The sequence below is a fragment of the Catenulispora sp. EB89 genome (genome assembly GCF_041261445.1).
Classification (GTDB): domain Bacteria; phylum Actinomycetota; class Actinomycetes; order Streptomycetales; family Catenulisporaceae; genus Catenulispora.
This window is the reverse complement of the sequence record NZ_JBGCCU010000006.1, coordinates 346028-403698: the sequence shown is the minus strand read 5'-3', so window position 1 is coordinate 403698 and position 57671 is coordinate 346028. Positions and strand designations below refer to the sequence as shown.

48 protein-coding genes (1 of these 48 cut by a window edge) are annotated in these 57671 nt (G+C 71.6%); 24 read left to right on the top strand and 24 right to left on the bottom strand.

The annotated features are described in order from the left end of the window. From fabF to ABH920_RS16135, 5 genes are all read right to left on the bottom strand, one after another. Positions 1 to 465 carry the beginning of a beta-ketoacyl-ACP synthase II gene (gene fabF / locus ABH920_RS16155; protein WP_370349792.1) on the bottom strand. 780 nt of this gene lie to the left of the window's left edge, so only the first 465 of its 1245 coding nucleotides appear in the window; its start codon is at positions 463 to 465; its stop codon lies beyond the left edge, outside the window. Positions 466 to 556: 91 nt separating this feature from the next. Next, complete coding sequence (locus tag ABH920_RS16150; RefSeq protein ID WP_370349791.1) at positions 557 to 805, bottom strand: acyl carrier protein; 249 nt, start codon at positions 803 to 805, stop codon at positions 557 to 559. A gap of 86 nt (positions 806 to 891) precedes the next feature. Then, the gene (locus ABH920_RS16145) at positions 892 to 1902 is read right to left on the bottom strand and encodes a ketoacyl-ACP synthase III (protein WP_370349790.1); all 1011 of its coding nucleotides are present in this window, start codon (positions 1900 to 1902) and stop codon (positions 892 to 894) included. A gap of 32 nt (positions 1903 to 1934) precedes the next feature. Beyond that, the gene (locus tag ABH920_RS16140; RefSeq protein WP_370349789.1) at positions 1935 to 3137 is read right to left on the bottom strand and encodes an acyltransferase domain-containing protein; all 1203 of its coding nucleotides are present in this window, start codon (positions 3135 to 3137) and stop codon (positions 1935 to 1937) included. An 80-nt stretch (positions 3138 to 3217) separates the two neighbouring features. Further along, positions 3218 to 4441 carry a PucR family transcriptional regulator gene (locus ABH920_RS16135; RefSeq protein WP_370349788.1) on the bottom strand — a complete coding sequence of 408 codons (1224 nt, stop codon included), beginning with the start codon at positions 4439 to 4441 and terminating at the stop codon, positions 3218 to 3220. Between the two features lie 268 nt (positions 4442 to 4709). Here ABH920_RS16135 and ABH920_RS16130 point away from each other — a divergent pair, with 268 nt between their 5' ends. Further along, positions 4710 to 6281: a hypothetical protein gene (locus ABH920_RS16130; protein WP_370349787.1), complete on the top strand. Its 1572-nt coding sequence runs from the start codon at positions 4710 to 4712 to the stop codon at positions 6279 to 6281. Here ABH920_RS16130 and ABH920_RS16125 read toward each other — a convergent pair. The 3 genes from ABH920_RS16125 to ABH920_RS16115 form a co-directional block, all read right to left on the bottom strand. After that, positions 6263 to 6469, bottom strand: a complete 207-nt coding sequence (locus ABH920_RS16125; protein ID WP_370349786.1) for a hypothetical protein — start codon at positions 6467 to 6469, stop codon at positions 6263 to 6265. The genes ABH920_RS16130 and ABH920_RS16125 overlap by 19 nt on opposite strands. Positions 6470 to 6581: 112 nt before the next feature. Next, positions 6582 to 8576, bottom strand: a complete 1995-nt coding sequence (locus ABH920_RS16120) for a peptidoglycan-binding protein (RefSeq protein ID WP_370349785.1) — start codon at positions 8574 to 8576, stop codon at positions 6582 to 6584. A 304-nt stretch (positions 8577 to 8880) separates the two neighbouring features. Continuing rightward, the gene (locus ABH920_RS16115) at positions 8881 to 10146 is read right to left on the bottom strand and encodes a peptidoglycan-binding protein (protein WP_370349784.1); all 1266 of its coding nucleotides are present in this window, start codon (positions 10144 to 10146) and stop codon (positions 8881 to 8883) included. A 211-nt stretch (positions 10147 to 10357) separates the two neighbouring features. On the opposite strand from ABH920_RS16115, the gene ABH920_RS16110 reads away from it, so the two are divergent. From ABH920_RS16110 to leuS, 3 genes are all read left to right on the top strand, one after another. Then, positions 10358 to 12181: a phosphatidylglycerol lysyltransferase domain-containing protein gene (locus ABH920_RS16110; RefSeq protein WP_370349783.1), complete on the top strand. Its 1824-nt coding sequence runs from the start codon at positions 10358 to 10360 to the stop codon at positions 12179 to 12181. 87 nt (positions 12182 to 12268) lie between these two features. After that, positions 12269 to 12961: a lysoplasmalogenase gene (locus tag ABH920_RS16105; protein WP_370349782.1), complete on the top strand. Its 693-nt coding sequence runs from the start codon at positions 12269 to 12271 to the stop codon at positions 12959 to 12961. 188 nt (positions 12962 to 13149) lie between these two features. Beyond that, complete coding sequence (leuS, locus tag ABH920_RS16100; protein WP_370349781.1) at positions 13150 to 16032, top strand: leucine--tRNA ligase; 2883 nt, start codon at positions 13150 to 13152, stop codon at positions 16030 to 16032. Here leuS and ABH920_RS16095 read toward each other — a convergent pair. Continuing rightward, positions 15989 to 17326, bottom strand: coding sequence for an MFS transporter (locus ABH920_RS16095; protein ID WP_370349780.1), 1338 nt, complete (start codon positions 17324 to 17326; stop codon positions 15989 to 15991). The two genes, leuS and ABH920_RS16095, sit on opposite strands and share 44 nt — an antisense overlap. A gap of 131 nt (positions 17327 to 17457) precedes the next feature. Between ABH920_RS16095 and ABH920_RS16090 the strand changes: the two genes are divergently transcribed. Then, positions 17458 to 18384: a LysR family transcriptional regulator gene (locus ABH920_RS16090; protein ID WP_370349779.1), complete on the top strand. Its 927-nt coding sequence runs from the start codon at positions 17458 to 17460 to the stop codon at positions 18382 to 18384. Positions 18385 to 18397: 13 nt separating this feature from the next. Here the strand turns inward: ABH920_RS16090 and ABH920_RS16085 are convergent, their stop codons facing one another. After that, positions 18398 to 19249, bottom strand: coding sequence for a DegV family protein (locus ABH920_RS16085; RefSeq protein WP_370349778.1), 852 nt, complete (start codon positions 19247 to 19249; stop codon positions 18398 to 18400). A gap of 122 nt (positions 19250 to 19371) precedes the next feature. Here ABH920_RS16085 and ABH920_RS16080 point away from each other — a divergent pair, with 122 nt between their 5' ends. Beyond that, positions 19372 to 19782, top strand: a complete 411-nt coding sequence (locus tag ABH920_RS16080) for a RidA family protein (protein WP_370349777.1) — start codon at positions 19372 to 19374, stop codon at positions 19780 to 19782. Positions 19783 to 19973: 191 nt separating this feature from the next. Here the strand turns inward: ABH920_RS16080 and ABH920_RS16075 are convergent, their stop codons facing one another. The 3 genes from ABH920_RS16075 to ABH920_RS16065 form a co-directional block, all read right to left on the bottom strand. After that, positions 19974 to 20888: a hypothetical protein gene (locus ABH920_RS16075; RefSeq protein ID WP_370349776.1), complete on the bottom strand. Its 915-nt coding sequence runs from the start codon at positions 20886 to 20888 to the stop codon at positions 19974 to 19976. Positions 20889 to 21097: 209 nt separating this feature from the next. Beyond that, positions 21098 to 21796 carry a response regulator gene (locus ABH920_RS16070; RefSeq protein WP_194922270.1) on the bottom strand — a complete coding sequence of 233 codons (699 nt, stop codon included), beginning with the start codon at positions 21794 to 21796 and terminating at the stop codon, positions 21098 to 21100. Then, complete coding sequence (locus ABH920_RS16065; protein WP_370349775.1) at positions 21793 to 24483, bottom strand: ATP-binding protein; 2691 nt, start codon at positions 24481 to 24483, stop codon at positions 21793 to 21795. The genes ABH920_RS16070 and ABH920_RS16065 overlap by 4 nt, the downstream gene beginning before the upstream one ends. A 296-nt stretch (positions 24484 to 24779) precedes the next feature. Between ABH920_RS16065 and ABH920_RS16060 the strand changes: the two genes are divergently transcribed. Together ABH920_RS16060 and lysA are read left to right on the top strand one after the other, a co-directional pair. Then, positions 24780 to 25238, top strand: a complete 459-nt coding sequence (locus ABH920_RS16060; protein WP_370349774.1) for an SAV_915 family protein — start codon at positions 24780 to 24782, stop codon at positions 25236 to 25238. A 68-nt stretch (positions 25239 to 25306) separates the two neighbouring features. Continuing rightward, positions 25307 to 26683: a diaminopimelate decarboxylase gene (gene lysA / locus ABH920_RS16055; protein ID WP_370349773.1), complete on the top strand. Its 1377-nt coding sequence runs from the start codon at positions 25307 to 25309 to the stop codon at positions 26681 to 26683. 7 nt (positions 26684 to 26690) lie between these two features. Here the strand turns inward: lysA and ABH920_RS16050 are convergent, their stop codons facing one another. Together ABH920_RS16050 and ABH920_RS16045 are read right to left on the bottom strand one after the other, a co-directional pair. Continuing rightward, positions 26691 to 27173 carry a hypothetical protein gene (locus tag ABH920_RS16050; protein WP_370349772.1) on the bottom strand — a complete coding sequence of 161 codons (483 nt, stop codon included), beginning with the start codon at positions 27171 to 27173 and terminating at the stop codon, positions 26691 to 26693. 101 nt (positions 27174 to 27274) lie between these two features. After that, entirely contained in the window at positions 27275 to 28930 is a 1656-nt protein-coding gene (locus ABH920_RS16045; protein ID WP_370349771.1) for an amidohydrolase, read from the bottom strand. Positions 28931 to 29211: 281 nt separating this feature from the next. On the opposite strand from ABH920_RS16045, the gene kdpF reads away from it, so the two are divergent. The 5 genes from kdpF (at position 29212) to ABH920_RS16020 (ending at position 35353) form a co-directional block, all read left to right on the top strand. Then, complete coding sequence (kdpF, locus tag ABH920_RS16040; RefSeq protein WP_194899130.1) at positions 29212 to 29301, top strand: K(+)-transporting ATPase subunit F; 90 nt, start codon at positions 29212 to 29214, stop codon at positions 29299 to 29301. Further along, a complete protein-coding gene (kdpA, locus tag ABH920_RS16035) occupies positions 29301 to 30986 on the top strand; it encodes a potassium-transporting ATPase subunit KdpA (protein ID WP_370349770.1) in 1686 nt (561 codons plus the stop codon). The genes kdpF and kdpA overlap by 1 nt, the downstream gene beginning before the upstream one ends. Beyond that, a complete protein-coding gene (gene kdpB, locus ABH920_RS16030; protein WP_370349769.1) occupies positions 30986 to 33130 on the top strand; it encodes a potassium-transporting ATPase subunit KdpB in 2145 nt (714 codons plus the stop codon). Before kdpA ends, kdpB begins: the two co-directional genes overlap by 1 nt. Positions 33131 to 33144: 14 nt before the next feature. Continuing rightward, positions 33145 to 33792, top strand: a complete 648-nt coding sequence (gene kdpC, locus ABH920_RS16025; protein WP_370349768.1) for a potassium-transporting ATPase subunit KdpC — start codon at positions 33145 to 33147, stop codon at positions 33790 to 33792. A 226-nt stretch (positions 33793 to 34018) separates the two neighbouring features. Then, the gene (locus ABH920_RS16020) at positions 34019 to 35353 is read left to right on the top strand and encodes a DUF2254 domain-containing protein (RefSeq protein WP_370349767.1); all 1335 of its coding nucleotides are present in this window, start codon (positions 34019 to 34021) and stop codon (positions 35351 to 35353) included. Positions 35354 to 35419: 66 nt separating this feature from the next. Here the strand turns inward: ABH920_RS16020 and ABH920_RS16015 are convergent, their stop codons facing one another. Beyond that, positions 35420 to 35797 carry a DUF3592 domain-containing protein gene (locus ABH920_RS16015; protein WP_370349766.1) on the bottom strand — a complete coding sequence of 126 codons (378 nt, stop codon included), beginning with the start codon at positions 35795 to 35797 and terminating at the stop codon, positions 35420 to 35422. A 140-nt stretch (positions 35798 to 35937) separates the two neighbouring features. Between ABH920_RS16015 and ABH920_RS16010 the strand changes: the two genes are divergently transcribed. The 3 genes from ABH920_RS16010 to ABH920_RS16000 all read left to right on the top strand — a co-directional run bounded on the left by ABH920_RS16010 (position 35938) and on the right by ABH920_RS16000 (position 39138). Then, on the top strand, positions 35938 to 37803 hold the full coding sequence (locus ABH920_RS16010) for an APC family permease (protein ID WP_370349765.1): 1866 nt from the start codon (positions 35938 to 35940) through the stop codon (positions 37801 to 37803). A 189-nt stretch (positions 37804 to 37992) separates the two neighbouring features. Then, positions 37993 to 38685: a response regulator gene (locus ABH920_RS16005; protein WP_370349764.1), complete on the top strand. Its 693-nt coding sequence runs from the start codon at positions 37993 to 37995 to the stop codon at positions 38683 to 38685. A gap of 117 nt (positions 38686 to 38802) precedes the next feature. Further along, the gene (locus ABH920_RS16000; protein WP_370349763.1) at positions 38803 to 39138 is read left to right on the top strand and encodes a hypothetical protein; all 336 of its coding nucleotides are present in this window, start codon (positions 38803 to 38805) and stop codon (positions 39136 to 39138) included. Positions 39139 to 39279: 141 nt separating this feature from the next. Here the strand turns inward: ABH920_RS16000 and ABH920_RS15995 are convergent, their stop codons facing one another. Further along, the gene (locus tag ABH920_RS15995) at positions 39280 to 39600 is read right to left on the bottom strand and encodes a hypothetical protein (protein WP_370349761.1); all 321 of its coding nucleotides are present in this window, start codon (positions 39598 to 39600) and stop codon (positions 39280 to 39282) included. Here ABH920_RS15995 and ABH920_RS15990 point away from each other — a divergent pair. Continuing rightward, on the top strand, positions 39599 to 39760 hold the full coding sequence (locus ABH920_RS15990) for a DUF3761 domain-containing protein (RefSeq protein WP_370349760.1): 162 nt from the start codon (positions 39599 to 39601) through the stop codon (positions 39758 to 39760). The two genes, ABH920_RS15995 and ABH920_RS15990, sit on opposite strands and share 2 nt — an antisense overlap. Before the next feature lie 53 nt (positions 39761 to 39813). Here the strand turns inward: ABH920_RS15990 and hemQ are convergent, their stop codons facing one another. The 3 genes from hemQ to hemE all read right to left on the bottom strand — a co-directional run bounded on the left by hemQ (position 39814) and on the right by hemE (position 43149). Then, on the bottom strand, positions 39814 to 40572 hold the full coding sequence (hemQ, locus tag ABH920_RS15985) for a hydrogen peroxide-dependent heme synthase (protein ID WP_370349759.1): 759 nt from the start codon (positions 40570 to 40572) through the stop codon (positions 39814 to 39816). Between the two features lie 14 nt (positions 40573 to 40586). Next, entirely contained in the window at positions 40587 to 42065 is a 1479-nt protein-coding gene (gene hemG, locus ABH920_RS15980; protein WP_370349758.1) for a protoporphyrinogen oxidase, read from the bottom strand. A gap of 70 nt (positions 42066 to 42135) precedes the next feature. Then, entirely contained in the window at positions 42136 to 43149 is a 1014-nt protein-coding gene (hemE, locus tag ABH920_RS15975; protein ID WP_370349891.1) for a uroporphyrinogen decarboxylase, read from the bottom strand. A 306-nt stretch (positions 43150 to 43455) separates the two neighbouring features. Here hemE and ABH920_RS15970 point away from each other — a divergent pair, with 306 nt between their 5' ends. The 4 genes from ABH920_RS15970 to ABH920_RS15955 all read left to right on the top strand — a co-directional run bounded on the left by ABH920_RS15970 (position 43456) and on the right by ABH920_RS15955 (position 46925). Further along, a complete protein-coding gene (locus tag ABH920_RS15970; protein WP_370349757.1) occupies positions 43456 to 44043 on the top strand; it encodes a DUF3000 domain-containing protein in 588 nt (195 codons plus the stop codon). 439 nt (positions 44044 to 44482) lie between these two features. Further along, entirely contained in the window at positions 44483 to 45181 is a 699-nt protein-coding gene (locus ABH920_RS15965) for a LuxR C-terminal-related transcriptional regulator (protein WP_194919769.1), read from the top strand. A 22-nt stretch (positions 45182 to 45203) separates the two neighbouring features. Beyond that, on the top strand, positions 45204 to 46538 hold the full coding sequence (locus ABH920_RS15960) for an HRDC domain-containing protein (protein WP_370349756.1): 1335 nt from the start codon (positions 45204 to 45206) through the stop codon (positions 46536 to 46538). A 159-nt stretch (positions 46539 to 46697) separates the two neighbouring features. Next, positions 46698 to 46925, top strand: coding sequence for a hypothetical protein (locus ABH920_RS15955; RefSeq protein WP_370349895.1), 228 nt, complete (start codon positions 46698 to 46700; stop codon positions 46923 to 46925). Positions 46926 to 47014: 89 nt separating this feature from the next. On the opposite strand, the gene ABH920_RS15950 is transcribed toward ABH920_RS15955, so the two are convergent. Then, positions 47015 to 47437: a winged helix-turn-helix transcriptional regulator gene (locus ABH920_RS15950; RefSeq protein WP_370349755.1), complete on the bottom strand. Its 423-nt coding sequence runs from the start codon at positions 47435 to 47437 to the stop codon at positions 47015 to 47017. Positions 47438 to 47589: 152 nt separating this feature from the next. On the opposite strand from ABH920_RS15950, the gene ABH920_RS15945 reads away from it, so the two are divergent. The 3 genes from ABH920_RS15945 (at position 47590) to ABH920_RS15935 (ending at position 51785) form a co-directional block, all read left to right on the top strand. Beyond that, a complete protein-coding gene (locus tag ABH920_RS15945; protein ID WP_370349754.1) occupies positions 47590 to 48258 on the top strand; it encodes an FMN-dependent NADH-azoreductase in 669 nt (222 codons plus the stop codon). 198 nt (positions 48259 to 48456) lie between these two features. After that, positions 48457 to 49671, top strand: a complete 1215-nt coding sequence (locus ABH920_RS15940) for an acetyl-CoA C-acyltransferase (RefSeq protein WP_370349753.1) — start codon at positions 48457 to 48459, stop codon at positions 49669 to 49671. Continuing rightward, positions 49668 to 51785 carry a 3-hydroxyacyl-CoA dehydrogenase NAD-binding domain-containing protein gene (locus tag ABH920_RS15935; RefSeq protein ID WP_370349752.1) on the top strand — a complete coding sequence of 706 codons (2118 nt, stop codon included), beginning with the start codon at positions 49668 to 49670 and terminating at the stop codon, positions 51783 to 51785. The genes ABH920_RS15940 and ABH920_RS15935 overlap by 4 nt, the downstream gene beginning before the upstream one ends. A 56-nt stretch (positions 51786 to 51841) precedes the next feature. On the opposite strand, the gene ABH920_RS15930 is transcribed toward ABH920_RS15935, so the two are convergent. The 3 genes from ABH920_RS15930 to ABH920_RS15920 form a co-directional block, all read right to left on the bottom strand. Beyond that, positions 51842 to 53566, bottom strand: coding sequence for a GTPase (locus ABH920_RS15930; RefSeq protein WP_370349751.1), 1725 nt, complete (start codon positions 53564 to 53566; stop codon positions 51842 to 51844). A 1-nt stretch (position 53567) separates the two neighbouring features. Then, positions 53568 to 56831, bottom strand: coding sequence for a GTPase (locus ABH920_RS15925; RefSeq protein ID WP_370349750.1), 3264 nt, complete (start codon positions 56829 to 56831; stop codon positions 53568 to 53570). Between the two features lie 98 nt (positions 56832 to 56929). Continuing rightward, positions 56930 to 57664, bottom strand: a complete 735-nt coding sequence (locus tag ABH920_RS15920; RefSeq protein ID WP_370349749.1) for a TetR/AcrR family transcriptional regulator — start codon at positions 57662 to 57664, stop codon at positions 56930 to 56932. Positions 57665 to 57671 lie beyond the last annotated feature (7 nt).

The following is a 57671-nucleotide window of genomic DNA, read 5'->3' as shown; positions in this document are numbered from 1 at the left end:
GGCGCGGGCGTCGAACTCCAGGCCGACGTAGGCCGCCGGGGAGTTCGGCATGAGCATGGGGACGGTGCGCGGGCCGACCGAGCGCGGGCCCTTGGCGAGCAGGTCGTCGTAGGCGCTCAGCAGTGTGGTGACGCCGCCGATGCCCGAGCCGACCATCACGCCGAGGCGGTTCGGCTCGGCGGACTTGCCCTCGAAGCCGGCGTCCTTCCAGGCCTCGCGGGCCGCGATCACCGCGAACTGCGCCGAGCGGTCCAGCCGGCGCATCTCCACCGGCTTCAGGTGCGCCGACGGCTCCACCGCGACGCGCGCGGCGAACCGGACCGGCAGCTGCTCGGCCCACTCCTCGGTCAGGTTGCGCACCCCGGAGCGTCCGGCCAGCAGACCGTCCCAGAACGAGGCGGCGTCTCCGCCGAGCGGCGTGGTCGCACCGACACCGGTGACGACGACAGACTTGCGAGCAGTCACGAGCCTTACCTTCTATCTGGAAGTTCTACGGGTTCTGCCGGCCGGACGGCCGTAGTGCGGGTCCTGCGTTACGACAGGCCTAGCCGGTGGCTCAGGTCTGGTTCTTCTGGATGTAGCCGACCGCGTCGCCGACCGTGGACAGGTCCTTGACCGCGTCGTCCGGGATCTTCACGGAGAACTTCTCCTCGGCGGCCACGACGACCTCGACCATCGTCAGCGAGTCGACGTCCAGGTCGCCGGTGAACGACTTGTCCATCTGGACGTCGGCGGCGTCGACGCCGGCGACCTCCTCGACGATCTCGGCGAGCTCGGAGAGGATCTCTTCCTGGGTCAGAGCCATTGTGTGGCGCTCCTTCGTTGGTTTTCTGTTGGGTGGATCCGGATCCGCGTGTAGCGCGGGCCCGGGGTGAATCTAACGGCTAACAGCTAGGGGAGCGTAACGACCTGCGCCGCGTACACCAGACCCGCCCCGAAGCCGATGAGCAGGGCCAGGCCGCCGTGCGGCGCGCTGCCCTCGGAGAGCATGCGGTCCATGGCCATCGGGATGGTGGCCGCGGAGTTGTTGCCGTACTCGGCGATGGTGCGCGCGACCGGCACGTGCTCGGGCAGGTCCAGGACCTTCACCAGCCGGTCGGTGATGCGCATGTTGGCCTGGTGCGGGATGAACGCGTCCAGGTCGCCGGAGGTGATGCCGGCCTCGGCCAGCGCCTTCAGCGAGACCTCGGCCATCTGGTAGGAGGCCCAGCGGAAGACCGCCTGGCCCTCCATCTGCAGGAAGGGGCCGCGAACCTCCCCGCCGTCCTCGCCCTCCTCGGGAACGTCGTTCCAGGCGAAGGTCTGGGTGATGGTGCCGTACTTGTCGCCCTCCGAGCCCCACACCACCGGGCCGATCCCGGGGGTGTCGGAGGGGCCTATCACCACCGCGCCGGCGCCGTCGCCGAAGATGAAGGCGGTGCCGCGGTCGTGGATGTCGGTCAGGTCCGAGAGCCGCTCCACGCCGATCACCAGGACGTACTCGGCGCTGCCGGCCTTGACCATGTCCGAGGCCTGAGCCACGCCGTAGGAGAAGCCCGCGCAGCCGGCGGAGATGTCGTAGGCCGCGCCGTTGGTGCCCAGCCGGTCGGCGACCAGGCAGGCCAGCGCCGGGGTCTGGTGGAAGTGCGAGACCGTGGAGACGATGATCGCGCCGAGCTGGTCCCCGCCGATCCCGGCGGCGGCCAGGGCCTTGCCGGCCGCCTCGACCGACATCTCCAGGACGGTCTCCTCCGGCGTGGCCCAGCGGCGCTCGGTGATGCCCGAGCGCGTCCGGATCCACTCGTCGGAGGAGTCGATCCAGGTGATCACCTCGTCGTTGGTGACGACCCGGCTGGGGACGTAGCTGCCGACACCCATGATGCGGGTGTGCGCCGCGCCCTGCTTCTCCCTGATGGTTGCCATGATCGGATCCCCTTTACCGAGTGTCGGGCCGGCTAGACGTACGAGCCGGTCGGGTGGACGCGCAGCAGCGGCTGCCCCGGCGCGACCGGGTCCCCGTCTTCCACGAGCCACTCGAGGATCTCGCCCTCGTGTCGCACCGTGATCTCGTGCTCGTCACCGCGGGCGGCGACGGTCGCCACCGCGGTGTCCCGCTCCAGCTTGTCGCCGGCCTGGAAGGCGCCCCTGCGCACCGTCCCGCCGTGCGGGGCGATGACCAGACGCCAGGTCGGGGCGGTGTCCAGCGAGTCCGCTCCGGCCGACTCGCCGTGCTTGGCGACGAAGGCGCGCGCGGCGTCCAGGTCGTCCGGCGTCTTCAGCGCGAAGGTCTCCACACCCTTCAGCGCGCGCTTGGCCAGACCCGTGAGGGTCCCGGCCGGCGGCACCTCGAGGATGCCGGTTACCCCGAGTTCGCCGAAGGTATCCATGCACAGGTCCCAGCGGACCGGGTTGGAGACCTGGGCGACCAGGCGGCGCAGGACCTCGCGGCCGTCGTGCACGACCGCGCCGTCGGCGTTGGACACCAGCCGGGTGCGCGGGTCGCGCGTGGTGATGCCCTTGGCCAGCCGGGAGAGTTGCTCCACGGCCGAGCCCATGTGCTGGGTGTGGAACGCGCCGGCCACGCTCAGCGGACGCAGCCGGGCCCCGTCGGGGCCGTCGTCCCCGAACCGCGCCAGGTCCTCCAGCGTGCCGGCGGCCACGATCTGGCCGGCCCCGTTGTTGTTCGCCGGGATCAGGTTGTGCTCGGCGATCTTGGCCAGCACCACCTCGCGGTCGCCGCCGAGCACGGCGGTCATGCCGGTCGGGGTGACCGCGGCGGCCTGCGCCATCAGCCGGCCGCGCTCGCGGACGAACACCATCGCCGCCTCGGCGGTGATCACGCCGGTGCCGGCGGCCGCGGCGATCTCGCCGACGGAGTGCCCGCCGGCCGCGCCGATCCCGCCAACAGCAGAGTAGGCGTCACTGGGGTGCGGGAACAGCGCGAGCATAGAGGCGATGCCGGAGGCGACCAGCAGCGGCTGCGCGATCGCGGTGTCCTTGATGGTCTCGGCGTCGGCTTCGGTCCCGTAGTGCACGAGATCCAGCCCGGCCACGGCGGACCACCAGGTCAGCCGGTCGGCGAAACCTGGGACCTCCAGCCAGGGGGCGAGGAATCCGGGGGACTGGGCACCCTGGCCCGGCGCGACGAGTACTAGCACGTGATTCACTCTCGTTCGTCAACCGCGAGATTGCCTTTAGCGGGGCGGACGAAGATCATGGTCTGGATCTTGGAGGGTTCCTACAAAGCGTTCGACGGTCCAGCCAACCTTCCCAAGGCCAGCGCCATATGGAGGGTGAACGCGGCGCGCGGTTGCGCGGGATTGAGGCCTGTGAGTTCGCTCACCCTTTTGAGCCGGTAGCGCACGGTGTTGGGGTGTACGAACAGCATTCGGGCGGCGCTTTCCAGCGACGCGGCCTGTTCCAGATACGCCGAGACGGTTTCGAGCAACGCCGCGCCCGCGGACTCCAGCGGCCGATAGACCTCAGCCACCAGTTGAGCCTTCGCGGCCTCGTCGCCGGCCAGGGCGCGTTCCGGGAGGAGTTCGGCGGCCAGCACCGGACGCGGCGCGTCGGGCCAGGCGCCGGCCGCGCGCACCGCGGACAGGGCGGCTTGGGCGGAAATGCCCGCAGACAGGAGGTCTTCGACAACCGGGCCGATCACCAGCGGCCCTGGCCCGAACTCGTTGGCCAGCGCGCGGGTCGCGGTCAGCGGATCGTCGGCGCCGCCGATGATCACCACCAGCCGGTCCGACTGCACGCCGGTGAGCACGGTCAGCCGGGCCCGGCGCGCGGCGCGGTGCACGGCGTCGGCGACCAGCGCGGTGTGCTGCCGGACGTTCTCCCGCCCCGCCAGCGGCTCCGGGGTGGTGCCGACCACGACCACCAGGCCCGAGGCGCTGTCCCAGCCCAGGGCCGCGGCGCGGGAGCGGACGGTGTCGTCCAGCACGTCGCCGCGCATCAGCTCGTCGACGACCAGCGCCTCCAGCCGTGCGTCCCACGCTCCGCGCAGCTCCGCGGCCTGCGCGTAGACCTGTGCGGCGGCGAAGGCGATCTCGCGGGAGTAGCGCAGCATGCCCTCGCGCAGCGCGGCCTGCTCGGCCGGGCCCTGCGCGATCTGGCCGATGCCCTCCTCGACCACTTCTATGGTCGTACGGACGAGTTCGACGGTCTGGCGCAGGGTCACCGAGCGGGTCAGCTCGCGCGGGGCGGTGCCGAAGACGTCCGCGCTGATCGCGGTGCGGTCCTGCGGATTGCGGAACCACTCCACGAAGGCCGCGATACCGGCCTGCACGACCAGGCCGATCCAGGAGCGGTTGTCCGGGGGCATGGCCCGGTACCAGGCCAGGCGCTCCTCCATCCGCTGGATCGCCACTCCGGCCAGTGAGCCGATGGACTTCTCCAGACGCCGGACCGCGGCCGCCCGTTGGGCGGGGGTCAGGTCGTCAGTGGTGCCGGTGGTCATCTCCTCATTCTCGCTCACGGAATGGGACGGCCGTGTCCATGTTCACGCACAGTCCTGGACAAGCGGGGATCATCGGCCATGTCCGGGGGTGCGCTGTCGGGTTCGCGTGTGACGCGACGCACAGGGGGTGGGGGATGGCCGCGGGTTGTCCGTCGGTCGTCTGTCGGTCGTCTGCCGGTCGTCTGTGGTCCTTCGTCGTATGCATGACTAGTCGCGGCCGAGTGCGTGGTGAAACGGTCATTCCTCAGCAATCTGGTATACGTGGGCTGTGAAGGACACGCACCACCGCGGCCCCGCGACCGCGATCACCGAGCTCCAGGGCACCGCCGAGCAGGGCCGTCTGGTGCTGGCCGAGGTGCTGGACCGGATCGAGGCGGCGTTCCCGGCCGCGGCGCGGCGGCACCGGCTGGGCCCGGGCGCGTGGCTGGTCCCGCTCGGCGTCGGCGGGGATGGCAGCATGCTGATCGCGATGGCGCCGGCCTGTCGGCCGCGGGACCGGGGGAACGCGCAGCTGGTGCTGTCCGCGACGCTGCTGGGCCGGGCGGAGATCGGCGAGGCGGACGCGGCGAGGGCGCTGGGGTGTCTGGAGGGCGTGCCGTTCACCGAGTTCGAGACCGACGCCTTCGCCGAGCAGCTGCCGCTGCTGGCCGGGCTGGTGGAGCGGGTGACGGACAAGCCGCTCGGGGAGTGCGGGGTGGTGCTGGTCGGGCACCTGCTGTCGGATCTGGTGGTGCAGGCGCAGACGCTGATCGCGCTCGGTGCGCGGCCCGAGGCGATGACGGTGCTGAAGAAGGAGTATCCGCACAAGCTGCGGTCGCGGGTCGAGGCGCACCTGGCCGGGCTCGGCATCGCGGTGCTGCCGGTGTCGGACGCCGAGGCCGCGCTGCGGCTGCACGCGGCGCGGGTGTGCGAGCCGAGCGTGGTGATCGACGACGGCGGGCACGTGCTGCCGACGGTGATGCGGGTCGCGCCGGAGGTGGCGGCGAGTTTTCGGGGGCTGGTCGAGCAGTCGTTGGCGGGTATCGAAGAGCTCGAAGACGCGGCGGGTGCGGTGGTGGCGGTGGATGCGGTGGGCGCGGCGGCTGAGTCCGGGTCGGCGGCTTCAGGCTCGGCTTCGACTTCGGTGCCGGTGCCGGTCTTCAGCGTGGCGCAGAGCGCTGTGAAGCGGGGGGTCGAGGCGCGCTGGATCGCCGAGTCCGTGGTGCGCTCGATCCGGGAACTGGTGCCGGAGAAGAACTTCGACGGCGGGCAGGCGCTGGTCATCGGGTACGGCGTCGTCGGGGAGCAGGTGGCGGCGGTGTTGCGGGGGCAGCGGATGCGGGTCGCCGTGTACGACACCGAGTGGCGCCGGTTGGTCGCCGCGCACGAGGCCGGCTACCTGACGGCCCCGGATCTGTCGGCGCTGTTGGACGGTCATCGGCCGACGCTGATCGTGTGCTCGACCGGCCAGACCGGGCTCGGCGGCGAGGATCTGGACTTCCTGCCGGGCGACTGTTGCGTGGCGAGCGTGTCGGGACGGGCCTCGGAGATCGACCTGCCGGGCCTGATCGAGCGTGCCGAGTCGGTCGAGGAGGTGCCGCGCGTCGGGCTGCGGTACCTGCTGCCGAACGGGCCGGTCACGGTGCTCGCCGACGGTCTGCAGGTGTTCGGGCCGCGCGGCGACCGGGTGCCGGCGCGGCAGTCGGACCTGACGATGGCGGCGGCGGTGTGGGGCGCGTGCATGCTGGCCCGGCCGGCGAGCGGGTTCGCGGCCGGGCACGACGTGGCGCGGACCGACGCCTCGATCGCCGAGAGCGGGCTGGTGGAACGGTATTACCAGCTCTACGGTCCGGATCGCTGAGGTCTGATTCGCCGCGGTTCGGTGTGCCACTGCGCGAGGTAGCCGCCGTCGACGGGCAGCACGGCGCCGGGCTCGTCGCGCAGAGCGAGGACGCGTTCGATGCGGATGGCGACGGCGACGGCGACGGCGACGGCGACGGCGACGGCGACGTCGAGGCGGCCGTGAGCGTCGAGGGCGGCGCCGACCATCGCGCGGACGTCGGTGTTCCGGGTGACGTCGCCGGTGACGAGGCAGACCTCAGCTGCCTTCGAAGGCCGCGCCGGGAGTTTCCCGGTCCCGGCGCGACCTTTCGGCGGTTTGTCAGTGTGCTGCGAGCGTGTTGATCGCCACGGCTGTGGTCGGGCCGCACACGCCGCGCGGGTCCGCCGTGATGTTGAGCATGTTCTGGACGTACGCGACGGCCTCGGTGGTGCGGGTGTCGTAGACCCCGGTCACCGGGACCCATGTCGGGGTGCCGAGGCGGTCCAGGAGCGTCTGCAGGGTCGAGACGTCCGGGCCGGTGTCGCCGGCCTGCAGTGTGCCCGCGCTGGGGGAGATCTGCGGGGTGCTGCTCGACGCGCTCGGGGTCGGCGTCGGGGTGGGGGTCGGCGTGGTCGTCGGACCGGTCGGCGTCGGGCCGGTCGGGCTCGTCGTCGGCGTGATCGGCGTCGTCGGGCCGGACGGGGTCTGGGGCAGCGTCGAGGTCGGCGTCGTCGGCGTGGTGACCGGGGACGTCGGCGTCGTGGTCGGCGCACCCGGGGTGGTCGGCGTCGTGCTGACCGGGGTGCTCGGCGCGCCCGGCGTGCTCGGCGGCGGGTTCGAGGTCTGGATCGGGCCGTTCGGCGGCAGCCCGGGCCCGGAACCGCCGGGCGAGCTCGGCCCGGACGGCGCCGAGTTCGCCTTGGTCGACGTGCTCGGCGGCGTGACACGGCTGCCGGGCGCGGTCGAGGTCTGCTGACCGCCGTTCGGCGCGGACGGCGCGCCGGAGTTGGAGGCGGTCGCGTCCAGCGGCGAGGTCGCCGGATCGGAGCTGGCCCCGGTGGCGCCGAGGGTCGAGCCGTCGCCGGAGGGGGCGTTGCTCAGGTCGGTGGTGACGGCCGAGCCGTTGTTCCCCGACGCCATGTCCACGCCGGACCCCGGCGCGCCGGAACTCACGGCGTGCACCAGCCCGAGCGCCCCGCCGCTGGCCGCGAGCACCGCGGCGATCGGCACGGCGGCCCGGAACGCGGGACGGCGCGGACCCCGGTGGCGGCCGCCGTTGCTGCGGTCGAAGGGGGGCAGGTCGCCGCCGCCGCCATCACCGCCGCCGTCGCCACCGTAGCCGGACCCGCCGAAGCCGCCGGACGAGGGCAGCAGCGCGGTCTCGTTCACCGGCCGCCGGACCAGATCACGCCCGACGGCGTGGTCGGACAGGCGCGTGACCTCGCCACCGCTCTCGGGCGCACGGCCATCGGCGCCGGCTATTCGGCTCTCGCCGGTCGGCCGGAACCACTCGGCCTCGGCACGGCGCGCGGGCACCGGAGTGCGCAGGTCGCGGGTGAGGCCCTCGGCACGCTGCGCGGCCGGCGCCGCCGACTGCCGCTGGGGCAGGGCGCCCTGGCCGCCGGGAGCCGGAGGCTGCGGCGCGTTCGGGCGGGGCTGGAACGACGGGTGCTGGCCGGTCGGTGCCGCGGGCCGAGACTGGAACGAAGGATGCTGCTGCGGCGGGGCACTCGGGCGCGGCTGGAACGAGGGGTGCTGACCGGTGGGAGCAGCGGGCTGCGGCGCGTTGGGGCGCGGCTGGAGCGAGGGGTGCTGACCGGTGGGAGCAGCGGGCTGCGGCGCGTTGGGGCGCGGTTGGAACGAGGGGTGCTGTCCGGTAGGAGCAGCAGACTGCGGCGCGTTGGGGCGCGGTTGGAACGAGGGGTGCTGTCCGGTAGGAGCAGCAGGCTGCGACGCGCTGGGCCGCGGCTGGAATGAAGGATGCTGTCCGGCGGGCACATTCGACCGAGGCTGGAATGCCTGGAACGAAGGCTGCTGCGGACCGCGCGCCGCCGGCCGGGGCTGGAACGAAGGCTGCTGCCCCGCCCCGCCCTGCGGCATCCCCGGCTGCTGTCCGTGAGCACTCTGCCCGCCATGTCCGGCATGACCACCGTGCGGCGCACCCTGCTGCCCCGCTCCCGGCACCCATGAGGGGTCCGGCACCCGGCGCTGCGTCATCGGCAGGTTCGCGTCGGTGTGCGGTGCGTTGCCCGCATTCCCGGTGCTCCAGTCCTGGTCGGGCATCGAGCGTTTTTCTCTGGGGGCCGGGCGACGGCCGCCGTTCGTCTCCGCCACGCTGAACTCCTCCGTTCGCGGGCCGGAACCGGGTGGCGCCGGCGCCGGCTTCGGTGCGCTCTCGCGGGGATCGGTGCGGGTCGCGGGGTCGCGGCGGAACAAGTCCGCTTCGCGCTGTGACCGCACCGGTATCCGGGGTAAGTCGGGCTCCAAAGGCTGCTGCGGTGCGGACATCTCTGCCTCCGTAACGTCCTTCGTGGCGTGGCGCGACTTTGGGCGATCACCGACGCTATCACTCTGATGTTCGTCGGGGGGTGTGAATCAGGCTATAGGCCGGTACCGGCCTATGCCCGTCCGCTCACGCTCAGTTGCCTAATGAGGATTGCAATGCCTTGTCGGTCGCCGGTCCGTAGGTTCCGTAAGCGTCGGGCGGGCTGCAACCTGGGTTGGCGTCCTGAAAGCTCTGGACCGCGTTCGTCGTGTCGCTGTTCCACGTGCCGGTGACCTTGAGCCACCAGTCGCCGGACTTCTTGAGGTTCTGTTGAAGTTGCGAGACCGCCGGGCCGCTGGAGCCGGGACCGAGGACCGTGAACGTCGGCGAGGGTGAGCTCGGCGGCGGTGCCGCGGCCGTGGTGCTGCTCGGCGGTGTCGACGGCGCGCTGCTCGGCCGCGACGTCATCTGCGAGCTGCTCGGCGACGAAGGGTGCGACGAACTCGACGATTTCGACGGCGACTTCGAACTGTGCGACGTCGACGGTGTGCTCGCGCTCGTCGACTCCGAATTCGAGCCGGTCGGCGATCCGGTCGGCGACGGCGTGCCGGGCGCGGATGTGGCGCTGTCCGACGGCGTCGCGGCCGCGGCGCCGGCCGCGCCGTTCGTCGTGGTCGCCCCGGCCGCCGCGGGCCCCGCCGACGGCTGGCCCGAGCCGCCGCCGAGCACGCTGTACGCCGCCACGCCGACCACCGCCACGCCGGCCAGCAGCGCCCCGATCTTCAGCGCGCGCGGCGGCCGGTTCCCGCCGCGGTGCCGGCCCCAGTCGGTGTCGTCGTGGAAGTGCCCGTGCTCGCCGGGCGCCGCGTTCTCGTGCTCGGGGTAGTGCTCCGGGTAGCCGCCGTGGTCGTCGTAGCCGTCGTAGCCGTCGTCGGCCGGCACGGCCAGGATCGGCATCGTCGTGGTGAGGTCGCTCATCGGCGGATCCGGCTCCGGGTAGGGGGCCGGGGCCGGATTCTGCGGCGGGGCGTTCCGGGCCACCGCGCGCGGCGGCGGCATCGGGGTCGAGAGCAGCCCGGGGACCTGCTGCGGGTCGGCGTCGCGAGGCGGTCGCGGGCTGGGGACGCCCTGGCCCCCCGGGTGCGGGCCGTCGGGGCCGGGACCGTTCTGCCGGCCGCGGCCGTTGGGCTGCTGGCGTCCGTTCGGTTGCTGCTGTCGCCCGTTCGACTGCTGCTGCCGGCCGTTCTGCCGTCCCTGTCCGCCGCCCGGTGCGCCCTGCCGGGGCCGCCCGCCGGAGGAAGCCCGCACGAACGGGCGCACCATCGTCGGGTCGTCCTCGACGAAGTCCTCGGGCGGGCGCGACGACTGGTTCCCAGCGCGGCCGCGTCCAGGCTGCCGCCGTCCGGGTTGTTGCTCCATCGGGTAAGCCCCCAACATCCGTCCGCCAGTGATCGCTTCACAACCGCCCCACCCGCGGTGCCCCGGAGAGTACCAGGAATCTCCGGCGCCGCTCCGGCAATGTGGCGTCCACGCGCGCGTCGCCCACGGCACTCCAGGATGAACCCGGACGTTGAGTAGATTGGACGGCTATCAGCTTCGAAACCATACACAGCCGGAGGTAAGGGTTCGGATGACGGAGACCGCGACTACGAGCCGCGTGCAGCGTTTCCGCGCCCGGATCCCGATGCTGCTGGTCTGGTACTGCCGGATCGTGGCGCTGGCCTCGATCCTGTCCGCGCTCTCGCCGAAGACCAACGAGCGCATCGACCGGCTGCCGGACTACATCCTGTTCAGCCTGGGGTTCCTGCTCGGCGTGCCCTCGATCGGCTTCGGCGTGCTGATGCTGATGCTCGGCGCGGCCGTCCGCCGGCGCAAGCGGATCGCCTGGTGGCTGCTGATGGTGCTGGGCCTGTTCGTCGGCCCGCTGGGCTGGCTGGCGATCAGTGCCCTGCTGTACGACGTCACCTCCGCCGACCTGCAGCCGCTGGCGCCGCTGATCGTCGCCTTCGTGATCCAGGCGCTGTTCATCGGGCTGGTGATCTGGTCCCGCAAGCAGTTCTACGCCGTCTTCGACGCCGCCAACTTCCGGCTGGCGCTGGTCGTGCTCGGCGTGTCGCTGGCGCTGTCGACGGTCCTCGGCGTGACCCTGGTCGCCTGGAACGACGCCAACCCCGCCACCGACCTCGGGGACCAGGCGCTCTACACGCTGAAGGCGGGCATGGCCGGCACCGGCATCTGGTGGTATGACACCGCCGTCGAGGTGCCGCACTGGGTCGACGTCACGGTCAACCTGATCGGCTCCCTGATGATCCTGGCGGTGGCCTGGGCCCTGTTCCAGCCGCGCCGCGGCACCTACCGGCACCTGCCCGAGGACGACGACCGGCTGCGCACCTTGCTGGACAAGTTCGGTGACCAGGACTCCCTGGGCTATTTCAACCTCCGCCGGGACAAGGCGGTGATGTGGTCCCCGACCGGCAAGGCGGCGATCGCCTACCGGCCGGTCGGCGGGGTGTCGCTGGCCTCCGGCGACCCGATCGGGGACGTCGAGGCCTGGCCGGGCGCGATCGAGGCGTGGCTGGCCGAGGCCCGGCAGCACGCCTGGGTGCCGGCCGTGATGGGCGCCTCGGAGGAGGGCGGCAAGGTCCTGACCCGGTTCGGCCTGGACGCCGTCGAACTCGGCGACGAGGCGGTGGTCGAGGTCGACGAGTTCACCCTGGAGGGCCGCGCGATGCGCGTGGTCCGGCAGGCGTACAACCGGGTCGAGCGCGCCGGCTACCGCACCCGCATCCGCCGGCACGCCGAGATCCCGGCCGAGGAGATGGCCCGCCTGGTCCGCCGGGCCGACGACTGGCGCGACGGCAGCGTCGAGCGCGGCTTCTCGATGGCGCTGGGCCGGCTCGGCGACCCGGCCGACGGCCAGTGCGTGATGGTCGAGTGCCTGGACGGCGAGGGGACGCTGCGCGCGCTGCTGTCCTTCGTGCCGTGGGGGACGAAGGGCCTGTCGCTGGACCTGATGCGCCGCGAGCGCGGGACCGAGAACGGCCTGGTCGAGTTCATGGTGATCGACCTGATCAAGGCCGGCCCGGACCACAAGGTCGAGCGGGTCTCGCTGAACTTCGCGATGTTCCGCAGCATCTTCGAGCGGGCCGGGCGGATCGGCGCCGGGCCCTTCCTGCGGCTGGCGCGGGTCGTGCTGTCGGTGTTCTCGCGCTGGTGGCAGCTGGAGTCGCTGTACCGGGCGAACATGAAGTACCGGCCGGTCTGGGAGCCGCGGTACCTGTGCTTCCCGAAGGCCCGGGACCTGGCGCGGATCGCCATCGCGGCGGGGCGGGCCGAGGGGTTCCTGGCGTTCCCGACGCCGCGGTTCCTGCGGCTGCGGCGTGAGCCCGAGCTGGCGGCGGTTCCGGCGGCTCCCGCAACTGCCCCGGAGCTGGAGAAGCCGCTCGGCGACTGAACATTTGAGCGTCGTACATATATACAAGGAGAGCTTTCGCGCGCGAGGGCTGCTGACATCGAAGCTACCGAGTAGTAGCTTTCCGCTGTGCCTCTGACGCTGACCCTGCTGACCTTCGTGGTGGCCTTCGCCGACTGGACCGCCGTCTCCCGGCGTGCCATGGACCCGGCGTCGGCGGGTGCGCGCCGTGCGGAGTACGTCGCCAAGCCGCTGACCATGGTCGCGCTGATCGCCGCGGCCCTGGCCATCGCGCACGCGCAGCACGCTCCGGCCTACCTGGTCGTGACCATGGTCGCGGCCCTGGTCCTGAGCCTGGTCGGTGACGTCTTCCTGATGCTGCCGGAGGACTCCGCGTCGGCCGACCGGAACTTCGTGCTCGGCCTGGGCGCCTTCCTGCTCGCACACGTCGCGTACATAGCCGCCTTCGTCCGCCTGCACGCGCACGCCGGCTACGCGATCTCCTTCGTCATCACCGGCCTAGTCCTGGCCGGCGCGCTGTTCGCGACCGTGGGGCTGCCGATCCGTGCCGCCGCGAAGGACGAAGATCCCGCCCTCGCCGTCCCCGTCCTGGCCTACGTCACGGTCATCTCGCTGATGGTGGTCGCGGCGTGGTGGACCGGCGACCTGCGCATCATCCCCGGCGCGCTGCTGTTCGCCGTCTCCGACGCGATGATCGGCTGGACCCGCTTCGTCCGCAAGGACTGGGAGCTGGACGTCCCGATCATCGTCACCTACCACCTGGCGCAGATCCTGCTGGTGCTCGGCCTGGTCCGCAGGTAGGGCCGATATCTCGGAGGCGGCGCTGGTACCCTTGGGGTATGCGGGCTGTGACGCTGCTTCTTATGTCGCCGCGCTGAAACAGGACGGAGCCGCCACAGGCTCCGGTCAGCGCGGCTCCCCTCCATGCGCGAGGGGCTTTTTCATTTCCAGCACAGACCATCAGACGTATCCCGAGGACTGAGACGACAATGAGCGAGCAGACCGACACACAGCCCAAGCCTGCTAGCGACGAGCCCAAGTTCCGGTACACGGCCTCGGTAGCGGCCGACATCGAGCCGAAGTGGCAGGAGTACTGGGCCGGGCACCACACCTTCGAGGTACCGGACCACCCGGCCGACACCGCGGAGCCCAAGGCCTACATCCTGGACATGTTCCCGTACCCCTCCGGCGCCGGCCTGCACGTCGGCCACCCGCTGGGCTACATCGCCACCGACGTGCTGGGCCGGTACAAGATGATGACCGGCCACAAGGTGCTGCACACGATCGGCTTCGACGCCTTCGGCCTGGCCGCCGAGCAGTACGCGGTCGAGCACGGCATCCACCCGCGGGTCAGCACCGAGGCCAACATCGCCCGGTACAAGGAGCAGATCCACCGCATCGGCTTCGGCCACGACACCCGGCGCGGGGTGTCGACCATCGATGTGTCCTTCTACAAGTGGACCCAGTGGATCTTCCTGCAGATCTTCAACTCCTGGTACGACGACCAGGCCGACAAGGCCCGCCCGATCAGTCTGCTGATCGAGCAGTTCGCCGACGGCGCCCGCCGCACCCCCGACGGCCGCGCCTGGAGCGCGCTGTCGGCGCAGGAGCAGGCGGCGATCATCGACTCCCACCGCCTGGCCTACATCGCCGAGGCCCCGGTGAACTGGTGCCCGGGCCTGGGCACCGTGCTGTCCAACGAGGAGGTCACCGCAGACGGCCGCTCCGAGCGCGGCAACTTCCCGGTGTTCAAGCGCAACCTGCGCCAGTGGATGATGCGCATCACCAAGTACGGCGACCGGCTGCTGGCCGACCTGGACCGACTGGACTGGCCGGAGCCGATCAAGCTGCAGCAGCGGAACTGGATCGGGCGTTCCGAGGGCGCGCGCGTGCACTTCGGGGTGACCGCCGTCGACGGCTCCCAGAAGACCATCGAGATCTTCACGACCCGGCCCGACACGCTGTTCGGCGCCACGTACATGGTGCTGGCGCCGGAGCACGAGCTGGTGGACTCCTTCGTCGCGAAGGAGTGGCCGGCCGGCACCCGCGAGAAGTGGACCGGCGGGCACGCCACCCCGGCTGAGGCCGTCGCCGCCTACCGGGCCGCCGCCGCGGCCAAGAGCGAGGTCGAGCGGCAGACCGAGGGCCGGCAGAAGACCGGCGTGTTCACCGGCACGTTCGCGGTGAACCCGGTCAACGGCGAGGGCGTGCCGGTGTTCATCGCCGACTACGTGCTGATGGGCTACGGCACCGGCGCCATCATGGCGGTGCCCGCGCACGACCAGCGCGACTTCGAGTTCGCGCGGGCCTTCGACCTGCCGATGCAGATCGTGGTGGCGCCGCCGGTCGGATGGCCGGAGGACGTCGCGGACTGGACTGAGGCCTACGACTCCAAGACGGCGCAGATCACCAACTCCGCCAACGACGAGGTGTCGCTGGAGGGGCTGCCGGTCCCGGCGGCGATCCGCGCCATCACCGAGTGGCTGCAGGCCAAGGGGATCGGCGAGGGCACCGTCACCTACCGGCTGCGCGACTGGCTGTTCTCGCGGCAGCGCTACTGGGGCGAGCCGTTCCCGATCGTCTACGCGGTCGACGGCCCGGAGGCCGGGATCGCCCGCGCGCTGCCGGAGTCGATGCTGCCGCTGGAGCTGCCGGAGGTGGAGGACTTCTCGCCGAAGACCTTCGAGGCCGGCGACGTCACCAGTGCCCCGGAGCCGCCGCTGGCGCGCGCCACGGAGTGGGTGAACGTCACCCTGGACCTGGGCGACGGCCCGCGGCAGTACCACCGCGAGACCAACACCATGCCCCAGTGGGCCGGGTCGTGCTGGTACTACCTGCGCTACCTGTCGCCGACCGACGACACCCGCTTCGTCGACGCCGCGGCCGAGAAGTACTGGATGGGGCCGCAGGACGACGAGGACACCGGCGGCGTTGACCTGTACGTCGGCGGCGCCGAGCACGCGGTGCTGCACCTGCTGTACGCGCGCTTCTGGCACAAGGTGCTGTTCGACCTGGACCAGGTGACCAGCGCCGAGCCGTTCCGCAAGCTGTACAACCAGGGCATGATCCAGGGCTCGATCTACCGCGACGCGCGCGGCATCCCGGTCGAGGCCGCGCAGGTCGAGGACGACGGCGAGGGCACCTACACCTTCCACGGCGAGCCGGTCACCCGGGAGTTCGGCAAGATCGGCAAGTCGCTGAAGAACGTCATCTCCCCGGACGACATGATCGACGAGTACAGCGCCGACACCCTGCGCGTCTACGAGATGTCGATGGGCCCGCTGGACATGTCCAAGCCCTGGGACACCCGCGCCTCGATCGGCAGCTTCCGCTTCCTGCAGCGGCTGTGGCGCAACGTGATCGACGAGGAGACCGGCGAGGTCACGGTCGTCGACGCCGAGCCCGACGAGGCGACGCTGCGCGCGGTGCACAAGACCATCGACGGCGCCCGCGCCGACATGGAGGGCATGCGCTTCAACACCGCGATCAGCAAGCTGATCGAGCTGAACAACCACCTGACCCGGCTGCCCGAGGTGCCGCGCCCGGCGGCCGAGGCGCTGGTGGTGCTGACGGCGCCGTTCGCCCCGCACATCGCCGAGGAACTGTGGTCCCGCCTGGGCCACGACGGCTCGGTGGCGCACGCGGTGTACCCGGTCGCGGACCCGGCGTACCTGGTGGACGAGACGGTGACCTGCGTGGTGCAGGTCGCCGGCAAGGTGAAGGACCGCCTGGAGGTGCCCCCGGGCATCGACCAGGACGCGCTGCGCGAGCTGGCGCTGGCCTCGGAGGGCGTGCAGCGGGCGCTGGAGGGGCGCGGGGTGCGCACGGTCATCGTGCGGGCGCCGAAGCTGGTGAATGTGGTGCCCGCGTAGGGTTTTCGGTCTGCGGCTCTGCGGCCCGGTGCTGATCGCTTCGGCGGTCGGCACCGGGCCTTTTGGGCGAGGTCGGCTTGCGCGGCAGCAGCAGCGGCGTCGCCAACAGCAGCGCGCCCGCCAGGCCGAGCCCGAACCGCGGGCTGGTCGCCGACGCGAGCACCCCCCACAGCGCGGTGGCCGTCGCGATGCTGATCTTGTTCGTGATCGACCACGCGGACAGCACCCGCGTGACGTTCGCGCCCCCGGCGTTCTCCAACCGGTGCGTGGCCAGCACCGGGTTGTACACCCCCGACGTGGTGATCAGCCCCGCCTCCATCGCGATCACCAGCAGCAGCCCCGGCAGCCCCGGCCCGACGAACGCCAGCCCGAGCGGCCACACCGCCCGCACCGTCCCGGCGACGCGCAGCACCGCGGGGCGGCCGTAGCGCGCGACCAGCCGCGGGCTCAGGCGCGAGCCGAGCAGGCCGCCGAGGCAGGGGATCGCGAACCCCAGCCCGTACTCGAACGGCGAGAACCCGAGCCGCCCCAGCATCAGCACCGCGAGCAGCGGCGACTGCGCCATGATCAGGGCATTGACAGCGGCGCTGTTGAAGTACAGCGGCCGCAGCGCCGGGTTCGTCAGGATGTGCCGCCAGCCCTCGACGAGGTCGCGGACGCGCAGCCCGGCGGCGCCGTCCCGGGTCGGCGGATCGGCCTCGCCGCCCCCGATCGCGCGGATCCCGAGCGCGGACAACAGATAGCTCACCGCGTCCGCGACCACCGTCACCACCGGCCCGAACAGCCCGATCGCCGCCCCGCCCAGCGGCATCCCCAGGACCGTCGCCGTCCACTGCGTGGACTCGAACCGGCCGTTGGCGACCAGCAGGTCCTCGCGTGCGACCAGCGTGCGCAGATGCGCGCCGGCGGCCGCGGTGAACGTCAGGTCGGCCGCCCCGGTCACGATCGACACCACGAGCAGCTGCGCGAACGTCAGCACCCCGAAGGCGTACGCGAGCGGGATCGACAGCAGCGTGAGGAAGCGCGCCAGATCCATGCCGATCATCACCGGCCGCTTGCGCCGGAACTCCACCCACGGCCCCAGCGGCAGCGCCACCAGCGCGCCGGCCGCCGTCCCGGCCGCCGACAGGGCCGCGACCTCCGCCGGCCCGGAACGCAGCACCCTGATGAGGATCAGCGAGAAGGCGTTGAACGCCAAGAAGGTTCCCAGCGTGCTGACCGCGAACGCCGACCAGAGCCAGTTGAACTGCCGCCCCAGGTCGCGCCGCACCTTGGGTTTCGATCCGTCCGCCATACCCGCACGCTCCCGGGAGTCCACAACCCGCTGCTGACTCCCGGCATCCAATCGGCCCCGATAAGCCCAGGTCAAACAACTAGGAGGACCGCTGAACACAACCTTCGGTTGTGTGGCTAGGCTGGCCCGCCATGGACCTCGAAGCCGTGCGCACCTTTCTCGTGGCCGCCCGGACCGGACGCTTCCAGGACGCCGCGACCGAGCTCGCCGTCACCCAGCAGGCGGCGTCCAAGCGCATCGCCGCCCTGGAGAAGGAACTCGCGGTGCGCCTGTTCACCCGGTCGGCGCGCGGCGCCCAGCTCACCATCGACGGCCAGGCGTTCCTGCCGCATGCCAGAGCCCTGATGCAGGCCGAGGCGAAGGCGCTCGCCTCGGTGCGGCCGGAGCGGCGCGCGCTGCGGGTGGACGTCATCGCCAAGCGCAGCGGGATGTCGGCGCTGCTGCGCGGCTTCCACGAGGCGCGGCCGGAGGTCGAGCTGGACGTCGTCACGCTGGTCGACATCGGCCAGGCGGTGGAGGCGGTGCGCGGCGGGGAGATCGACGCGACGTTCCGGTACGTCGCGGACGTGCGCGCGCTGCCGCCCGGCGTGGAGTCGGCCCGGGTCTTCGACGACCGGCTGGACCTGCTGGTCGGGCCCCGGCATCCGCTGGCCGGTGCGCGGACGGTGACGCCCGCGCAGCTGGCCGGGCACCGGATCTGGATTCCGGGGATCGTGCCGGACGGCGTCGAGTGGTCCGTCTACTACAAGAAGCTGGCGGCGGAGTTCGGGCTCTCCATCGACGGCATAGGGCCGTTCTTCGGCAGCGACCATCTCATGGATGTCATCGCGGACTCGGTGGACGTCGCCTCGCTGGTGGCGGAGAAGCCGCGCCTGGCCTGGCCCGACGGCCACGACCTGCGGCGGATCCCGGTGGTGGACCCGACGCCGGTGTATCCGCACTCGCTGGTCTGGCGCAGTGACAACCCGCATCCGGTGCTGGCGTCGCTGCGGGGGCATCTGGCGGCGGCGGGGTGGCCGGTCGGGGCCGCCGGCTCATGGACGCCCGCGGGGGTTTGAGAATTCAGGCCTCTCACCGCGGCGAGACCACGACCCCCAGCACCCCCGGGCCCACGTGCGCGCCGATGACCGCGCCGACCTCGCACACCGTGACGCCGGTCAGGCCGGGCAGCCGCTCGCGCAGCCGGCCGGCCAGGGCGTCGGCGCGTTCGGCGGCGTCCAGGTGCTGGACGGCGATCTCGACCGAGCCGCCGTCGCCGCCGGCCCGCTCGACGGCGATCTCCTCCAGCCGGGCGATGGCCTTGGCGGAGGTGCGGACCTTCTCCAGCGGCTCGACGCGGCCGTCGGCCACATGGAGCAACGGCTTCATCGCCAGCGCCGAGCCGAGCAGCGCACGGGCCGAGCCGATGCGGCCGCCGCGGCGCAGGTACTCCAGGGTGTCGACGTAGAAGAAGGCCGAGGCGGTCGCCGAGCGCTTGGCGGCGACCTCGGCGACGGCGTCCAGGTCGTGCTCGCCGTCCCGGCCGGCCTCGGCGGCGGCCAGCACCGCGAAGCCCAGCGCCATGCCGATGGTGCGGCTGTCGAGCACCCGGACCGGGATCGGGGAGTCCTTCGCGGCCAGCTCGGCGGACTCCAGCGTCGCCGACAGCTCGGCCGAGATGTGCAGCGAGACCACACCCTCGGCTCCCCGCACGGCGGCGGCCCGGTACGCGGCGGCGAAGTCCTCCGGCGAGGGCCGCGAGGTGGTGGCGGTCTCGTGCGAACGCAACGCCGCGACCAGCAGCGCCCCGGTCTCCGGATCCGCTTCGCTGTGCGGCGCGCCGCGCACGATCACCTCCAGCGGCACCGCGGTGACGCCGAGATCGAACGCCGTCTCCGCGGGCAGGCAGGCCGTGGAGTCGGTGACGAGCGCGATGCGGGACATACCGCCGAGGTTATCCGGAGGTGGCGTCCGGGCAAATGGGCGGGAGTCGGAACCGGCGCGCGATGCGGCGACCGTCACATAATCACCTGCCACAATCCCGCCGGGCAACCACAATGCGCATCATGAACGACGACAATCTCACGCTCATCAACCCGCCCGGACTCCACCCCACCTCCGGCTACGCGCACGTCACCATCAGCCCCGCCGGCCGCACCGCCCACCTGGCAGGCCTGTGCCCCCTCGACGCCGACGAGAAGGTGGTCGGCCCCGACCTGAACGCCCAGATCGACCAGCTGGTGGCGAACGCCCTCACGATCCTGACCGCCGCCGGCGCCACCCCGGAGCACGTGGTCCGCTCGGTGGTCTACGTGGTCAGCGACCAGAGCAAGGTCCTGGCGGCCGCCTGGGACCGGCTCACGGCCTCGCCTCTGGCGCCCGCGTTCCGGACGGCCAGCACCCTGCTCGGGGTCGCGGCGCTGGGGTACGGCGGGCAACTGGTGGAGGTGGATCTGACGGCGGCGCTGGAGGACTGAGCGGTAGAAGCAACACGCGGCGCGGTCGGCGGCCCGGTCGGCGCACGGCGGCTGCGCCGGAGCCCGATGACGCTGCCGGGCGCGGGCGGCTGGCGCGCCGCGTGGTGATCGGCACAAAGCGAGAGCCCGGCGTGTAAACGCCGGGCTCGGTGTTCCTTGTGTCGGTGTTCTTTCAATCAGCGTTCTTTCAGTCAGCGTCGCGCGGATCGCCTCACCAGGATGAACCCGCCGGCCACCAGCAGCAGCCCCACCGAGGCGGCGCCGGCCAGCATCGGCGTCGACATGCCGGTGAAGGCCAGTCCGTCGTGCTTGGCGCAGCTGCCTGACTTGCCGGTCGGTCCGCAGCATCGGTTGTTGCCCGCCGCCGCGTGGCCCGCGCAGCACGCGCCTGAAGCGGCCGCGTTCCCCGAGCAGCATCCGCCGTCGGCCCCGCTCCCGCTCAAGCACCCGCCGCGCGCCACCGGCACCACCGACCCGACCGGTGCCGTCGGTGCCGGAGGCGCCTTGCCCGGGTCCCCGCTCGCCGGTCCCGGCGGGTCCGCGGGATCCGGCGGGTCCAGCGGGGGCGGGGGCATGAACACCGGCGCTCGCGGCGGTCGTCCGGAGGCCGGGTCCGGTGCCAGCGGTGCGTGCAGGACCGAGGCGGGGGGCGGTGGGGGAGGGGGTGGCATGAAGCCGTCGTAGTGCAGGGGGTCCGTTCGGACCAGGCCGCCTTCGCTGGGGACGTACGCCGACGCGCGGGCCACCAGCGTGCGGTAGCCGACGGCCGCCGTCACCAGCGAGGTGCACTGCAGCGACTGGTTCGGCTCCAGGGACAGGTGCCCGTTCTGGCCGCCCGGGCAGTCCACGCGCAGGGGCCGGGGGTCCAGGTCCTTGAGGCTGATGGTGATGTCACGGAGGTCGGCTTCGCCCGGTGTGTCGGCCAGGGTGATGTGCACCATGTGTTTGGTGCCGGCCAGCAGGCGCTGGTCTTGGCCGTCCATCGTGGCGGTCAGGGTCATCCCCGCGCCGCCGCCGGCGAAGGCCGGCGTGGTGCCGGCCGCCGTCGCGGCCAGCGCCGGGGCCAGGCTGAGCCCGACCGCCAGCAGTAATCGCAAGGTACGCATGCTTCCAGATATGGGGAGCATGGCGTTGCGTTATGTCCGGCGCGCCGTCGGTTCCCACCTATGGCGCATTATGTGACCGGGGGTCCAATGATCGGATCAGTGGAGGTCTGGCCGTTGACCTGGAATGTTCCCCGCGAGGGTGGCGCCACGTGTGTCAATATGCGTATAGCGGGACAATTCCTGGTGGACTAGCCCGTGCGGACCCTGAATCAGGGCTGGAATCGGTACCCCATCCCCGGCTCCGTCAACAAGTGCGCCGGCCGCGACGGCTCTCGCTCCAGCTTCCGCCGCAGCTTCGTGAAGTGGAACCGCAGCAGCGGCGTGTCGTTCTCGTACCCGTGCCCCCACACCTCGGTGAGCAGCTGCCGTGCCGACACCAGCCGCCCGGCGTTCTTCAGCAACACCTCGACGATGCCCCACTCGGTCGGCGTCAGGTGCACGGTCGGCGGCACCGTCTCCGGCGCCTCGGCGATCCGCGTCACGGTGTGCGAGGCCACGTCCACGTCGAAGTCCCCGACCCGCTGCACCGCCGCCTTCGGCGCGTTGCGGTCGGCGTGCCGCCGCGCCACCCGCAGCCGGGCCAGCAGCTCCTCCATCGAGAACGGCTTGGTCAGGTAGTCGTCGGCCCCGGCGTCCAGGGCCTCCACCTTGTCCGAGGCGTCGGCGCGGCCGGAGAGCACCACGATCGGCACCTCCGTCCAGCCCCGCAGCCCCTTGATCACCTCGGCCCCGTCCAGATCGGGCAGCCCCAGGTCGAGCACCACCAGGTCGGGCAGCGTGCGGGCGGCGATGGCCAGCGCGGAGGTGCCGTCGACGGCGGTGACCACCTCGTACTTGCGCGCGGTCAGATTGATCCGCAGCGCGCGCAGCAGCTGCGGTTCGTCGTCGACCACCAGGACCTTGATCATCGAGCGGGCTCCTCAGCACCGGTGGACACGTCCGACAAGGAATCCGAAGCGGATTCCGCCACGGGATCAGACGACCCCTCCGACCCCGTCGGCGCGTCGGACTCCGCACTCTGCGTCGTCCCCGCGGCCGGCAGCGAAACCACCATCGTCATCCCCCCGCCCGGCGTCTCCTCCGGCGTCAGCGTTCCGCCCATCGCCTCCACCAGCCCCCGGGACAATGCCAACCCCAGCCCCACCCCCGTCGTGTTGTCCCGGTCCCCGAGACGCTGGAACGGCGTGAAGATCCGCTCCCAGTCCTCCTGCCGGATCCCCGGCCCCCGGTCCGCCACCCGCAGCTCCACCCGGCCGCCCAGCTCCGAGGCGGTGAGCAGCACCGAGCGCCCCTCGGCCCCGTGCTTGAGCGCGTTCGCGATCAGGTTCGCCACGGCCCGCTCCAGCAGCACCGGGTCGGCCTCGACCTCCTGCACGCCGCTCAGGTCCCGCACCTCCACCCGCGTGCGGTCGATGCCCAGCCCCAGGCTGTCCAGCGCCATCGCCGCGACGTCCTCGATCGCCACGTCCTCCATGTGCAGGTTCAGCGCGCCGGCCTGCAGCCGGCTCATGTCCAGCAGGTTCTCCACCAGCCGCGAGAGCCGGTCCAGCGACTCCTCGGCGCCGGCCAGCAGCTCGGCCCGGTCCTCCTCGGACCAGTCCACCGAGGTGTCGCGCAGCGAGGCCACGGACAGCTTGGCCGCCGACAGCGGCGTGCGCAGGTCGTGCGAGACCGCGGCCAGCAGCGCCGTGCGCATCTTGTCCGCGGCCGCCAGCGGCGCCGCCGCGGCGGCCTGCCGGGCCAGCCGCGAGCGCTCCAACGCCACCGCCGCCTGCGCCGCGAACGCGGTCAGCACGTGCTGGTCGGCGGCCGGCAGCGCGCGCCCGCGCAGCACCAGCATCGCGTCGGGGCCGGCGTGCACCATCACGTCGCCCTCGCCGGGCGTGCGGCACGGCAGCTCGCTGCCGCCCGAGGTGGCCGCCACGATCCGCCACGCGTCGGCGTCGTCGGCGTCGTCCGGCAGCACCGGGGCGGTCGGGTCGACCCGCTCCAGCAGCGCCACCGAGTCCATGCCGAAGGTCTCCCGGAACCGGCCCAGCAGCGCCCCGATGGCCTCGTCGCCGCGCAGCACCGAGCGCGCCAGCTCCGAGAGCGTCTCGGCCTCCGCCGAGGCCTTGCCGGCCCGCCGCTCCTGCCGCGAGGCGAAGTCCACGACCGAGGCCACGATCAGTGCCACCAGCGTGAACACCACCAGAGCCAGGATGTTCTGCGGATCGTTGATGGTCAGCCGGTAGAACGGCTGGATGAAGTAGTAGTTCAGCAGCAGCGAGGCGGTCAGCGAGGCGAAGAACGCCGACAGCAGGCCGCCCAGGCGCGCCACCGCGACCACCCCGGCCAGGAAGATCAGCACCTGGTTGGTCAGCTTCAGCTCGGAGCGCAGCTGCGCCAGCACCATGGTCAGCACGATCGGCACGATCAGCCCGGCCACCGGCCCCCACCAGCGCGGCCCGGTCTCCGGCTGCCGCAGCACCCGCCGGATCCACATCCAGCGGCTCTGGTCGGCCGCGGACTTCTCGTGCGTGACCATGTGCACGTCGATGTCCCCGGACTGCTGCACCACGGTCTCGCCGATGCCGTAGCCGCCCAGGAACCGCTCCAGCCGGCCGCGCCGGGACACCCCGATCACCAGCTGCGTGGCGTTCTCGGCGCGCGAGAACTGCAGCAGCGCGTTCGGGATGTCGTCGCCGACCACCGAGTGGAAGGTCCCGCCCAGGGACTCCACCAGGTCCCGCTGCTCGGCCAGCAGCGCCGGCGAGGCGCCGGTCAGGCCGTCGGAGCGGGCCACGTGCACGGCCAGCAGGTCCGAGCCCTTGGCCCCGACGCGCTGCGCGATGCGCGCGCCCCGGCGGATCAGCGTGGAGCCCTCCGGACCGCCGGTCAGCGCGACCACTATCCGCTCGCGGGTCTCCCAGACCTTGTCGATGCCGTGCTGGTCGCGGTAGCGCTGCAGCGCCTCGTCCACGCGGCCGGCCACCCACAGCAGCGCCAGCTCGCGCAGCGCGCCGAGGTTGCCGGGGCGGAAGTAGTTGGACAGCGCGGCGTCGATCTTCTCCGGCTTGTAGATGTTGCCGTGCGCCATCCGGCGGCGCAGCGCCTCCGGGGCCATGTCGATCAGCTCGATCTGGTCCGCGGCGCGCACCACCTCGTCCGGCACGGTCTCGCGCTGCGGCACGCCGGTGATCTTCTGCACGACGTCGTTGAGCGACTCCAGGTGCTGGACGTTGACCGACGCTATGACGTCGATCCCGGCCGAGAGCAGGTCCTCGACGTCCTGCCAGCGCTTGGCGTTGCGCGAGCCGGGGATGTTGGTGTGCGCGAGCTCGTCGATGAGCACCACGGTCGGACGCCGCTCGAGGATGGCGTCGATGTCCATCTCCTCGAACTCCGAGCCGCGGTACTCCATCCGGCGGCGCGGAACGATCTCCAGGCCGTCCAGCATGGCCTGGGTGTGCGGCCGGTCGTGGGTCTCCACGAAGCCGACGACGACGTCGCCGCCCCGCTCGGCGCGCCGCTGGGCCTCGTCGAGCATGTGGTACGTCTTGCCCACGCCGGGGGCCGCGCCCAGGTAGACGCGCAGCTTGCCGCGTGCGCTCATCGCACATTCTCCCCAGTCACCACAGTCACGTCACTGATCGTCGCACGTGCGCGAATGAGTGGATAACCGGTGGCGTTTGCATCTCGTTTGCAATTCTTCAAACAACCCGGATCGCCCCTTTCATCCCGGCGGCCGACCGCGCGGACCTGCATCGTGCGCCGGTTCACAAGCTCTGCTTGCAAGCCGTGGGGATCCGGGGCCGGGCCGCTTGGATCACGTTGGCGGCTCTGCCGGAGGCCGTTTCCGGCTCCTACCTTCGGAGGTAGGGAAGGCCCTGCAACACGAGGAGCAACACCGTGGACACCACTGTTTTGGAGCCCGACGAACGGACCGAGGACGACCGGCGCCTGCTGCTGGTCCCCGTCCGCTCCGGCCGCTGCGGCTCGATCGCCGTGCGTACCGGCCGCCTTCCCGACGGCCGCCGGGTCGGGCTCGCGTTCACCTGCGAGGCCGCGCTGGCTTCGGTGTTCGGACCGGAACAGAGCTGGATCCCGCTGAACGCGCGGGTCGCGCGTTTCATGTTCGCCGAGGCCGGCGCCGAGGAGACCCGCGTGGACGCGGTCCCGTTCGCCCCGGCCCCCGCCTTGGCCCCGAGCCCCGCGCCGCTCCCGAGCCCCGCGCCGCTCCCGATCCCGCGTCCCGAGCGCGCCACGGTCGCGATAGCGCCGAAGCCGCTGGTGGCCCTGCAGGCGATCTCTCCCACGCGCCGCCGCGCCGGCGCCCGCATCCGCCTGGCGGCCCGCCATGCTCACTGAACACCACTCCACCGAGTCCGCGCCGCAGGTCTGGTTCTGCGGTTGTCCCACCGACGATTGCGACTGCGATGACGAACCGACTGCGGTTGTCCGCCGAGACGACTCCGTGGCCGCTGACGACCACCGGCCTGGCGACCCCGACGAAGACCCCTTCTTCACCCACTGCCACCGGTGAGGAGGATCTGGCGGTCGGCGGCGTCCGGCTGGCGGAGATCGCCGCGACCTACGGCACCCCCGCCTACGTCCTGGACGAGGCCGACGTGCGTGCCCGGGCCCGCGCCTATCGTGCCGCTCTGCCCGAAGCTGAGATCGCCTATGCCGGCAAGGCCTTCCTCTGCCGCGCGATGATCAGCTGGATCCAGGACGAGGGACTGTCCCTGGACGTCTGCTCCGGCGGCGAGCTCGCGCTGGCCCGCCACGTCGGCTTCCCGGCCGAGCGCATCGTGCTGCACGGCAACGCCAAGACGCCGCGCGACGTGCAGGACGCGCTGGCCTACGGCGTCGGGCGCGTCGTGGTGGACTCCACGTACGAGATCACGCAGCTCGCGGTCGCCGCGCACGCGGGTCACCCGCAGAAGGTGCTGATCCGCGTCACGCCGGGCGTCGACGCGCACACCCACAAGGCGGTCGCGACCGGCGTCGAGGACCAGAAGTTCGGGTTCTCGCTGTCCACCGGCGCGGCGGCCGACGCGGTCCGCCAGGTGCTGCACTGGCAGCTGGCCGACAAGCCCGCCCTGGAACTCGCCGGCCTGCACTGCCACCTCGGCAGCCAGATCACCTCCGTCGACGTCTTCGCCGAGGCCGCCCGCCGCCTGATCGCGCTGATGGCGTGGATCCGCGACGAGTACCGCGTCACCGTCCCCGAACTTGACCTCGGCGGCGGCCACGCGGTCGGCTATCGCGACGGCGACCCCGACTTCGATCTGGACCTGTACGCGCGCACGGTCCGCACCGTGATCGCCAAAGCCTGCCGCCAGCACCGGCTCCCGGTGCCCAAGCTGACCGTCGAGCCCGGCCGCGCGATCGTGGCGCGCGCCGGCGTGACCCTGTACCGGGTGCTGACGATGAAGCGCATCCCCGGTGTCAGGACCTTCGTCGCGGTCGACGGCGGCATGAGCGACAACCCGCGCCCCGCCCTCTACGGCTCCGCCTACACCGCACGCCTCATCGGCCGCTCCTCCACCGCCCCGACCGAGCCGATGACCGTCGTCGGCCGGCACTGCGAGGCCGGCGACGTCATCGCGCACGACCTGCCGCTGCCCTCCGACCTGCGCCCCGGCGACCTGCTCGCGGTCCCGTGCACCGGCGCGTACCAGCACTCGATGGCCTCGACCTACAACCAGGTCTGCCGCCCGCCGGTGATCGCGGTCCGCGACGGGGTCGCCAGGGTCCTGATACGGCGCGAGACGCTGGAGGACCTGCAGGCGCGCGATGTGAGCCTGTAGCGGCGGACTAGTGGAAGGTGCAGTTGGCGGAGGCCCAGCTGAGCACGCGGTCCCCGGCCGCGTCGGCCTCCGGGCTGACGTTCTGGCCGGAGTTGATGTCCTGGCCGTTCGCGATAGCCGTGCGCCCCGCGTCGACGATGGTCTGCATGTCGTTCTTGACCGGGGCTGGGGCGGCGGCGAGGGCGGCCTCCATATCCGCGATGGCGGTCGCGTTGGTGATGCTGGTGTCACCCGCGTCCTGCTTGGCCGAGTCGTCGCTGGCTTTGGCTATGGCCGCACAGAACGCCGAGGACGCGACCAGGCTCTGGGAAGCCGAGGGTGTGCCGGCGGTCGCCGGCGGGTTCAGCTGGACGGTCTTCTGCCCGACAGCCCCGAGCGGCCCGGACCCGCCGGTCCCGCCGGTGCCGCTGGTCCCGCTCGACGAGCAGGCGGTCAGCGCGAAAGGCAGCGCGATGACGGCGGCCGCGACCGCGAATCGACGACAGTGCATTGATGGTTCCCCCCACATGCTCGGAATGCCCCACCCCCCTCGGTGGGGCGTCCACAACGCTAGGCAGAGCCGATCAGCCGCGAACCCGTAGAACCACGTGATTACCGCGCCGCGAAGGGGCCGCCCTCGTACACGACCTTGCCGCCGACCACGGTCAACACCGACTCCAGGTCGGCCATCTCGGCCTCGGGAACGCTGAAGTAGTCCCCTGACAGCACCGCGAAGTCCGCGAGCATCCCCGGCTCCAGCGTGCCGCGTCGCCGCTGGTCGCCGGCGAACCACGCGCTGCCCTCGGTGAACAGCCGCAGCGCCAGCGTGCGGTCCAGCCGGTCCTCCGGACGCCACATCTCCAGCCCGCCGAGGGTGGTGCCGGTCGTGAACCAGCGCAGCGCGCCCCAGGGGTTGGCGTCGGCCAGCCAGGTGCCGTCGGTGCCGCCGCCGACCGGCACGCCGCGGGTCAGCATCTCCATCACCGGCTGCACGTGCCGGGCCGCCTCGGGCCCGTAGCGCTTCAGGAACCGCTCGCCCCGGTAGGCCATCCGGTGCTGCACCGTGATCCCGCCGCCGAGCGCCGCCACCCGGTCGATGGTCTCCGGCCGGATGGTCTCGGCGTGCTCCACGGCCCAGCGCAGGCCGTCGAAGGGGACGTCGCGGTTCACCGTCTCCAGCACCCCGAGGAACCGGACGATCGTCTCGTCGAAGGTGGCGTGGAAGGTGAACGGCCACCGGTTCTCCACCAGCAGCCGCACCACCGGCTCCAGGTGCCGTCCCAGCTCGCCGGGCAGCTCCGGACGTGGCTCCGCGAAGTTCGAGGAGTCCATGCCGTCCAGCGCCAGCCCCTCGCCGACCCCGTTGAACCACAGCATGTCGTCGCCGCCGAAGTTCAGGCCCCGGAGCAGCGTGGCCAGCTCCTCGCGCTCCTCGCCGGGCCGGGAGGCCGACACGTTCAGCGCCGTCCGCACGCACAAGCGGTTCTGCGCACGCAGCGTCCGCAGCGCGTCGTAGCAGTCGGGGACGCTGCTCACCCCGAAGTCGGTCGCCCCAGCGTCGATCACACCGGTCACCCCGCGCCGGCTCAGCTCGCCCAGGAACCGGCGTGTGGAGTTCACCCGCTCGTCCGGCGCCAGCCGCGGCGCCCCGAGGATGGCCAGTGCCAGCACCGCAGGGCTCGGCCGGGCGATGAGCAGCCCGGTGGGGTTCCCCGACGCGTCCCGCTGGATCTCGCCGCCGGGCGGGTCCGGCGTGGACTTGTCGTAGCCCAGGGCCCGCAGCGCGGCCCGATTCAGGAAAGCCGCGGTGTCCAGGAAGACCACCAGCACCGGCACGTCCGCCGACACCGACTCGATCTCCGCGAGCGTGGGCAGCCGGTGCTCGGCGAACTGGGAGTCGGACCAGCCGCCGACCACCCGCACCCACTGGCCGGGGGCGGCCTCGGCGGCCCGGACCGCGAGCAGGCGCAGCGCGTCGGCCAGGGACGGCACGCCGTCCCAGCGCACCTGCAGGTTCCAGCTGTTGCCGGCATCGGCCAGGTGCAGGTGCGAGTCGTGCAGGCCGGGGACGACCGTGCGGCCCTCCAGGTCCCGCACCTCGGTGTCCGGGCCGAGCAGCGCCGCGGTCTCCCGGTCGTCGCCGACCGCCGCGACGACCCCGTCGGCCACGGCCAGCGACGAGACCACGGTGTCGGCGGCGTCCAGCGTGTGCACACGGCCGCCGCGCAAGATCAGATCGGCGTGCCGGATCACCGTTATGTCGCTCATGGTTTGCACTCACCTGATGTCTCACGGAAAGTCAGGAACAGGCACTTCACGGATAGTAGGCGAGCGACTACGGACCTGCATGTTTGGACCGTGTGCGCATCCGTGCCGGGTCCGTTTGCATCGCGCTTGCGCACCCGGCACGCGCGCTCCCGGCGGCTTCACTGATCTGCGTAACCCCGTCCTCGAATCCAAGGAGCACCTGATGGCCGACGTGATTTTCGTCGGGATCACGATCGCGTTCTTCGCCCTTCTCGCGTTGATCATCAAGGGGGTCGAGCGTCTTGAGCGCTGAGAACATCATCGGCCTGATCGTGTCGGTCCTGCTGGTCGGCTACCTCATAGCGGCCCTGATCCTCCCGGAGAAGTTCTGATGTCGGACACCTGGGCCGGCTTGCTCCAAGTCGCCGCCCTGGTCCTCCTGCTGGCCGTGTCCTACCGGCCGCTGGGGGACTACATGGCGCACATTCTCACCTCGAAGAAGCATCTTCGGGTGGAGAAGGTCCTGTACAAGACGATGGGCGTGGATTCCGAGGCGGACCAGACGTGGGGTACGTACCTGCGTTCGGTGTTCGCCATCTCCGCCGTCGGGGTCCTGCTCCTGTACCTGCTGCTGCGGGTCCAGCACCACCTGATGATGGCGCTGGGCATGCCGAAGATGAACGCCGACCTGGCCTACAACACGGCCGCGTCCTTCGTCACGAACACCAACTGGCAGAACTACGCCGGCGAGAACACGCTGGGCTACGTCGCGCAGGCGACGGGCCTGGCGGTGCAGAACTTCGTGTCGGCCTCGGTCGGCATCGCCGTGGTCGCGACCCTGATCCGCGGCTTCACGCGCAGCAAGACCGACCGCCTCGGCAACTTCTGGGTGGACCTTACCCGGGTGCTGCTCCGCCTGATGCTGCCGTTCTCGATCGTGTTCGCGATCATCCTGGTCGCGTGCGGGGCCACGCAGGAGCTGTCCAGCCACCTGACCGTGGTGCACACGATCAACGGCGACCAGAGCCTGTACACCGGCGCCACCGCCTCCCAGGAGGTCATCAAGGAGCTCGGCACCAACGGCGGCGGCATCTTCAACGCCAACAGCGCGCATCCGTTCGAGAACCCCTCCTCGTTCACGAACCTGATCGAGATCTACCTGCTGCTGGTCATCGGCTTCGCGCTGCCGCGCACCTTCGGCAAGATGGTCGGCTCGCACCGGCAGGGCTACACGATCCTGTCGGTGATGGCGATCATCTGGATCGGCTCGCTGGCGTTCTCGACCTTCTTCGAGGTCCACCACCACGGCATCAACCTCGCCGACGGCCATGCCGCGCTGGAGGGCAAGGAGTCCAGGTTCGGCATCCCGGCCTCGACCCTGTTCATGACCAGTACGACGCTGACCTCGACCGGTGCCGTCAACTCCTGGCACGACTCGTATTCGCCGTTCGGCGGCGGTGCGGCCATGTTCAACATGATGCTCGGTGAGATCGCGCCCGGCGGCACCGGCTCAGGGCTTTACGGCATTCTGATCCTGGCCATCGTCACGGTGTTCATCGCCGGTCTGATGGTCGGCCGCACGCCGGAGTACCTGGGCAAGAAGATCCGCCCGGCCGAGATGAAGTACGCGGCGCTGTACATCCTGACGACCCCCGCCGTGGTGCTGATCTTCACCGGTCTGGCCATGGCCCTGAAGGGTGAGACAGCCTCGATCAGCAGCGGCAACCTGGGGCCCAACGGAAGTCCATCGCCACACGGCTTCAGTGAGGTGTTGTACGCCTTCACCTCGATGGGCAACAACAACGGCTCGGCGTTCGGCGGCCTGTCCGGAAACACCCACTGGTGGAACACCGCCGGCGCGCTGGCCATGATGTTCGGCCGGTTCCTGCCGATGATCTGGGTTCTGGCGCTGGCCGGCTCGCTGGCCAAGCAGAAGCCGGTGCCGGAGACCGAGGGCACGCTCAAGACCGCCTCGCCGCTGTTCGCGGCGATGCTGCTGGGCACCGTCCTGCTGGTGGTCGGCCTCACCTACTTCCCGGCCCTGTCGCTCGGGCCGCTCGCTGAAGGACTGCACTGATGTCAAGCAACACTCTGACTGAAGCTGCCCCCGCGCCGCGGGCCCCGCAGCAGAAGCCGGGCGGCGAACCGCACCGCGTGGGCGGTGGGTTCCTCGATCCGAAGATGCTCTGGAAGTCGCTTCCGGACGCCCTGAAGAAGCTCGACCCCCGGGTCATGATGAAGAACCCGGTGATGTTCGTCGTCGAGGTCGGCTCCGCGCTGACCACGTACGAGGCCATCACCAAGCCCTCGGTGTTCGCCTGGGTCATCACCGTCTGGCTGTGGCTGACCGTGGTGTTCGCCAACCTGGCCGAGGCGGTGGCCGAGGGCCGCGGCAAGGCGCAGGCCGCCACCCTGCGCAAGGCCAAGACCACGACCATCGCGCGGCGCCTGGCGTCCTGGACTCCGGGTGTCTCCGGCGCGGCCGGCGTCTCCGGTGAGGTCACCGAGGTCCCCGGCACCGAGCTGAAGCTCGGCGACTACGTGGTCGTCGAGGCCGGCCAGGTCATCCCCGGCGACGGTGACGTCGTCGAGGGTGTGGCCTCGGTGGACGAGTCGGCGATCACCGGCGAGTCGGCCCCGGTCATCCGGGAGTCCGGCGGTGACCGCTCGGCGGTGACCGGCGGTACCAAGGTGCTCTCCGACCGGATCGTCGTGAAGATCACGTCCAAGCCCGGCGAGACCTTCATCGACCGGATGATCAGCCTGGTGGAGGGTGCGAACCGGCAGAAGACGCCGAACGAGCTGGCGCTGAACGTGCTGCTGGCCTCGCTGACGATCGTCTTCCTGCTCGCGGTCGTCACGCTGCAGCCGATGGCCACCTGGGCCGGCGCCGCGCAGTCGCTGGTCGTCATGGTCTCGCTGCTGGTGGCGCTGATCCCGACCACGATCGGTGCGTTGCTGTCGGCGATCGGTATCGCCGGCATGGACCGGCTGGTGCAGCGCAATGTACTGGCGATGTCCGGACGCGCGGTGGAAGCCGCCGGCGACATCAACACCCTGCTGCTGGACAAGACCGGCACCATCACCCTGGGCAACCGCCAGGCCTCCGAGTTCGTCCCGGTCGTCGGGGTGGACAAGGACCTGCTGGCCGACGCCGCGCAGCTCTCGTCGCTGGCCGACGAGACGCCCGAGGGCCGCTCCATCGTGGTGCTGGCCAAGACCGGCTACGGGCTGCGCGAGCGGCACCAGGGCGAGCTGACCGGCGCGGAGTTCGTGCCGTTCACCGCGCAGACCCGGATGTCCGGCGTGAACATGCACGACGGCCGGGAAGTCCGCAAGGGCGCCGGCGCGGCGGTCATGAAGTGGGTCCGCGACAACGGCGGCCACCCCACCGACGAGGTCGGCCAGCTGGTCGACGCCATCTCCGGCGCCGGCGGCACCCCGCTGGTGGTGGCCGAGCACGTGCCCGGCCAGCCTGCCCGCACCCTGGGCGTCATCCACCTGAAGGACGTCGTCAAGGAAGGCATCCGCGAGCGCTTCGCCGAACTGCGGGCGATGGGCATCAAGACGGTCATGATCACGGGCGACAACCCGCTGACCGCCAAGGCCATCGCCGAGGAGGCCGGGGTCGACGACTTCCTGGCCGAGGCGACGCCCGAGGACAAGATGGCGCTGATCAAGAAGGAGCAGGAGGGCGGCAAGCTGGTCGCGATGACCGGCGACGGCACCAACGACGCCCCCGCTCTGGCGCAGGCCGACGTCGGCGTGGCCATGAACACCGGGACCTCGGCCGCCAAGGAGGCCGGGAACATGGTGGACCTGGACTCCAACCCGACCAAGCTGATCGAGATCGTCGAGATCGGCAAGCAGCTGCTCATCACCCGCGGCGCGCTGACCACCTTCTCCATCGCCAACGACGTCGCGAAGTACTTCGCGATCATCCCGGCCATGTTCACCGTCATCTATCCGGGCCTGCACGTCCTGAACATCATGGGCCTGCATTCCCCGAAGTCGGCGATCACCTCGGCGATCATCTTCAACGCGCTGATCATCATCGGGCTGATCCCGCTGGCGCTGCGCGGGGTGCAGTACAAGCCGTCCTCGGCCTCCGCGCTGCTGCGCCGCAACCTGCTGATCTACGGTGCCGGCGGTCTGGCGCTGCCGTTCGTCGGCATCAAAGCGATCGACCTGATCATCCAGTTCATCCCCGGATTGAAGTAGGAAGGAGCCGACTGATGAAACTCGGAGCAGCAATCCGGCGGCACACCGCCGCCATCCGGGCCATGGTGGTGTTCACCGTGATCCTCGGCATCGCGTACCCGCTGCTGGTCACCGGGATCGCGCAACTCGCCTTCAAGGACAAGGCCAACGGCTCGCTCATCAAGGACGCCTCCGGGAAGGTCGTGGGCTCGTCGCTGCTGTGCCAGCAGTACGTCGACAAGTCCGGGAACGCCCTGCCGCAGTACTTCCAGACCCGGCCGTCCGACGCCACCAACTCCGCCAACTCCAGCGACCCGGGCTGCAACTACGCCTACTCCGCCGGATCCAACCTGGGTACCGACAGCGCGACGCTGAAGTCCACGATCGAGGGCCGGATCGCCTCGTACGCCAAGGCGTACAACATCGACCCGACCAAGGTGCCCGAGGACGCGGTGACCGCCTCGGCGTCCGGTATGGACCCGGGGATCTCGGTGGAGAACGCCGACGACCAGGCCGCTTCGGTGGCCAAGGCCCGCGGCCTCGACACCGCGACCGTCGACCAGCTGGTCAAGGACAACACCACCGGCCGCTCCCTGGGCTTCCTGGGCGAGAAGTACGTGAACGTGGTGACCCTGAACCTGGCCCTGGACAAGGAGCACCCGGTCGCGGCGGCCAAGAGCTGAGGCCGGCCGGGCTCGGGCCCGGCGAGGGATCGCGACGACAAGACGCGACGAGAAGACACGACGAGGAAACGGCGGGACTGGCGCGCGCGGGGGCGTGCCGGCCCCGCCGTTCTCGTTCTCGTTCTCGTGATCGTTACGGCGGGCGGTGATCCCCCCGATAGAATCGGTCCAGGTGAGCCGGGAAGTCTGGTCGGCATCTCATCCGTGCTGCCCCCAGGACCCTGACATGCGACTCGACTTCCGTTCCGAGTGGCGCCGCGAGGCGTTGCGCACCAACCTGTGGTTGGTCCCGATGCTCGACGTCTTCGGCGCGGTCCTGCTGTTCGTGATCACCGTCGGCATCGACCGCGCCGCCTACCACGGCGAGATCAAGCTCCCGTCCTGGGTGATCAGCGGCACCGCCGACGCCTCCCGGCAGATCCTCACCACCATCGCGGCCGCCGTGATCACCGTGATCGGGGTGGTGTTCTCGGTCGTGATCGTGGCCCTGACCCTGGCCTCGACCCAGTTCGGGCCGCGGATGCTGCGCAACTTCATGCGCGACCGCGGGACGCAGTGGACGCTGGGGACGTTCGTGGCGACGTTCGTCTACTCGATCCTCGCGCTGATCGCGATCAGTCCCGGTCCGCACGGCGACTTCGTCCCGCACGTGTCCATCACCACGACGCTGATCCTGGTGGTCCTGGACCTCGCGGTGCTGCTGTACTTCATCCACCACATCGCGGTGCAGATCCAGCTGCCGCAGGTGATCGCCTCGATCGCGGCCGACGTGGCGAAGGCGATCGCGGCCGAGGCGGCACCGCCGTCGGCCGGCCGCCGCCCCGAGCGCGGGCTGTCGGCCGCCGAACTGCTGGCGCGGATGGCGGAGCAGCCGGGGGAGGTGAAGGCCACGGAGTCCGGCTACCTGCAGTACGTCCGGCACTCGACGCTGGTGCGCATCGCGACGTCCACGAACTCGGTGATCCACCTGCTGCAACGGCCGGGCCACTTCCTGGTCAAGGGGCGCACGCTGGCGGTGGTGTGGCCGGCCGACGCGGCCCCGAGCGTGGCCCGGGCGCTGCGCCGGGCGCACCTGAGCGGGCCCTACCGGAGTCTGTCGCAGGACATCTCCTTCGGCATCGACCAGCTGGTCGAGATCGCCATCAGGGCCCTGTCGCCGGCGGTCAACGACACCTTCACCGCGCTGACCTGCATCGACTGGATCGGCGACAGCCTCCGCGAGATCGCCCTGCGCTGGCACCCGGAGCAGATCCACCGCGACGCCCAGGGCTACGTCCGCGTCATCACCACGCAGACCACCTTCGACCGCCTGGTGCAGCGCGCCTTCGAGAAGGTTCGCCAGGCCGCCGCCGGGATGCCCGCGGTGATGATCCGCCAGCTCGACGCGCTGACCGAGATCCTGGAGCAGGCGCCGCTGCCGAAGCAGCGCACGGTGTTGCTGGAGCAGGCCGAGATGATCAGGACTCTGTGTCTGGAGACCGTTCCGGAGAAGGCGGACCGGGAGGACGTGCTGCGGCGCTATGACACGCTGATCCGGCTTGCCGGCACCCTTCCCGCGTAACCGGTCATCAGCGCCCGGCGCCTGGCACCCGGCACCTGGCACCCGGCACCTGGCCCCGCCGCATCGCTACGGCGCCAAAACCATCCCCACCACAGCCCCCACACAAGCCACCACCCCGGCGACCACGAAGGCCACGTCCGCCCGCCCCCGCGACCCGTACACCACCACCTGCGCCGGATCCGCCGGGTCGTAGTGCACCAGCACCGCCTCGCCCTGCACCCGGCGCGGCGAGAAGATCTCCACCGGGCGCCCGTCCTCCGTGGTGAACGCCAGGATCGGCCGGTAGCCGTCGGGGGAGTCCTCGGGGCCGAGCGGGCGATCGACTATCCGGGCGAAAACCGCCACGCCGTCCGCCCGCACGTGCCGGCGCCAGCGCAGATCCAGCGCCCCGGCCAGGAGCGCGATCAGGCCGCCGAGCAGCAGCACGCAGCCGAGCACCACCACGCCCCCCACGGTAGCCCGGCACGGCCGCGCGCGTCCTGCAACGCAAGCGGTATGCAAACGACTCTCGTCCGTTTCGTCCCCTCGCCGGATGTCAAGGTGGAGAGCATCGACCCACGTCACACGCCTTGAGGGGAACGCCCGTGACACCGCAAGGAGCCGGCCGCGAAGCGCTCGCGTCCGACGACCCGACCGCCCCGGCCCGCGAGGCCGAGCGGGAGCACGACCGCCTCACCGTCTCCCAGGGCCTGGCCGCGCTCTCCCTGGACGCCCTGGCCTCGGTCGCGTACGGCCCCGAGGCGATCGTCGTGGTCCTGGCCGTGGCCGGCGCGCACGGCCTGGGCTTCACCCTCCCGGTCACCCTCGCGATCGCCGCCCTGCTGGGCTTCCTGACGTTCTCCTACCGCCAGGTGATCGCGGCGTTCCCCGAGGGCGGCGGCGCCTACGCGGTGGCCGGCAAGTACCTCGGGAAGAACGTCGCCCTGGTCGCGGCGGCCAGCCTGATCATCGACTACGTCCTGAACGTCGCGGTCTCGGTCTCGGCCGGCGTCGCCGCCCTCACCAGCGCCTACCCCTCGCTCTACGGCGACCGGGTCTGGCTGTGCCTGGCGGTCCTGGTCCTGATCACCGGCATCAACCTGCGCGGCGTCGCGGAGTCGGCGAAGGCGTTCATCGTCCCGACCGTGCTGTTCATCGTCGCGATCTTCGCGGTGATCCTGGTCGGCCTGGTCCGCTCGCATCCCGCGACGATCCCCTCCGGGCACGTCGTGGCCGCCGGCAGCGCGGAGAGCGTCGGCGTCCTGCTGCTGCTCAAGGCGTTCGCCTCCGGCTGTAGCGCGCTGACCGGCGTGGAGGCCATCGCCAACGCCGTGCCCACGTTCCGCAAGCCCCGGGTCAAGCGTGCCCAGCGCACCGAGTCCGCGCTCGGCGCCCTGCTCGGCCTGATGCTGCTCGGCCTGGCGCTCCTGATCCGCAAGTTCCACGTCGCCCCGGACCCCTCCAAGACCGTCCTGGCCCAGCTCACCGACGCCGCCCTCGGCCACAACGCGGCCTTCTTCGGGGTCCAGTTCGTCACCATGATCCTGCTGGCCCTGGCCGCCAACACCTCCTTCGGCGGCATGCCGGTGCTCACCAGCCTGCTGGCCCGCGACAACTACGCCCCGCACGTGTTCGCGCTGCGCGCCGACCGCCAGGTCTACCGCTGGGGCGTGCTGATCCTGGCCGGCCTCGCGGCGGTCCTGCTGGCCGTCGCCAAGGGCGACACCCAGACGCTCGTCCCGGTGTTCGCGATCGGAGTCTTCATCGGCTTCACCATCTCCCAGGTCGGCATGGTCCGGCACTGGCGGCGCGAGCGCGGCCCCGGCTGGCGCGGCCGCGCGGCGATCAACGGCACCGGCGCGGTGCTGACCTTCGCGGCGCTCGTGATCGAGCTGATCTCGAAGTTCGCCGAGGGCGGCTGGCTGGTCGTGGTCATCGTGCCGCTGCTGGTCCTGGGCATGCTGCGGGTCTACAAGGCCTACCGGATCGTCGGGGAGGTGCTGGGCCTGGGCCGCAAGCCCGCGCCGGCGGTGGAGCAGCAGGCGCTGGTGGTCGTGCCGGTCGGCGCGGTGTCCCGGCTGACCCAGGAGGCGATGTCCGCTGCGCTCTCGCTCGGCGACGGCGTCATCGCGGTGACCGTTCGCTACTCCGACGAGGACGACGCCGCCGAGTGCGAACGCCTGCAGGCCGAATGGCGCGCCTGGCAGCCGGACGTCCCGCTGGAGGTCCTGACCACCCACAAGCGTTCGCTGACCCGGCCCATGGTCGACTACCTGAACCGGCTGGCGGCCACCGCCCCGGCCTCGCCCGGCGGCTTCGAGCGCATCATGGTCCTGATCCCCGAGGTGGAACCGCGCCGCGCCTGGCACCGGCTGCTGCACAACCAGCGCGGCGCCGTGCTGGACCGCGCGATCCGCCGCCATACCGAGGCGATCGTGTGCCGCATGCGATTCCACATCAAGGGGTGGTGATCCCGTGCGCCGCCGACCGGCCTGGTTGAATGGGCTGCGGACCGCCTCTGCCGTGGAGCGCGAGCGCGGGGCGGCCATTTGCATCGAGCCGGCCGGCGTTTGCATCGCGCGAGCACAACCCCTGGGCGGCCTACCGGGACTGTTGACTTGTCACGAGTGCCCGACTTCGGACGAGAACTGAGGGAGCCAGTGACCCGCATCCTGGTCGTCGACGACGAGCCGCAGATCCTGCGCGCCCTGCGCATCAACCTGAAGTCCCGGACCTACGAGGTCGAGACGGCGGCCAACGGGGTCGACGCGCTGGCCAGTGCGGCCCGCCGGCTGCCCGACGCGGTCCTGCTGGACCTCGGCCTGCCGGACATGGACGGGGTCGAAGTGATCCTGGGACTGCGCGGCTGGACCACGGTCCCGATCGTGGTCCTGTCCGGCCGGGCCGACCCGCAGGAGAAGATCCACGCGCTCGACGCCGGCGCCGACGACTACGTGACCAAGCCGTTCGCCATGGAGGAGCTGCTGGCCCGGCTGCGCGCCGTGATCCGCCGCCACCAGCAGGCCAACGCCGGCGTCGCGGGCGCCGAGACCAGCTCGGTGCGGCTGGGCAGCTGCGACATCGACCTGGTGGCGCACAGCGTGGCCCGCGAGGGCGATCCGGTCCGGCTGACGCGGACCGAGTGGGCGCTGCTGGAGATCCTGCTGCGGCACCCCGGGCAGCTGGTCAGCACGGCGCGGCTGCTGGCGGACGTGTGGGGGAACAGCCACACCGGCGAGGCCGGGTACCTGCGGTTCCACATGGCGCGGCTGCGGCGCAAGCTGGAGGACGACCCGCAGAACCCGCGGCATCTGATGACGGAGTACGGGACCGGGTACCGGTTCGTGCCCTGATACGGGTCGGTACCTGATACAGGTCGGTACCCGATGCGGGTCAGTACGTGAAACGGGTCCGTGTTCACCTCGGGATCCCGCTACAACCATCGTGGCCTGTCGGAGGTCTGAGACGGTGTGCGGCAATCCTGGATCCTGACCGTCCTGGGCGTCCTCCTGCTCCTGGGAGCAGCGTACGTCGGCTTCGCCCACTCGCATCTCGACATCGACGTGTCCACCAGCGGCGTCACGGTGGCCCGGATCCGGGTCGACTGCGGATCGCCGCTGTTCCGGCGCTATCCGCTGCCGCCCGGGCTCCAGTACTCGGGCAAGGGGCCGTGCGCGTCGAGCCCGTCGATGACGCGGCAGCTGATCGGCGCGGCGCTGGCCGGCGCGGCCGGGGCCGGGGGCGTGGTGCTCGGGGCGACCGGGCTGGCACGGCGTCCCGATGCGGCGCGGCCGACAGGGCCTTAAGCGTTTCGCCGACGGCCGAACAGTGCCAGGGTGGTGCTCCAGCCGGCTGCGGGTGCCGGCTTTTGGGGAGGGGAACCCTATGCTCCGCCACAGGTGGGCGCTGGTTTTGGCGTGCGCGATCGCGGCTTCGACGGCGGCTTGTCAGTCGACGACCTCGGGCTCGGCTTCGCCGCAGGCGCAGGTCAGCGTTTCGCAGAGTACGAATACGAGCACGAGTCCGGCAGCGCCGTCGAGCACGCACACGGCGGCCGCGGCCGCGGCTCCGACGTCGTCGGCCGCACGGATCGCTCCGACCACCTCGGCCCCGGCCGCCCGGACGTCGTCGGCGGCGCACGCCGCACCGACCACTTCCGCCGCGCACACGTCGCCGCAGCCGCGGATCGCTCCGACGACCTCCGCCGCACCGCCCTCGCACACCACCGCGCCGCCGCCCGCGCCGACCACCGAGGCCGCGAGCTGCATGCACCACGCGACCATCGACGAGGGCACGGCCACCTGCGGCGCCGGCGAACCCCATCCGAGCGGCGCCGGCGCCCTGTGCCACGACGGCACCTACAGCTACAGCACGTCGCCGGACGGCACGTGCTCCCACCACAAAGGCGTGGCCGTCTGGTACTACTGACCTGCGGCACTGACCTGTGGCACTGAGCTATGACACAGACCTATGACACAGACCTACGGCAGCGCCGCGACGATCTCCGCGACCGAGCGCCGCTTCCCGGTGTAGAACGGCACCTCCTCGCGCACGTGCCGCCGGGTCTCCGACCCGCGCAGGTGCCGCATCAGGTCCACGATCCGGTCCAGCGCGTCCGCCTCGAACGCCAGGATCCACTCGTAGTCGCCGAGCGCGAACGACGGCACCGTGTTGGCCCGCACGTCCGGGTACTCCCGCGACATCATCCCGTGCTCGGCCAGCAGGCGGCGGCGCTCGGCGTCCTCCAGCAGGTACCACTCGTAGCCGCGCACGAACGGGTACACCGCGATGTAGCCGCGCGGCGTCTCGTCGGCGACGAACGCCGGGACGTGGCTCTTGTTGAACTCCGCGGGCCGATGCAGCGCCATCTGCGACCACACCGGCTCGGTCAGACGGCCGAACGCGGTGCGGCGGAAGCGCTGGTAGGCGTCCTGGAGCGCGTCGGAGGTATCGGCGTGCAGCCAGAACATGAAGTCGGCGTCATGCCGGAAGCCGGACACGTCGTAGCTCCCGCGCACCACCACGTCGTCCTTGGCCAGCGCCTCGAACAGGGTCTCCACCTCGGCGGCGAGGTCGGCGCGCGCGTCGTCGGATTCCGGCAGGTCCTGCCGCACCTTGAACACGCTCCACAGCGCGTAGCGCGTGACCTCGTTCAGCTCCACCGCGCGCTTGCCGATGCGGACGCTGCTGACCACGCCGCCCGGGCGCTCGTCCTGGGTTTCGTTACCGCTGTCGCTCATGTCGCCATTCTTCCTTATGGGTGTTCCGGGCTCTGCGGCCCGGCACTGATTTCCCGCGCCGCGCGCAGCGCCGAGGCGACGCACGCCGCGATCCCGACGCCGTCGTAGGCCGCCCCGCACACCGCCAGCCCCGGCTGCGCCGCCACCGCCGAGCGGATCCGCTCCACGCGCGCCACGTGCCCGACCGCGTACTGCGGAAGCCCGCCGCCCCAGCGCTGCACGTGCCAGTCGACGGGCTCGCCGAGCGCGTCCGGCGCGCCGATCGCGGTCCGGACGTCGGCCAGCGCCAACGCCGCCAGCTCGCTGTCCTCACGCTGCAGGTCGGCCGCCTCGCGATGCCGTCCCACCGACGCCCGCACCACCGTCTTGCCGGACTCGCCGAGCCACGACCACTTGACGCTGGAGAACGTCGAAGCCTTGATGAACCGTCCGTCCGCCGGCGGTACGAGGAAGCCGCTGCCGGCCGGAAGCGTCGCGCCGTCGAACACGAACGTGGCCAGCGCGACCGAGGCGTATTCGATCCCTGAGAGCTCCGCTGCCGCCTCTGGCGCGGCGTCCTTCAGCAGCCGCGCGGCCGGAGTACCCGGCACCGCCACGATCACCGCGTCGAACTCGTGCGCCACCGGCGAGGGCACCGGACCGGAAACCAGGCGCCAGCCCTCGGCGGTCCGAGTCAGTTCCCTGACCATCGTCTCGCGCCGGATCGTGACGCCCGCGCTTTCGCAGGACTCTGTCAACGCCGCCGGGAAGCGTCCCACGCCGCCGCGGATGCCCGCGAACACCGGTTTGGGGTTGGCCGCACCCGCCTGCGCGGCCAGGATCTTCGACACCGCCTCGTCCAGCGGCTGGCCCGACTCGAACGCCGGCACCAGCGCCGGAACCGCGGCCCGCAACGAGATCTCGTCGGCGTGGCCCGCGTAGACCCCGCCGAGCAGCGGTTCGACCAGCCGGTCCACGACCTCGCGCCCGAACCGCTCGGCCACGAACTCGCCGACCGCGATGTCGTCGGTCTCGGCCTCGGTGCGCAGCCGCGAGCGGGACGGCAGTGCCGGTCCCGCCTCGGCCCGCCGGAGCCCGGCCGCCGACAGCAGTCCGGTCAGGACGCCCGGATCGCCCGGGACGCCCATCAGGTGCCCCCTGGGCATCGGCACCAGCTCGCCGCGGCTCCAGACCGAGGCCGAGGCGGTCGCCGGATGCACGATGTCGTCGGCCAGGCCCACGGCCCGCGCCAGATCGACGGCCTCGGGCCGCCGGTTCAGGATCGACTCCGCGCCCAGGTCCACCCGGACCCCGCCGACCTCGGCGACCGCCAGCTTGCCGCCGAGCCGCGGCGAGCCCTCGAAGACCGTCACGGCCGCGTCCGGCAGCTCCTGCTTCAGATACCAGGCCGCCGCCAGCCCCGAGACACCACCGCCGATCACGGCCACGGTGCCCGGCCTCGATCCGGACCCGCGGCCCGACCTCGAACCCTGAGACGCTGTCTGCTCCGTCATCGCAGCCCCCTGTGTCGCGCCCACCGCCGCGGCCCCTTCCGTGCCTTCCGTGCCGTTCGCGCGCGCCCCTTTAGCGCGCTGAAGCCTCGTGCACCAGCTCGACGACCCGGGTCAGCCGGTCCGGGTCCATGTCCGGCGTCACGCCGTGGCCCAGGTTGAAGATGTGGCCCGGGGTCCGCGCGCCCTCGGCGAGGATCTCGCGCACCCGGGTCTCGATCACCGGCCACGGCGCGAACATCACCGCCGGGTCCAGGTTGCCCTGCACCGCGTACTCCGGCCCGACGCGGCGCGAGGCCTCGTCCAGCGGCACCCGCCAGTCCACGCCGATCACGTCCGCGCCCGCGCCGGCCATCAGCGGCAGCAGCTCGCCGGTGCCGACGCCGAAGTGGATGCGCGGCACGCCGAGATCGGCCACCGAGGCCAGCACCTTCGCGCTGTGCGGCAGCACGTAGCGCTCGTAGTCGCGCGGCGCCAGCGCGCCGGCCCAGGAGTCGAACAGCTGCACCACGCTCGCGCCGGCCTCGATCTGCACCCGCAGGAACGCGGCGCTCAGGTCGGCCAGCCGGTCCAGCAGCGCGGCGAACAGCTCCGGCGCGCCGAGCATCATCGCCTTGGTCTTCTCGTGGTTCTTCGACGGGCCGCCCTCGATGAGGTAGCTCGCGACCGTGAACGGCGCGCCGCCGAAGCCGATCAGCGGGGTCGCGCCGAGCTCGCCGACCAGCTGCCCGACCGCCTCGGTCACGAACCCGAAGTCCGCGGCCGGGTCCAGCGGACGGAGTTGGTCCAGGTCGGAGAAGTCCCGGACCGGGTTCGCGAACACCGGGCCGACGTTCGGCACGATCTCCACGTCCACGCCGATCGCCTTGAGCGGCACCACGATGTCGCTGAAGAAGACCGCGGCGTCCACGCCGTAGCGGCGCACCGGCTGCAGGGTGATCTCGGTCACCAGGTCCGGGCGCAGGCAGGAGTCCAGCATCGGGATGCCGGCGCGCACCTTCCGGTATTCCGGCAGCGAGCGGCCGGCCATGCGCATGAACCAGACCGGGGTGTGGCCGACGGGCTCGCGGCGTGCGGCGCGGACCAGGTCGCTGTCGGCGGCGGCGCCGCGGGAGGCGCCCGGGGCGGCCTCGCCGCGCGGGGCCGGGACCTCGGTGACGGTCACGCTGTCATGCACGGCTTCGCTCCTGTCGTCGGTCACCCTTTGATGGTCGCACGTTCGCCGGGGTGGCTGATGCCCGGGTCTTGCTGTTTTGCGGACGGTTCCCGACGAGGTGTCGGCATGGCCGGCGTCCGGGGTCCGGCGTCGGGCGCCCCGTGCCGGCGCTTCCTGTCGGCCCGGTGCCAGCGCGCCTCCCGTCGGCCGCGAGCCGGGGCGGCGTACGCTTCACCCATGGCATCCAGCCGCGCGGGCGACCCGCGGGAGTTCGCGGAGGCCGTCGCCGCCCTGTCGGCGGCGTCGCCGCCGGCCGCGATCGAGCTCGACGAGCTGCCGGCCCCGGTGAACCTGGCCCCCTTCACGCACGCCGTCGGCGGCGGCGTGGTCGTCGGCGAGGAGGACCTGGCCACCGGCCGCCTGGTGCTGCTGCACCGGCCCGGCGGGCACGAGGAGTGGCGCGGCGCGTGGCGGGTCGTGGTGCTGGTCGAGGCGGACCTGGAGGCGGAGATCGCCGAGGACCCGCTGCTGGCCGAGGTCGCCTGGTCCTGGCTGATGGACGCGCTGGCCGAGCACGGCGCCCCCTTCGTCGCGGAGAGCGGCACGGTCTCCCGGTCGTCCTCGCGCGGCTTCGGCGGCTTGTCCGGCCGCCCGGCGACCACCGCCGTGGAGGTCCGGGCGTCCTGGACGCCGGTGCCCGGTCCGGACGGCATCGACTTCGCCGCGCATCTGCAGGCCTGGTGCGCTCTGATGATGATGTGCGCGGGTCTGCCGCCGGAGTACGAGGGCGTGGCGAACCTGCCGCCGGCCGGGTCGCGGCGCTGACTTCGGCTACTCCGGCGCCTTCAGTTTCTTCCTGTACTCCCGGTACTTCCTGATCGCCGGTCGCTCCAGCCTCATTGTGTTACGTGGCGCTCACCTGATCAGCCCAGCCGGTTCCACCGGACGGCCCAGCCCCGGACCCCTTGAGTCCGTCGCGCCCCATCGGTCGCGGAACTGCACGTCCGACGCTTGCGGACCGGCTTGATCACTCTGAGTCACTGGCCCTTGCCTAGGGTCACCGTGATCCGCCCCAGGTCGCGTCACCGCAGCTCAGAGCGCATTTTCCGATAATCATATGCCCGACACCATCCCGTTCTGTGAACTTGCGGGCATTAGCCCTAAAGGTGCCTGCTTGATCTGCCGATGACCTGAATGGACCGATCCGCTACCGGCGGACGCGGCCGCTGAGCACAAGCTCGCAGCACCCCCAGGAGGAGGTTCGGTGTCGGTACTCGTCGACAACACCGCCAACCTGATCGCATACCGGCCGGCGCGGCTGACCGCGATGGTCGTCGTGGCCGACCCCCGCGTACGCCAGTCGGTGACCCGGCACCTGTGGGCGCTGGGCGTCCGCGACGTCCTCGAGGCGCAGACCGCCGCCGAGGCACGCAGCCGGATGTCCGCCACACGCGATCTGGCCGTCGTGGACATCCACCTGCCGGACGGGTCCGGCCTGCAACTGCTGGCCGAGATGCGCGCGGCCGGCTGGGCCGGCGGTCTGGCCGTGTCCGCGGCCGACGACGCCGGGGCGGTCCGTGCCGCCCTGGCCTCGGGCGTCCGCGGCTTCGTCATCACCGGGGCGCGCCCGGTCACCGCCGGGCGCCCGGGGCTGACCGGCGTGCACGCCGCCAGCGCCAACCGGGTCCGCCCGACCGGCGGCCTGCCACCGGGAGCGGCCGCCCTGGCCGGGGCGAACGGCGCCGCGCAGGCCGCGCACGCCGGCTGCCGCGACCTGTCGGCGCGCGAGATCGAGGTGCTGCGGCTGGTCGCCGACGGCCGCTCGAACAAGGCCATCGGACAGGCCATGGGGCTCTCGGCGCTGACCGTGAAGAGCCACCTGGCGCGCATCGCCCGCAAGCTGGGCACCGGCGACCGGGCCGGCATGGTCGCGGTCGCACTGCGCGGCGGGACCATTCACTGACGGCGGTCGTTACTGTAAGGGCGTGACGAGTTCCAGTACGCCGGGCGGACCGGCGAGCCCCGAGCAGACCCCGAAGGCCGCCGAAGCGCCGCTCGGCCTGGTCCCGCTGCTGGAACCGCGCGAAGGCCTGCCGCCGGTCACCGACACGGCGCCGGCGCTGGCCGCCGCCGTCGAGGCACTGGCGGCCGGCACCGGCCCGGTCGCCGTGGACGCCGAACGGGCCAGCGGCTACAAGTACAGCCAGCGCGCCTACCTGGTCCAGATACGCCGCCAGGGCGCCGGCACGTTCCTCATCGACCCGATCGCCTGCCCGGACCTGTCGGCCCTGGCCGGCGACGGCCCGGCCCTGGCCGGCGCCGAATGGGTGCTGCACGCCGCCTCCCAGGACCTGGCCTGCCTGGCCGAGGTCGGCATGCACCCGCCGACCCGCCGCGAGGACGGCACCGGCGGCCTGTTCGACACCGAACTCGGCGCCCGCCTCGGCGGCCACGAGCGCGTGGGCCTGGGCCCCCTGGTCGCCGAAGTCCTGAAGCTGGAACTGGAGAAGGGCCACTCGGCCTCCGACTGGTCCACCCGCCCCCTCCCGGAAGCCTGGCTGCGCTACGCGGCCCTCGACGTCGAAGTCCTGGTCGAAGTCCGCGACATCATCGAGGACGAACTCCGAGCGGCCGGCAAACTCGACTGGGCCCACCAGGAGTTCGACGCCGTAGCCAGCGCCCCGCCGCCCAAACCCCGCGCCGAACCCTGGCGCCGCACCTCCGGCCTCCACAAAGTCCGCCGCCCCCGCCAACTAGCGGTGGTCCGAGCCCTCTGGGAATCCCGCGACGAACTGGCCCGCCGCCGCGACATGACCCCCACCCGCGTCCTCCCGGACCAGGCAATCATCGACGCCGCCCTGTCCCTCCCAGGAACAGCCGCCCAGATGCGCACCATCCCCGGCTTCAGCGGCCGCATGCGCTCCGGAGACGTCCCCCGCTACTTCGAAGCCCTGACCCGCGCCCGCCAACTAAAGGACGGCGAACTCCCAAAGCCCGGCGCCGCCCCCTCCGACGGCCCACCCCCAGTCCGCGCCTGGGCCGACAAGGACCCGGCAGCAGCGGAGCGCCTGACAGCGGCCCGCGAAGCAGTCGGCGCCCTGGCCGCGCAGCACACCCTCCCGGTGGAGAACCTGCTGGCCCCGGACTCCCTGCGCCGCCTGTGCTGGACCCCACCGGTAGTCGACCCGAGCAACGAGCAGGTGGCGGCCTTCCTGGCGGCCGCCGGCGCGCGCCCGTGGCAGGTGCAGCTCACGGCACCCACGATCGGTGAGGTACTGCGGGAGGTGGCGGGGCGGGCGGCTGCTGGGCCGGGGGAGTGAGGTTTTTGGTCTGATCGGGCGGTGTTTCGGCCGGGGGCCTTCTTTCGGCGGTTGACTGTTCGGGACGATCGATACGAGGGTGGTTTGACCCCCGGCTGGGGCGGGGTGCGCGCGCCGCCCCGATCAGCCCGCGGCAGCCCCGGCATCGTAAGCATCCCGATGCTTCTCGACCCGCTCGGCGAGAAGTTCGGCACGGTGTTGGTGATCGTGGATCAGCTGGCGAACATCGGTGCCCTGCGCCTCATGGCCGAGGCCTGTGACTGCGGTTGCGAGGTGGCCTATTTGCCGGGTGCTGGCGATGCGTCACGCGGCGGCGTCCAACGCATTGCCATCACCGCGCCCGAGCCACCGCAACCGAATCGCGCGTCCGGCCTGACAGTCAGCTGATCAACACATGCGCGCCATTGCGCCCCGCCCAGGCCCGCATCGACGCGTCGGACGTGGCCCCGAAGACCTATCGCCGCGCGCCGCCCCGATCAGCCCGCGGCCGCCCCCGCAGCCCCCGCAGCCCCCGCAGCCCCCGCATCGTAAGCATCCCGATGCTTCTCGATCCGCTCAGCATTGTCCGCGGCCCAGTTCACCAACTCCAGCACCGGCACCAGCAAACTGTGCCCCATCTCCGTGAGCTCGTACTCCACCCGCGGCGGCACCTCGGCGTAGACGGTCCGCGAGATCAGCCCGTCCCGCTCCAGTTGCCGCAGGTTCAGCGTCAGCATCCGCTGGGAGACCCCGCCGATCGCCATCTGCAGCGCGCCGAACCGAAGCGGGCCCCGATTCAGATTACCGATGATCATCAGGCCCCACTTGTCGCCGATGCGGTCGAGCACGCTGCGCACCATCCGGCCCTCCGGCCCGACCTCCTGGCAGGCGGTCGGCGGGTCCAATCTTGTCTCCGCCATCTCCTCTGATCCCGTTCCTTCCTCGCGGGTCGACCAGGACGGTTACCTCAATGTGCCTGGCCGCACCTCGATGTGCCTTTTGTAGAGACTTCAACAATCACTCATCATGATGCCACGCACAAAAGGTAACCATCGAGCTGAGGGAGTATTCCGTGGCTTCTTTGCTGCACATCGACGCGTCTCTGTTCCCGGGCGGGGCCTCCGCCTCCCGCACCGTCACCGCCGCGTTCGCCGACGCCTGGCGCGACGCGCACCCGGACGGCACCATTGTCTACCGCGACCTGGCCGCCGAGCCGCTGCCGCACATGAACGCGACCACCGTCTCGGCGGCGTACGCCGATCCGGCCACCCACAACGAGGCCCAGGCCGCCGCGCACGCCGCCCGCCTGGCGCTGATCGAGGAGGCCGAGAACGCCGACGCGATCCTCATCGGCGCCCCGATGTACAACTTCGGCCTCGCCTCCTCGCTGAAGGCCTGGATCGACCACGTCATCCTGGCCGGCCGCACCCTCGGCGAGGGCACGCAGTCCCTGGCCGGCAAGCCGGTCGTGATCGTGGCCTCCCGCGGCGGCTCCTACGAGCCCGGCACGCCCCGCGAGGGCATGGAGTTCGTGAAGAACTACCTCGCCGGAGTCCTCTCCGCGCACCTGGGTGTTACGCCGGAGTTCATCACCATCGAGCTGACGCTGGCCCCGACCGTCCCGGCGATGGCCGAGCTGATCCCGCTGGCCGAGGCGTCCCGCGCCGCGGCCCTGGCCGACGCCGACGCGAAGGCGCGGGAGCTGGCCGCGAAGCTGTCCGGCGAGCCGGTCGCGGTCTGACACCCCCCCCGCAGCCCCGTTCACCAGGCGCGCACGGGGTGGTGGCGAAGCAATCGCGGAGTGCGGCCCTATCCAAGCGGGCCGCACTTCCGTCTCCCGACCACCCCGTGACCGCACTCACCTCACCCCGCGCTCGCCGAACCTTGTTACTCGTGAGTAGCATGGTCGCAGAACCGTTCCGCGTGGAGGAGAGCCAACGTGCCTCAGACCCAGAGGGCCGTCCGACAAGTAGTCTTCGTCGACGGCGTCCGTACCCCGTTCGGCAAGGCGGGCCCCAAGGGCGTGTATGCCGAGACCCGGGCGGATGACCTGGTCATCCGCTGCATCCGCGAGCTGCTGCAGCGCAATCCGCAGCTCCCGGCCGACCGCGTGGACGACGTGGCGATCGCCGCCACCACCCAGATCGGCGACCAGGGCCTGACCCTGGGGCGGGTCGCGGGGCTGCTCGCGGGCCTGCCGAAGACCGTCCCCGGCTACTCCATCGACCGCATGTGCGCCGGTGCGATGACCGCCGTCACCACCACCGCCGGCGGCATCGCCTTCGGCGCCTACGACGTGGTCGTCGCCGGCGGCGTCGAGCACATGGGCCGGCACCCGATGGGCGAGGGCGTCGACCCCAACCCGCGGATCGTCGCCGAAAAGCTGGTCGACCCCTCGGCGCTGGTCATGGGCTCCACCGCGGAGAACCTGCACGACCGCTACCCGGAGCTGACCAAGGAGCGCTGCGACGCCTTCGCCGCCGCGTCCCAGGAGAAGTACGCCAAGGCCCTGGCCGCCGGCAAGTTCCAGGACGTCCTGGTCCCGATGTCCGCCCGGCACGCCGAGAACGGCTACGCCCTGGTCACCGCCGACGAGCCGCCCCGCCCCGGCACCACCGTCGAGGACCTCGCCGCGCTGAAGACCCCCTTCCGGGTCCGCGGCCGCGTCACCGCTGGCAACGCCGCCGGCCTCAACGACGGCGCCACCGCGTGCCTGCTGGCCGCCGAGGACGTCGCCGAGGAGCTGGGCCTGCCGGTCCGCATGCGCCTGGTGTCCTACGCCTACGTCGGCGTCGAGCCGGAGGTCATGGGCATCGGCCCGGTCCCGGCCACCGAGAAGGCCCTGGCCAAGGCCGGCCTGACCATCGAGGACATCGGCCTGTTCGAACTGAACGAGGCCTTCGCGGTGCAGGTCGTGGCCTTCCTCGACCACTTCGGCATCGCCGACGACGACGAGCGCGTGAACCCCTTCGGCGGCGCCATCGCCATGGGCCACCCGCTGGCCTCCTCCGGCGTCCGGCTGATGACCCAGCTGGCGCAGCACTTCGAGGAGCACCCCGAGGTCCGCTACGGCCTGACCTCGATGTGTGTGGGTATCGGCATGGGCGGCACGGTCATCTGGGAGAACCCGCACTGGAACGGAGAGTCGAAGTGACTCAGGACCTGACAGCTCTGGCCACGGAGCTCTTCCCGGACGAGGTCGTCACCAAGGCGCCGGTCCAGTTCTTCGACCTGCCCGGCCACTCCGGCAGGTTCGCGCTGATCACGCTGGACAACGGCTTCGACCACACCAAGCCGAACACGTTCGGCCCCGGCGGCCTCGTGCAGCTGGGTCAGGCCATTGACACGGTCGAGGCCGCGGCCAAGAACGGCGAGATCGTCGGCGTCGGGGTCACCGGCAAGCCGTTCATCTTCGCCGTCGGCGCCGACCTCAAGGGCGTCGAGGTCGTGAAGAACCGCGACCAGGCCCTGGCCATCGCCAAGGCCGGCCACGACACCTTCAAGCGCCTGTCCGCGCTGCCGGTGCCCTCCTTCGCGTTCGTCAACGGCGCGGCCATGGGCGGCGGCGTCGAGGTCGCGCTGGCCTGCACCTACCGCAGCATCTCCTCCGGCGTCCCGGCGCTGGCCTTCCCCGAGTGCTTCCTCGGCCTGGTCCCCGGCTGGGGCGGCTGCACGCTGCTGCCGAAGCTGATCGGCCCGGACGCCGCGGTCACCGTCATCATCGACAACGCGCTGTCGCAGAACCGGATGCTCAAGGGCCCCAAGGCCTTCGAGCTCGGGATCGCCGACGTGATGTTCGAGCCGGTCGCCTTCCTGGAGGAGTCGCTGGCGTGGGCCGAGCAGGTCATCAACGGCTCGATCGCCATTGAACGCAAGCAGTTCACGGCCGAGGACTACGCCGCCGCCGTGGCCCGCGGACGTCAGGTCGCTGATTCGAAGGTGCACGGCGCCGCCCCGGCCCCGTACCGCGCCCTGGACATCATCGAGAAGATGGCCACCGGCTCGAACGACGAGGGCTTCGCGCTCGAGGACGAGGCGCTCGCCGACCTGATCATGACGAACGAGCTGCGGGCCGGCCTGTACGCGTTCAACCTGACTCAGAAGCGTGCGAAGAAGCCGTTCGGCGCGCCGAGCAAGGACCTGGCACGGCCGGTGACCAAGGTCGGCGTGGTCGGCGCGGGCCTGATGGCCTCGCAGTTCGCGCTGCTGTTCGTGCAGCGGCTGCAGGTACCGGTCGTGATGACCGACATCGACCAGGAGCGCGTGGACAAGGGCGTCGGCTACGTGCACGAGCAGATCGGTCTGCTCCAGCTCAAGGGCCGCCTCAACCAGGACCAGGCGAACCGTCTCAAGGCACTGGTGTCCGGCTCGCTGACCAAGGACGCGTTCGCCGACGCGGACCTGGTCATCGAGGCCGTGTTCGAGGAGATGTCGGTCAAGCAGCAGGTGTTCGCCGAGGTCGAGGCCGTGGTCCGGGAGGACTGCGTGCTGGCCACGAACACCTCCTCGCTGTCGGTCACCGAGATGGCCTCCAAGCTCCAGCACCCGGAGCGGGTCGTCGGCTTCCACTTCTTCAACCCGGTGGCCGTGCTGCCGCTGCTGGAGATCGTGCGCGCCGAGCAGACCGACGACGCCTCGCTGGCCACGGCCTTCGCGGTCGGCAAGACCCTGAAGAAGTCCTGCGTGCTGGTCAAGGACGCCCCGGCGTTCGTCGTGAACCGGCTGCTGACCCGCTTCCTGGGCGAGGTCACCGCGGCGGTGGACGAGGGCACGCCGATCGACGTCGCGGACCGCGCGCTGGAGCCCCTGGGCCTGCCGATGTCGCCGTTCGTGCTCCTGGAGCTGGTCGGCCCGGCGGTCGCGCTGCACGTCGCCGAGACCCTGCACACCGCCTTCCCGGACCGCTTCCAGGTCTCGCCGAACCTGGCGAAGCTGGTCGCGGCCGGCAAGAAGGCGATCTACAAGTGGGACACCGGCGTCCCGGTCATCGACCCGGAGGTCCTGGAGCTGTTCCAGCCCGGCGACTCGCCCTCGACCGAGGAGCAGCTCCGCGACCGCGCCCTGAAGGCGATGGCGCAGGAGATCGACCTGATGCTCAGCGAGGGCGTGGTCGGCGAGGCGCAGGACATCGACCTGTGCATGCTGCTCGGTGCGGGCTGGCCGTTCCACCTCGGCGGCATCACGCCGTACCTGGACCGCGCCGGGGTGTCGGAAATCGTGACCGGCCACCGATTCCTGGCCCCGGGAGTGGCTTCTCTCCCTGAATAAGGGTACTTAGAATGGAGGTGCCCCTGCCCCCCGCCGGGCAGGGGCACGCTCTTTTCTCAAGTCTTCCTGACAAGTCCCTGAGTCAGGATCCATGCTCTGACATACCGTTCATGTTCCGCGACGAGCGGTGTGAACAGCAGTTGTTCGGCCGCGCCCCGCACCCTTTCGGTCATGCGTTCGGCCACTTTCACCCGCAGCCGCGCGGCGGCCCGCCGTGCGGCCGGACGGCACGCCAGGTCCACCAGCGCCCCGGCGACGAGGGCCACGACCGCCACGAGCAGCGGGAACGGCACCGGACCGGTGTCCGGCAGGCTTGAGTCCCCGCCGCCGCCGGACGCGGCGTAGGCGATGGCGCCACCGACGCCGACGAGCGCCGCGGTCATCAGCATCCAGTGCAGCACCTGCACGGTGGTCCACCAGCGGGGGACCAGCCGCGGCCCGACCTCCGTGCCCGACAGCGTGGCGTCCAGCGTCTCCGACAGGCTCCTGACGCAGCGATCCCCGATGCGCCGCATCTCCTTGGCCCACGGCGCTGGCATGCTCTCGGCGACCCGGTCCACGGCGTCCGCGACGGCGTGCTCGACATCCCCGTGCTGGATCGGCGGCGGCGCGGGCTCGCCGGCCACGGCACCGGCCCAGGGGGTGTAGCGGGCCGCCTCGCCGCCCCGGAGACGGGATATCAGGGTCATGACGGCGTGCCGGACCGGCCAGCCGGTGACGGCCGCGGCGCGGCGGCGGTAGGTGGCGTCGATGAGGTCTGACAAAGCCTGCATGCTGGTGCTGTCGCCGATGGCCAGGAGCGCGGCGGATTTCGCTTGCGGCGAAAGGCTTTCCGGCGCGCGGCCGTCCCGGGGTGCGAGCTCGGCGGCGATGAGCGTGGCGGCGCGGTCGACGTCCGCCTCGCTGCGCAGGAGGGCGGCTTGTTTCCGGCGGACGCGGGTGACTATCAGCTCTCTGAGTTGTTGCAGACCCTCGCCGGTGCGCGTCGACGTCAGGAGAATCGGCACGTCGGTGAGCCCTGATTCAGTGAGGATCCTTCCAAGATCCTCGGCGCACGCTCGCGCGTCGTTCGCCGACAGCTCGTCGCTCTTGTTCAGGACGACGACCAGCGTCTCCTGGTGGTGGCTGAGGTGGCGGAGGTAGCGCTCGTGCCAGGAGGCGTCGGCGTACTTCTGCGGGTCGGTGACGAACAGGAGCAGGTCGGCGGCGGCGGTGGCCTTGTCGGTATCGTCGCGGTGCGCGCGGACCGCCGAGTCATGATCTGGCAGGTCTATCAAGACCAGCGGCGTGAGTTCCGGCTCCGCACTTCGACTGGCTCCATCCAGCAACGACCCTCGCAGCATCCTGTTATTCGTCGCGACGCCGATGCGGTCCAGGAGCGCGGCGGCGGCTTCGGCGTGCTCGGGATCCCAGATGCAGGCCAGACCGGTCGTGGTAGTCGGTCGTACGGCGCCGACCGGAGCGAGTTCGAAGCGGATCAGGGCATTGAAGAGCGACGACTTGCCACTGCCCGTCGCCCCCGCGATGGCGGTCACGACGTGGTCGGGGGACAGGGCGATGCGCTCGTGGACGCGTCGCAGAATGCGGTCCGCCTCCTGCGCGGTGAAGTCGGACAGGCGCTGGTCGGTCTCCTTCAGAAGAGCTTCGAGCCGGCCCAGCCGCCCGGTGAGGACCCTCGACCCACCACCGATCGCCGGCATCGGAGCGCGCGGGCGATCGGGCGCGGCCTCCGGCTCCTGCCTGGCCTCAACGTCCACGATCCCCATATCGCCTTCGCCCATCTCAGTCTCCCTCGTTCCGGGCCCGAGCCACCGCCGCGCGGGCCTCGGCGAGTGCCTGGGCCTGGCGGGGGTCGAGGGTGTAGGCGGCCAGCTGCGTGTGGTGGGGTTCGCAGGCACGGTCGAGCAGGCGTGCGTTGCCGTCTTTGAGCGCGGTGGTGGCCGTCGTCAGGAGACGGTCGGCGTCTTCGTGCCCGAACATGGTGCGCAGGAGCCCCTGAGCGGCGGTCGCAGCGGGATCGGCCTCCCCATTGCCGGTCTCGTTCCCCGCCAGCGCCGCGACCCCCAACACCAACGCCGCACTGCGGATATGCGCACCCGCCGGCCCGATCGTGCGCGTCGTCCGCCGCGAGTGTCCCTGGTCGAGGATGAGCGTCGGCAGATGATCAAGCCACTCAGCGGCGGCCCGCGCCGGATCGGTGGCCCGCCGCGTGGCGTCGTCGACCGGCCCCGGCTCCGGCGCGCCCGGCGTCAGCTCCCACTGGTCGACGGTCTTGCGCGCGGCCCGCTCCAACGCGGCGCGATACCCGCGTGCCACGGCCTCCACGAGCGCAGCGCGCAGCGGTGCGGTGGTGGCGTCATGCGCCGCCGGGTTGTGAAAGCGCGCGCTCCAGTCCGGCTCAGCCTTCTTGCGCCTCTTGCGCTTCCGCCCGGCATCCTCCGCCTCGAACAGGGCACTGACACGCCCCGAACCCAACAACTCCTGCCACCGGATCCGCACCTCACCCCCCAACAACTCCCCACCATCCACCGCACCCCGAAACCTCACCCGTTCAGCGGTATGCACTCTCTCCAAACCCTGATGCAATACCTGTAGAGCAAGCCGCTGCCCCTCCCAGGCATCAGCAAGCTCACCCACGAGCCTGTCAACGGAATCGAGCCGCCCGGCCACCCCGAGCATCCCGATCCGCCCCCGCCCCGCGGTGTCCGCCCCCGCGTCCCTGAGCCACCCTCGCAGCCCCGCCACCGCCGCCTCCGGCACCAGCGGGGTCTCGTCGACGACCACCGGCGCAGACCGAGACGGAGCCTCAGCTCCACCACGAGCCCCTGCCCCGGATTCGCCCAAAGCCCCCATCCGCACACCCACACCCGCCCCGGCCCCGGAACCCGACCCCAACCCAGACCCCGGCCCAGGCTCACCGCCGGACCCCGGGTCAGACCCACCCCCGGAACCCGGGCCAGACTCACCCCCGGAACCCGGGCCCCACGCAGACCCACCCGCAGCCCCAATCCCCGTCTCCCCGGCAGGCCCCGAGCGCTCAGGCCCGCCGTCCCCATAGCCGCCCTCGCCCGGGGCGCCACCCCCAACCCCAGCCCCGCTCTCACCCTGCCCTCCGTCCACGCCGAGAGCACCGCTGCCGCCAAGGACCGCGCCCCGGGCCCGGGCCCCCTTCTCGCCCACCCCGACACCCGTGCCCACCCCACCGTCCCCACCCGCACTCACGGCCGCGCCCGCACTCCCAGCGTCCCGCGCCGCCCCGTCCCCACCAAGTTCCGCCGCTGGCCCCGATCCGCCCCCGGCCTGCTCAATGCCCTGCTCCGCGTCGCCCAGGCCTCGCTCGTCACGCTGTGCTGTGCCCGGCTCCGAGCCGCCTCCGGGCTGCTGCGTGTCGCCAGCGCCCTGCGACACGCCGAGCACCATGTTCTGGGGTCGGCTATGCGCTTCACTCTGCGATCCGTGCTGCGTCCCCGCCTGCCCACCCCGAACCTCCTCCACCACGAAGAAGGGAACCGCCCCCAACCCATTCACCCGCAACAACTCGACAAAGGCCGCAGCAACCTCCTCCGCGACCTCCACCGAAACCCGCCCCAACACCACAACGATCGGAGCCCCCGAAGCGAGAACCCGCCGCAACACCCGCCACACCGCAGCATCCGCATAGCGCTCCGCGCTCACGACCACCACAACGACGTCCGCGGCCCCGACGACCGCCACGTCGCCATCAACCGTGTCCACCAGCGCGACACCACGAGGGAGGGAGGGGGAGGGGAGGGGGGAAGAAAGCAGAGAAGCCAGCTCCGACCCCACCCGCGCACCCAATCCCGCCGCGCCGTGCCCGCGATTCGCGTCAGCCCGATCCGCCGCGCCACGCTCGCGGTCCGCCTCGGCCTGGCCTGCCGTGCCGTGCTCGCGATCTGCCTCGGCCCGATCCGCCGTACCGCGCTCGCGGTCGTCCTCGGTCTGGCTTGCCGCGCCGCGCTGGCGGTCTGCCTCGGCCTGGCCTGCCGTGCCGTGCTCGCGATCTGTCTCGGCCCGATCCGCCGCGCCGCGCTCGCGATCTGCCTTGGCCCGATCCGCCGTACCGTGCTCGCGGTCGGCCTCGGTCTGGCCTGCCGCGCCATGCTCGCGGTCCGCCTCGCCCCGATCCGCCGCGCCGTGCTCGCGGTCCGCCTTGGCCTGGCTTGCCGTGCCGTGCTCGCGGTCCGCCTCACCCGGATCCGCCGCGCCGTGCTCGCGGTCCGCCTCGGCCTGGGCTGCTGCGCCGCTCCCGTGGTGCGCCTCGGTCTGGGCTGCCTCCGACCGTGACTCGCCGCGTATCGCTGGCTCCTCCGCGGGCACCGACACATCGGCCGGTACCAACGGGGCATCCGCTGCCATCGCGCCGGTCGCCGGCACCGATTCGTCGGCTGTCAGCTGTGTCCCCGGCCGCTCCGGCAGGACCGGCGCCTCCGCAGGCAGTGCTTCCTCGACTGGTACCAGCTGTGTTGGCGAAGGCGGCGGCCCGAGCGCGTTCGCGTTCTCCGCCAGCCCGCTACCCGCCTCGTCTGAGCCGGCTTCGTCACCGTCAGCCAGCTCGCCAAGCGGCCCCGCGCCCTCGCGGCCCGCAACGTTCCCGCCATCCGGACCGCGCAGTTCTTCAGCATCACCGCTGCCGTCCTCACCCACGTCCGCCGACACCCCGCCGCCCAAATCCGCCGGGTTGCACACCAGCACCGGCGTCCGCGTCGTCGGCCGTAGCGGCCCCGTTGCCGAGACGGTCGCGCCGGCGAGGGCGTTCAGCAGCGTTGACTTGCCGACGCCGGTCGGGCCGGCCAGGGCGCACAGGAGTGGCGCGTCCGGGGTGCGGAGTCTGGGGAGGATCGCCGCGTTGAGGATGTGCTCGATCTCCGTGCGGGCGCGGCGGGCCGGTTCGGCCGTGGCGAGGTCCAGGGGGAGGGTGATGGCGGTGACCGCTGCCAGCAGCGCAGTCGTCGCCTCTATGAGGGCGTCCGGCGGTTGCTCGTCGGGGTCGGCTCCGCCGGTCGCCGCGTTGTCTGTGACCGCCACAGCGCGAAGCATGCCGGAAGCGGCGCGTGCGGGGAACCTGGTTGGTGAAATCGCGTCGGGGTCGTGCCGAGCGCACGAATTCACAAGCGGTGGCGCGGCTAGGCCCGTGTGCTGCCAGACGTGTCGGTACGCAGCGCCGTGAAGCGCATCTCCAGCCCGTCGAGCACGGCCGAGAGTCCGACCTCGAACGCCCGGTCGTCGATCTCCCGCTGGTGCTCGGCGAGGAGGTGCGCCTGGTCGAGGTGCGGGTAGACGCCCTCGTAGACCGACGCGTCTGCCGGGAAGCTCGCCGCGAACGAGCCCAGCGCCGAGCCGATCACCAGCGAGCGCATCAGGGCGCCGATGCTCGTCGCCTCGCGGCGCGGCCAGCCGGCGTCGACCAGGCCGCCGAACACCGCGTCGGCGATGTGGAGCTGGGCCGGGCGCCGTCCCGAGCCGCGTGCCAACGCGGGGACCACGTTCGGGTGCGCCGCCAGCACCTCACGATACGAACGCGCCCACGTCGCCAAAGCGCCGCGCCAGGCAGGCTCCTCCTCGCCGCCGGGGCGGGTGCTCCCTGGCCCTGACCCCTCGAAACTCCCCGACCCCTGGGAACTCCCCGACCCCAACCCCTCGAAAGCCGAGACATCCACCCCCGCGACCACGCAGTCGACCACCGCGTCGATCAGCTCATCCTTCGTCGCCACGTGGTTGTACAAACTCGGCCCACTCACCCCCAACTCCGCCGCCAGCCGCCGGGTCGACAACCCCTCCAGCCCCTCGGCGTCGACCAGGGCCAGCGCCGCGGCGACGATCCCGTCGCGGCTGAGCAGCGGCGTACGTGGCCGAGCCATCCGTGCC

Coding starts and splice junctions, on each gene's coding strand:
- ABH920_RS16125 (WP_370349786.1), bottom strand. CDS start 6,469: ATGGTCGGCGCCGCCCTCGACGCTCACGGCCGCCTCGACGTCGCCGTC.
- ABH920_RS16050 (WP_370349772.1), bottom strand. CDS start 27,173: ATGCACTGTCGTCGATTCGCGGTCGCGGCCGCCGTCATCGCGCTGCCT.
- ABH920_RS16020 (WP_370349767.1), top strand. CDS start 34,019: ATGCGACTCGACTTCCGTTCCGAGTGGCGCCGCGAGGCGTTGCGCACC.
- ABH920_RS16065 (WP_370349775.1), bottom strand. CDS start 24,483: ATGAGCGCACGCGGCAAGCTGCGCGTCTACCTGGGCGCGGCCCCCGGC.
- lysA (WP_370349773.1), top strand. CDS start 25,307: ATGACGAACCGACTGCGGTTGTCCGCCGAGACGACTCCGTGGCCGCTG.
- ABH920_RS15970 (WP_370349757.1), top strand. CDS start 43,456: ATGGCATCCAGCCGCGCGGGCGACCCGCGGGAGTTCGCGGAGGCCGTC.
- hemQ (WP_370349759.1), bottom strand. CDS start 40,572: ATGAGCGACAGCGGTAACGAAACCCAGGACGAGCGCCCGGGCGGCGTG.
- ABH920_RS16145 (WP_370349790.1), bottom strand. CDS start 1,902: ATGGCAACCATCAGGGAGAAGCAGGGCGCGGCGCACACCCGCATCATG.
- ABH920_RS15920 (WP_370349749.1), bottom strand. CDS start 57,664: ATGGCTCGGCCACGTACGCCGCTGCTCAGCCGCGACGGGATCGTCGCC.
- ABH920_RS15955 (WP_370349895.1), top strand. CDS start 46,698: ATGCTTCTCGACCCGCTCGGCGAGAAGTTCGGCACGGTGTTGGTGATC.
- ABH920_RS15995 (WP_370349761.1), bottom strand. CDS start 39,600: ATGCAGCTCGCGGCCTCGGTGGTCGGCGCGGGCGGCGGCGCGGTGGTG.
- hemG (WP_370349758.1), bottom strand. CDS start 42,065: ATGACGGAGCAGACAGCGTCTCAGGGTTCGAGGTCGGGCCGCGGGTCC.
- leuS (WP_370349781.1), top strand. CDS start 13,150: ATGAGCGAGCAGACCGACACACAGCCCAAGCCTGCTAGCGACGAGCCC.
- ABH920_RS15990 (WP_370349760.1), top strand. CDS start 39,599: ATGCACCACGCGACCATCGACGAGGGCACGGCCACCTGCGGCGCCGGC.
- ABH920_RS16090 (WP_370349779.1), top strand. CDS start 17,458: ATGGACCTCGAAGCCGTGCGCACCTTTCTCGTGGCCGCCCGGACCGGA.
- ABH920_RS16150 (WP_370349791.1), bottom strand. CDS start 805: ATGGCTCTGACCCAGGAAGAGATCCTCTCCGAGCTCGCCGAGATCGTC.
- ABH920_RS16080 (WP_370349777.1), top strand. CDS start 19,372: ATGAACGACGACAATCTCACGCTCATCAACCCGCCCGGACTCCACCCC.
- ABH920_RS16075 (WP_370349776.1), bottom strand. CDS start 20,888: ATGCGTACCTTGCGATTACTGCTGGCGGTCGGGCTCAGCCTGGCCCCG.
- kdpA (WP_370349770.1), top strand. CDS start 29,301: ATGTCGGACACCTGGGCCGGCTTGCTCCAAGTCGCCGCCCTGGTCCTC.
- ABH920_RS15950 (WP_370349755.1), bottom strand. CDS start 47,437: ATGGCGGAGACAAGATTGGACCCGCCGACCGCCTGCCAGGAGGTCGGG.
- ABH920_RS16070 (WP_194922270.1), bottom strand. CDS start 21,796: ATGATCAAGGTCCTGGTGGTCGACGACGAACCGCAGCTGCTGCGCGCG.
- ABH920_RS16115 (WP_370349784.1), bottom strand. CDS start 10,146: ATGGAGCAACAACCCGGACGGCGGCAGCCTGGACGCGGCCGCGCTGGG.
- ABH920_RS16110 (WP_370349783.1), top strand. CDS start 10,358: ATGACGGAGACCGCGACTACGAGCCGCGTGCAGCGTTTCCGCGCCCGG.
- ABH920_RS16045 (WP_370349771.1), bottom strand. CDS start 28,930: ATGAGCGACATAACGGTGATCCGGCACGCCGATCTGATCTTGCGCGGC.
- ABH920_RS16095 (WP_370349780.1), bottom strand. CDS start 17,326: ATGGCGGACGGATCGAAACCCAAGGTGCGGCGCGACCTGGGGCGGCAG.
- kdpC (WP_370349768.1), top strand. CDS start 33,145: ATGAAACTCGGAGCAGCAATCCGGCGGCACACCGCCGCCATCCGGGCC.
- kdpB (WP_370349769.1), top strand. CDS start 30,986: ATGTCAAGCAACACTCTGACTGAAGCTGCCCCCGCGCCGCGGGCCCCG.
- ABH920_RS16135 (WP_370349788.1), bottom strand. CDS start 4,441: ATGACCACCGGCACCACTGACGACCTGACCCCCGCCCAACGGGCGGCC.
- ABH920_RS16085 (WP_370349778.1), bottom strand. CDS start 19,249: ATGTCCCGCATCGCGCTCGTCACCGACTCCACGGCCTGCCTGCCCGCG.
- ABH920_RS15930 (WP_370349751.1), bottom strand. CDS start 53,566: ATGGGCGAAGGCGATATGGGGATCGTGGACGTTGAGGCCAGGCAGGAG.